Annotated in this window: 51 protein-coding genes and 2 pseudogenes (2 of these 53 running past the window's edge); 35 read left to right on the top strand and 18 right to left on the bottom strand. The window is 55.6% G+C overall.

Annotated elements, in window-relative coordinates:
* Positions 1-819, top strand: partial view of a choline dehydrogenase gene (gene betA / locus ACSQ87_RS19975; protein ID WP_436274192.1) — the 3' end only. 870 nt of this gene lie to the left of the window's left edge; 819 of the gene's 1,689 nt are visible here — the last part of the coding sequence; its start codon lies off the left edge, out of view; it ends in the stop codon at positions 817-819.
* Between the two features lie 92 nt (positions 820-911).
* Here betA and ACSQ87_RS19970 read toward each other — a convergent pair whose 3' ends face one another.
* Together ACSQ87_RS19970 and potE are read right to left on the bottom strand one after the other, a co-directional pair.
* Complete coding sequence (locus ACSQ87_RS19970) at positions 912-3,197, bottom strand: Orn/Lys/Arg decarboxylase N-terminal domain-containing protein (RefSeq protein ID WP_436274191.1); 2,286 nt, start codon at positions 3,195-3,197, stop codon at positions 912-914.
* A 2-nt stretch (positions 3,198-3,199) separates the two neighbouring features.
* Complete coding sequence (potE, locus tag ACSQ87_RS19965) at positions 3,200-4,603, bottom strand: putrescine-ornithine antiporter (protein ID WP_436274190.1); 1,404 nt, start codon at positions 4,601-4,603, stop codon at positions 3,200-3,202.
* A 184-nt stretch (positions 4,604-4,787) separates the two neighbouring features.
* On the opposite strand from potE, the gene ACSQ87_RS19960 reads away from it, so the two are divergent.
* The gene (locus tag ACSQ87_RS19960; protein ID WP_436275108.1) at positions 4,788-5,117 is read left to right on the top strand and encodes a hypothetical protein; all 330 of its coding nucleotides are present in this window, start codon (positions 4,788-4,790) and stop codon (positions 5,115-5,117) included.
* A 97-nt stretch (positions 5,118-5,214) separates the two neighbouring features.
* Here ACSQ87_RS19960 and ACSQ87_RS19955 read toward each other — a convergent pair whose 3' ends face one another.
* Positions 5,215-5,931, bottom strand: a complete 717-nt coding sequence (locus ACSQ87_RS19955; protein WP_223432900.1) for a glycosyltransferase family 25 protein — start codon at positions 5,929-5,931, stop codon at positions 5,215-5,217.
* A gap of 197 nt (positions 5,932-6,128) precedes the next feature.
* Between ACSQ87_RS19955 and ACSQ87_RS19950 the strand changes: the two genes are divergently transcribed.
* The 6 genes from ACSQ87_RS19950 (at position 6,129) to ACSQ87_RS19925 (ending at position 12,211) form a co-directional block, all read left to right on the top strand.
* Positions 6,129-6,782: a peroxiredoxin gene (locus ACSQ87_RS19950; protein WP_150657255.1), complete on the top strand. Its 654-nt coding sequence runs from the start codon at positions 6,129-6,131 to the stop codon at positions 6,780-6,782.
* A 425-nt stretch (positions 6,783-7,207) separates the two neighbouring features.
* Complete coding sequence (locus ACSQ87_RS19945) at positions 7,208-7,705, top strand: hypothetical protein (RefSeq protein ID WP_223432899.1); 498 nt, start codon at positions 7,208-7,210, stop codon at positions 7,703-7,705.
* Positions 7,706-8,131: 426 nt separating this feature from the next.
* Positions 8,132-8,689 carry a polysaccharide biosynthesis/export family protein gene (locus tag ACSQ87_RS19940; protein WP_223432898.1) on the top strand — a complete coding sequence of 186 codons (558 nt, stop codon included), beginning with the start codon at positions 8,132-8,134 and terminating at the stop codon, positions 8,687-8,689.
* A gap of 86 nt (positions 8,690-8,775) precedes the next feature.
* Positions 8,776-9,831, top strand: coding sequence for a hypothetical protein (locus ACSQ87_RS19935; RefSeq protein ID WP_411741509.1), 1,056 nt, complete (start codon positions 8,776-8,778; stop codon positions 9,829-9,831).
* Between the two features lie 20 nt (positions 9,832-9,851).
* On the top strand, positions 9,852-11,411 hold the full coding sequence (locus ACSQ87_RS19930) for a GumC family protein (RefSeq protein WP_436274189.1): 1,560 nt from the start codon (positions 9,852-9,854) through the stop codon (positions 11,409-11,411).
* A gap of 68 nt (positions 11,412-11,479) precedes the next feature.
* Entirely contained in the window at positions 11,480-12,211 is a 732-nt protein-coding gene (locus ACSQ87_RS19925; protein WP_224789240.1) for a CpsD/CapB family tyrosine-protein kinase, read from the top strand.
* A 44-nt stretch (positions 12,212-12,255) separates the two neighbouring features.
* On the opposite strand, the gene galE is transcribed toward ACSQ87_RS19925, so the two are convergent.
* Positions 12,256-13,233 (bottom strand): UDP-glucose 4-epimerase GalE, encoded by a 978-nt coding sequence (galE, locus tag ACSQ87_RS19920; RefSeq protein ID WP_223432895.1) that lies wholly within the window; start codon positions 13,231-13,233, stop codon positions 12,256-12,258.
* 129 nt (positions 13,234-13,362) lie between these two features.
* Between galE and ACSQ87_RS19915 the strand changes: the two genes are divergently transcribed.
* Positions 13,363-15,009 (top strand): phosphoethanolamine transferase, encoded by a 1,647-nt coding sequence (locus ACSQ87_RS19915; protein ID WP_436274188.1) that lies wholly within the window; start codon positions 13,363-13,365, stop codon positions 15,007-15,009.
* A 63-nt stretch (positions 15,010-15,072) separates the two neighbouring features.
* Here ACSQ87_RS19915 and ACSQ87_RS19910 read toward each other — a convergent pair whose 3' ends face one another.
* Positions 15,073-17,694: a glycosyl hydrolase family 5 gene (locus ACSQ87_RS19910; protein ID WP_436274187.1), complete on the bottom strand. Its 2,622-nt coding sequence runs from the start codon at positions 17,692-17,694 to the stop codon at positions 15,073-15,075.
* Between the two features lie 5 nt (positions 17,695-17,699).
* A complete protein-coding gene (locus ACSQ87_RS19905) occupies positions 17,700-19,223 on the bottom strand; it encodes an O-antigen ligase family protein (RefSeq protein WP_223432892.1) in 1,524 nt (507 codons plus the stop codon).
* A 95-nt stretch (positions 19,224-19,318) separates the two neighbouring features.
* Here ACSQ87_RS19905 and ACSQ87_RS19900 point away from each other — a divergent pair, with 95 nt between their 5' ends.
* The 12 genes from ACSQ87_RS19900 to ACSQ87_RS19845 all read left to right on the top strand — a co-directional run bounded on the left by ACSQ87_RS19900 (position 19,319) and on the right by ACSQ87_RS19845 (position 32,505).
* On the top strand, positions 19,319-20,695 hold the full coding sequence (locus ACSQ87_RS19900) for an oligosaccharide flippase family protein (protein ID WP_436274186.1): 1,377 nt from the start codon (positions 19,319-19,321) through the stop codon (positions 20,693-20,695).
* 331 nt (positions 20,696-21,026) lie between these two features.
* Positions 21,027-22,496 carry an FAD-dependent oxidoreductase gene (locus tag ACSQ87_RS19895; protein WP_436274185.1) on the top strand — a complete coding sequence of 490 codons (1,470 nt, stop codon included), beginning with the start codon at positions 21,027-21,029 and terminating at the stop codon, positions 22,494-22,496.
* Positions 22,497-22,629: 133 nt separating this feature from the next.
* Positions 22,630-23,247, top strand: coding sequence for an acyltransferase (locus tag ACSQ87_RS19890; protein WP_223432889.1), 618 nt, complete (start codon positions 22,630-22,632; stop codon positions 23,245-23,247).
* The gene (locus tag ACSQ87_RS19885) at positions 23,240-24,196 is read left to right on the top strand and encodes a glycosyltransferase family 2 protein (protein ID WP_223432888.1); all 957 of its coding nucleotides are present in this window, start codon (positions 23,240-23,242) and stop codon (positions 24,194-24,196) included. Before ACSQ87_RS19890 ends, ACSQ87_RS19885 begins: the two co-directional genes overlap by 8 nt.
* A gap of 8 nt (positions 24,197-24,204) precedes the next feature.
* Positions 24,205-24,729 carry a serine O-acetyltransferase gene (locus tag ACSQ87_RS19880; RefSeq protein WP_095132884.1) on the top strand — a complete coding sequence of 175 codons (525 nt, stop codon included), beginning with the start codon at positions 24,205-24,207 and terminating at the stop codon, positions 24,727-24,729.
* A gap of 43 nt (positions 24,730-24,772) precedes the next feature.
* The gene (locus tag ACSQ87_RS19875; protein WP_223432887.1) at positions 24,773-25,750 is read left to right on the top strand and encodes a glycosyltransferase family 2 protein; all 978 of its coding nucleotides are present in this window, start codon (positions 24,773-24,775) and stop codon (positions 25,748-25,750) included.
* Positions 25,751-25,757: 7 nt separating this feature from the next.
* Positions 25,758-26,693, top strand: coding sequence for a DUF535 family protein (locus ACSQ87_RS19870; RefSeq protein ID WP_223432886.1), 936 nt, complete (start codon positions 25,758-25,760; stop codon positions 26,691-26,693).
* A 75-nt stretch (positions 26,694-26,768) separates the two neighbouring features.
* Positions 26,769-27,971, top strand: coding sequence for a glycosyltransferase (locus ACSQ87_RS19865; protein WP_223432885.1), 1,203 nt, complete (start codon positions 26,769-26,771; stop codon positions 27,969-27,971).
* Positions 27,968-29,155: a glycosyltransferase family 2 protein gene (locus ACSQ87_RS19860; RefSeq protein ID WP_223432884.1), complete on the top strand. Its 1,188-nt coding sequence runs from the start codon at positions 27,968-27,970 to the stop codon at positions 29,153-29,155. Before ACSQ87_RS19865 ends, ACSQ87_RS19860 begins: the two co-directional genes overlap by 4 nt.
* Positions 29,155-29,889, top strand: a complete 735-nt coding sequence (locus ACSQ87_RS19855) for a WecB/TagA/CpsF family glycosyltransferase (RefSeq protein WP_223432883.1) — start codon at positions 29,155-29,157, stop codon at positions 29,887-29,889. The genes ACSQ87_RS19860 and ACSQ87_RS19855 overlap by 1 nt, the downstream gene beginning before the upstream one ends.
* A gap of 273 nt (positions 29,890-30,162) precedes the next feature.
* The gene (locus ACSQ87_RS19850) at positions 30,163-31,305 is read left to right on the top strand and encodes a hypothetical protein (RefSeq protein ID WP_436274184.1); all 1,143 of its coding nucleotides are present in this window, start codon (positions 30,163-30,165) and stop codon (positions 31,303-31,305) included.
* 78 nt (positions 31,306-31,383) lie between these two features.
* Positions 31,384-32,505 (top strand): glycosyltransferase 61 family protein, encoded by a 1,122-nt coding sequence (locus ACSQ87_RS19845; protein ID WP_223432881.1) that lies wholly within the window; start codon positions 31,384-31,386, stop codon positions 32,503-32,505.
* A gap of 74 nt (positions 32,506-32,579) precedes the next feature.
* On the opposite strand, the gene ACSQ87_RS19840 is transcribed toward ACSQ87_RS19845, so the two are convergent.
* From ACSQ87_RS19840 to ACSQ87_RS19820, 5 genes and pseudogenes are all read right to left on the bottom strand, one after another.
* On the bottom strand, positions 32,580-34,004 hold the full coding sequence (locus ACSQ87_RS19840) for an undecaprenyl-phosphate glucose phosphotransferase (RefSeq protein WP_223432880.1): 1,425 nt from the start codon (positions 34,002-34,004) through the stop codon (positions 32,580-32,582).
* 441 nt (positions 34,005-34,445) lie between these two features.
* On the bottom strand, positions 34,446-35,630 hold the full coding sequence (locus ACSQ87_RS19835) for an acetyl-CoA C-acyltransferase family protein (protein WP_223432879.1): 1,185 nt from the start codon (positions 35,628-35,630) through the stop codon (positions 34,446-34,448).
* 216 nt (positions 35,631-35,846) lie between these two features.
* On the bottom strand, positions 35,847-36,287 hold the full coding sequence (locus ACSQ87_RS19830; RefSeq protein ID WP_046049359.1) for a helix-turn-helix domain-containing protein: 441 nt from the start codon (positions 36,285-36,287) through the stop codon (positions 35,847-35,849).
* A gap of 386 nt (positions 36,288-36,673) precedes the next feature.
* Entirely contained in the window at positions 36,674-36,931 is a 258-nt protein-coding gene (locus ACSQ87_RS19825; RefSeq protein ID WP_436274183.1) for a DUF2790 domain-containing protein, read from the bottom strand.
* 64 nt (positions 36,932-36,995) lie between these two features.
* Positions 36,996-37,094 (bottom strand): annotated as a pseudogene (locus ACSQ87_RS19820) (alpha/beta hydrolase); the annotation flags it as partial.
* Between the two features lie 80 nt (positions 37,095-37,174).
* Here ACSQ87_RS19820 and ACSQ87_RS19815 point away from each other — a divergent pair.
* Positions 37,175-37,396 carry a hypothetical protein gene (locus tag ACSQ87_RS19815; RefSeq protein WP_056743460.1) on the top strand — a complete coding sequence of 74 codons (222 nt, stop codon included), beginning with the start codon at positions 37,175-37,177 and terminating at the stop codon, positions 37,394-37,396.
* A gap of 17 nt (positions 37,397-37,413) precedes the next feature.
* Here ACSQ87_RS19815 and ACSQ87_RS19810 read toward each other — a convergent pair whose 3' ends face one another.
* Positions 37,414-38,316: a LysR substrate-binding domain-containing protein gene (locus ACSQ87_RS19810; protein ID WP_436274182.1), complete on the bottom strand. Its 903-nt coding sequence runs from the start codon at positions 38,314-38,316 to the stop codon at positions 37,414-37,416.
* Between the two features lie 149 nt (positions 38,317-38,465).
* Here ACSQ87_RS19810 and ACSQ87_RS19805 point away from each other — a divergent pair, with 149 nt between their 5' ends.
* The 5 genes from ACSQ87_RS19805 (at position 38,466) to ACSQ87_RS19785 (ending at position 44,110) form a co-directional block, all read left to right on the top strand.
* Complete coding sequence (locus ACSQ87_RS19805; RefSeq protein ID WP_436274181.1) at positions 38,466-39,767, top strand: NAD(P)/FAD-dependent oxidoreductase; 1,302 nt, start codon at positions 38,466-38,468, stop codon at positions 39,765-39,767.
* Positions 39,768-39,818: 51 nt separating this feature from the next.
* Positions 39,819-40,907 carry a polyamine ABC transporter substrate-binding protein gene (locus ACSQ87_RS19800; protein ID WP_223432874.1) on the top strand — a complete coding sequence of 363 codons (1,089 nt, stop codon included), beginning with the start codon at positions 39,819-39,821 and terminating at the stop codon, positions 40,905-40,907.
* Between the two features lie 207 nt (positions 40,908-41,114).
* Positions 41,115-42,086: a tripartite tricarboxylate transporter substrate binding protein gene (locus ACSQ87_RS19795; protein WP_223432873.1), complete on the top strand. Its 972-nt coding sequence runs from the start codon at positions 41,115-41,117 to the stop codon at positions 42,084-42,086.
* Positions 42,083-42,577, top strand: coding sequence for a tripartite tricarboxylate transporter TctB family protein (locus ACSQ87_RS19790; protein ID WP_436274180.1), 495 nt, complete (start codon positions 42,083-42,085; stop codon positions 42,575-42,577). The genes ACSQ87_RS19795 and ACSQ87_RS19790 overlap by 4 nt, the downstream gene beginning before the upstream one ends.
* 24 nt (positions 42,578-42,601) lie before the next feature.
* A complete protein-coding gene (locus ACSQ87_RS19785; RefSeq protein WP_150657289.1) occupies positions 42,602-44,110 on the top strand; it encodes a tripartite tricarboxylate transporter permease in 1,509 nt (502 codons plus the stop codon).
* A gap of 716 nt (positions 44,111-44,826) precedes the next feature.
* On the opposite strand, the gene ACSQ87_RS19780 is transcribed toward ACSQ87_RS19785, so the two are convergent.
* Together ACSQ87_RS19780 and ACSQ87_RS19775 are read right to left on the bottom strand one after the other, a co-directional pair.
* Entirely contained in the window at positions 44,827-45,246 is a 420-nt protein-coding gene (locus ACSQ87_RS19780) for an organic hydroperoxide resistance protein (protein WP_436274179.1), read from the bottom strand.
* A gap of 208 nt (positions 45,247-45,454) precedes the next feature.
* Positions 45,455-45,940: a MaoC family dehydratase gene (locus tag ACSQ87_RS19775; RefSeq protein WP_436274178.1), complete on the bottom strand. Its 486-nt coding sequence runs from the start codon at positions 45,938-45,940 to the stop codon at positions 45,455-45,457.
* A 188-nt stretch (positions 45,941-46,128) separates the two neighbouring features.
* Here ACSQ87_RS19775 and ACSQ87_RS19770 point away from each other — a divergent pair, with 188 nt between their 5' ends.
* The 3 genes from ACSQ87_RS19770 to panB all read left to right on the top strand — a co-directional run bounded on the left by ACSQ87_RS19770 (position 46,129) and on the right by panB (position 48,540).
* Positions 46,129-46,746, top strand: coding sequence for a LysE family translocator (locus ACSQ87_RS19770; protein ID WP_436274177.1), 618 nt, complete (start codon positions 46,129-46,131; stop codon positions 46,744-46,746).
* A 77-nt stretch (positions 46,747-46,823) separates the two neighbouring features.
* On the top strand, positions 46,824-47,627 hold the full coding sequence (locus tag ACSQ87_RS19765; protein WP_436274176.1) for an AraC family transcriptional regulator: 804 nt from the start codon (positions 46,824-46,826) through the stop codon (positions 47,625-47,627).
* 112 nt (positions 47,628-47,739) lie between these two features.
* Positions 47,740-48,540, top strand: coding sequence for a 3-methyl-2-oxobutanoate hydroxymethyltransferase (gene panB, locus ACSQ87_RS19760; RefSeq protein WP_223431386.1), 801 nt, complete (start codon positions 47,740-47,742; stop codon positions 48,538-48,540).
* Between the two features lie 47 nt (positions 48,541-48,587).
* Here the strand turns inward: panB and msrA are convergent, their stop codons facing one another.
* The 3 genes from msrA to ACSQ87_RS19745 all read right to left on the bottom strand — a co-directional run bounded on the left by msrA (position 48,588) and on the right by ACSQ87_RS19745 (position 50,152).
* Positions 48,588-49,094, bottom strand: coding sequence for a peptide-methionine (S)-S-oxide reductase MsrA (msrA, locus tag ACSQ87_RS19755; RefSeq protein WP_150657296.1), 507 nt, complete (start codon positions 49,092-49,094; stop codon positions 48,588-48,590).
* A 78-nt stretch (positions 49,095-49,172) separates the two neighbouring features.
* Positions 49,173-49,574 (bottom strand): GFA family protein, encoded by a 402-nt coding sequence (locus ACSQ87_RS19750; RefSeq protein WP_436274175.1) that lies wholly within the window; start codon positions 49,572-49,574, stop codon positions 49,173-49,175.
* 146 nt (positions 49,575-49,720) lie between these two features.
* A complete protein-coding gene (locus ACSQ87_RS19745; protein ID WP_223431387.1) occupies positions 49,721-50,152 on the bottom strand; it encodes a nuclear transport factor 2 family protein in 432 nt (143 codons plus the stop codon).
* Positions 50,153-50,430: 278 nt separating this feature from the next.
* Between ACSQ87_RS19745 and ACSQ87_RS19740 the strand changes: the two genes are divergently transcribed.
* The 4 genes and pseudogenes from ACSQ87_RS19740 to ACSQ87_RS19725 all read left to right on the top strand — a co-directional run.
* A complete protein-coding gene (locus ACSQ87_RS19740; protein WP_436274174.1) occupies positions 50,431-51,063 on the top strand; it encodes a CDP-alcohol phosphatidyltransferase family protein in 633 nt (210 codons plus the stop codon).
* Positions 51,050-51,649: a lysophospholipid acyltransferase family protein gene (locus tag ACSQ87_RS19735; RefSeq protein WP_046049021.1), complete on the top strand. Its 600-nt coding sequence runs from the start codon at positions 51,050-51,052 to the stop codon at positions 51,647-51,649. The genes ACSQ87_RS19740 and ACSQ87_RS19735 overlap by 14 nt, the downstream gene beginning before the upstream one ends.
* Positions 51,646-52,593 carry a phosphatidate cytidylyltransferase gene (locus ACSQ87_RS19730; protein WP_223431389.1) on the top strand — a complete coding sequence of 316 codons (948 nt, stop codon included), beginning with the start codon at positions 51,646-51,648 and terminating at the stop codon, positions 52,591-52,593. The genes ACSQ87_RS19735 and ACSQ87_RS19730 overlap by 4 nt, the downstream gene beginning before the upstream one ends.
* A 107-nt stretch (positions 52,594-52,700) precedes the next feature.
* Positions 52,701-52,904 (top strand): annotated as a pseudogene (locus tag ACSQ87_RS19725) (methyl-accepting chemotaxis protein); the annotation flags it as partial.
* 191 nt (positions 52,905-53,095) lie between these two features.
* Here ACSQ87_RS19725 and ilvD read toward each other — a convergent pair.
* Complete coding sequence (gene ilvD / locus ACSQ87_RS19720; RefSeq protein ID WP_436274173.1) at positions 53,096-54,778, bottom strand: dihydroxy-acid dehydratase; 1,683 nt, start codon at positions 54,776-54,778, stop codon at positions 53,096-53,098.
* Positions 54,779-55,165: 387 nt separating this feature from the next.
* Between ilvD and mqo the strand changes: the two genes are divergently transcribed.
* Positions 55,166-56,765 carry the 5' portion of a malate dehydrogenase (quinone) gene (gene mqo, locus ACSQ87_RS19715; protein ID WP_436274172.1) on the top strand. The gene runs 47 nt beyond the window's last position, so only the first 1,600 of its 1,647 coding nucleotides appear in the window; the start codon lies at positions 55,166-55,168; its stop codon lies off the right edge, out of view.

Genomic DNA, 56,765 nt, shown 5'->3' with positions numbered 1-56,765 from the left:
GAGAACCTGCAGGATCACGCCGAGGTTTACATCCAGTTCGGCTGCAAGGAGCCGGTGACGCTCAATAGCAAAATGGACCCGCTGAGCAAGTTGTTGATTGGCCTGCGCTGGCTGTTGTTCAAGGACGGACTCGGCGCTACCAACCATTTCGAGGCAGGTGGCTTCATCCGCTCAGACAAGGGCCTGCGCTGGCCGGACATTCAGTTCCACTTTCTGCCTGCGGCCATGCGTTATGACGGCAACAAACCGATCAAGGGCCACGGCTTCATGGTGCTCACCGGGCCGAACAAACCGAAAAGTCGCGGTTATGTTCGGGTGCGTTCCGCTGACCCTTACGAGCATCCAGAGATTCAATTCAACTACCTGCAACGCGAAGAGGACCGCGAAGGTTTCCGCCGCTGCATCCGACTGACCCGCGAGATCATCGGCCAACCGGCAATGGACCGCTTCCGCGACGGCGAGATCGCCCCCGGACCACAGGTGAATACCGACGAAGAAATCGACGCCTTCGTGCGTGCAAACCTGGAAAGCACCTACCATCCTTGTGGCTCATGCCGCATGGGCGAGGACGAGATGGCAGTGGTTGACTCCGAGCTGCGTGTGCGGGGCATCGCGGGTTTGCGGGTGATCGACTCGTCGGTGTTCCCGACCGAGCCAAACGGCAACCTCAATGCACCGACCATCATGCTGGCCGAACGGGCCTCCGATCTGGTTCGTGGGCGCACCATGCTGCCAGCGTCCGATGCGCCCGTCGGTCTGGTCCAGGATTGGGAAACCAGCCAGCGATCATCGTTGCCGGGGCGCAGTGTGAGGGTTTAAACCCGAGGGGTTAATCGCTTAGGAGAAGACATATAAAACGGGCGCCTTCAGGGCGCCCGTTTTTTTACTTTGCTGCACGTACAGGCGCTAGCTCATTTCAACACCAGCAGGCGATAAACCCCGCCCTCGCTTTCGATCCCGTGGGTGTCATGGGTGAAACCCGGGAAGGATTTGTCGAAGGCTTCCAGCGCCTTGAGATAGGCCAGCAACGGCCCATCCGCAGCCCCGGCGTTTTCACCCGGCATCAGCAGTGGAATGCCCGGTGGATACGGCACGATCCCGGTGGCGGCGATACGTCCGGCGGCTTCTTCGAGTGTCACCCGTTCGATTTCGTTTCTGACCAGTTTTTCGTAGGCCTCCACCGGGCTGAATTCGGCTTGCGGCAGTGTGCCGAACGCCTGGGCCATGTTGGCGGTGGTTTTGTGTTTCTTCATCGCAGCGAAGATTTCGTCGGCCAGGTCCTTGAGGCCCATGCCGGCGTAACGAGTCTGGTTGGCGGCCAGCAGATCCGGCAGGCACAGTTCCAGTTCGACGTTGTCGTCATAGTCGCGTTTGAAGTCGAGCAGGGCATTGAGCAAGGTGCCCCATTTGCCTTTGGTGATGCCGATGGAGAACAGGAACAGGATGGTGAAGTCGGTGGTTTTCTCGACCACGATGCCCTGACGTCCCAGGTACGCCGTCAGCACACAAGCCGGGATGCCCGAGTCGAGCAGGTTGCCGTCGTCGCCCATGCCGGGGCTGAGCACCGAGACCTTGATCGGGTCGAGCATGCAGTAGCCTTCTTCGATGTCACCGAAGCCGTGCCATACCGCGTTGGGGTGCAGTACCCAGCAGTTCGGCTCGGTTTTCAACAGCACCGGGTCGACTTCATGGAACGGCACGGTGGCCGCGCCAACCTGCACGGTCGGCGGCTGCCAGCAGGTAAAGAACCAGTCATCCTTGCTCAACATCTCGTTGTGCATGCGCGAGACGACCTGGCGGAAACTGATGGCTTCTTCGATCGATTCGGTGGTGAGGATTTGCCCGCTGGGCGCTTCCATCATCGCCGAGCTGACGTCGCACGAAGCCATGATTGCGTAGTTCGGCGAAGTCGAGGCGTGCATCATGTACGACTCGTTGAAGCGCCCGTGTTCGATCGGGTTGCGGCCGTTACGCACGTGAATCATCGAGGCCTGGGACAGGGCGGCCAGCAACTTGTGGGTCGACTGGGTGGCGAACACGGTCGGCTTCGAGTCGTCGTGATCGTCCGGGCTGCCGTGCATGGCGTGGCGCTCGCGGTACAGCGGGTTGAAACGCGCATAACCGTACCAGGCTTCATCGAAATGCAGACGATCGACACTTTGCCCCAGCAACTCTTCGACGCGGGTGACGTTATAGGTCAGGCCGTCGTAAGTGGAGTTGGTGATGATGGCGTGGACGGGTGTCGGATCGATGCCCTGCTTGACCAGCGGGTTGCTGGCGATAGCGGCTTTCACGCCGTCGCTGCTCAGGGTTTGCGGCAGGATCGGGCCGATGATGCCGTAGCGGTTGCGGGTCGGCACCAGATAGGTCGGAATCGCCCCGGACAGGGTCATCGCGTGCTCGGCGGACTTGTGGCAGTTGCGGTCACACAGGGCGATCTGATTGCGCGTGACGCTGGCCATGAGGATGACGCGGTTGGACATCGACGAGCCGTTGGTGACGTAGTAGGTGCGGTGGGCGCCGAACACCTTGGCGGCGTAGCGCTCGCCCTGGCCGATGGGGCCGCTGTGATCGAGCAGCGAACCGAGTTCGCCGACCGAAATCGACAGGTCCGAACGCAGCAGGTTCTCGCCAAAAAACTCGTAGAAGGCGCGCCCCGCGGTGCTCTTCAAAAACGCTGTGCCGCCGGCATGTCCAGGGGTGTGCCACGAGTATTCATAGGTTCGGGAAAACTTCACCAGCGCCCCGAACATGGGAGGCAATGCGGCTTGGCGATAACGCTCGATGGCCGCCAGGATGCGCCCGCTGAGGAAACGGCTGGTGTCCTCGGGCAACCAGATGAAGTCATCGGCGTGTTGCATGACCACCAGCGGAATGTTCGACGCGGTACTGCGGTCGCTAATCAGGAAAACCGGCACCCGGGTGTTGCGCTCACGCAGGCTGACCAGCAGCTGGATGCATTCCTCGTGGTCTTCGCTTTTGTCCATTTCCCAGCTGAGCAGCACGCATTGAATGGCCGGGTCCGAGCGCAGGATCGATGTGGCGTCGCTCAGGGTTTCCGACGCCAGCACCCGGACGGCGCGTTCCTCCACATCGTTGATCAACTGATGCAGGGCGCGACCAAAGACGGTGCGTTTGTCCGGCGGGCTGCTGACCAACAGCGTGAGCATTCCGAGCGAATTTTTATATTCCGTCATGATCAAGCCTCCACTTTTACTGCTTGCAAGTTATTGACCGGTACCGGCTCGCCCGTGATGTGCTGAGCGCTGACGGTCTGTGTCGGTACGCTGTTGTTGAGCGCTTCGAGGCGGATCAGGCGGTTGTTGACGAAGCCAAACAGCGTGTAACCAAAGATCGTTGCCACGCCGCCGAGCATCAGTGCCTGCGCGCCCGAACTGTACAGCGCCAGGTAGCTGTAAGCCGCTGCGACCCACGCAATGATGTTGGTTATCAGCGCCGCACCCGCCGGAACGTTGGATACCTTTTGAATGGTCATCAACGCGGCCATGGAGAGGATGTAGGGCACCAGGTTGGTGACCACCGCGAGGTTGACGAGGGTGTCGAACTGTTTGCTCAGGTCAGGGCTGATGGTGAGAAAAGCCAGTGCCGTCTGCACTGCCAGCAGCACCAGCATGCCGACAATCGGGGTGCCGGCCTTGTTGGACTTGGCGAAGATCGACAGGAAGTAACCGGTGTCTGCCGAGCTTTTGTAGACCTGAGCGATGGTGAATTGCCAACCCAGCAGCGAACCGATGCACGCCATTACCATCGCGGCCATCACAATGTCGCCGACCAGAGGGGTGAACATCTTGGCAAAGACCAGCCCGAACGGTGCGGTGGAGGAGGCCAGTTCAGGGTTATCGACGATACCGGCGATGACGTTGGTGGAGACGATGTAGATCACCGCCGCGCCGAGGGTGCCGCCGAGCACCGCAATCGGTACGTTCCTCTCCGGATTTTCCACGGCATCGGTGTTGGCGCACGCCGACTCCAGGCCGAGGAACGCCCACAAGGTGATCGCCACCGATGCACCTGCAGCTTCGAACGCGCCCATGTTGTGGGGGTTCCAGCCGGCGGCGTAGACACTGCTGTCGAACCAGAACCAGCCAATGGTGGACACCAGCACCACCGGCGCAATGACACCCCAAACCGTGATCGAACCGATCCGGCCGGTAATCCGCGCGCCGCCGAAGTTGGCGAAGGTGGTGATCCATAACAAAGCGATGGTCGCCAGACCCACTTGCAGTGAGCCCAGTTCAACATGGAACAGCTCCTGGATATAGCCGACCGCCGTAATACTGATCGCCACGTTGGCAATCAACAGCGAGAGGCCATAGGTGTAGTTCGTGATGTAGTTACCCGCCTTGCCGAAGGTGTATTCGGCATAGCCGCCCATACCCCCGGTCTTTCGGCTGAGCATCCCGCAGCGCGCAAAGGCATAGGCCAGCGCCAGGGAGCCAGTGGCCGTGATCAGCCAGGAAAGGATGGAAATACCGCCAACTTCGGCAAGTTTTGTGGGGAGCAGCACAATGCCGGAGCCCAACATGTTGACGGCTGTCAACATCGTCAGTTGCCCCACTGTCATTTTCTTTGCGACTGACATTCCGTTGCCTCATTCATTGGCGGGATAGAGTGTTAGCTATAGCTAAGGATTGGAATCTCGCAAGAAACGTCCGTAAGACGTGGAGAAAACAGGCGATAGCGCACTTAAGGCATTTTGCTGGCCCCGAAGACTGAAACTTTTGACCAGAATCAATTAATTTTCAGTTAGTTGGGATCGAATGCAAATGCGGAATGTGATGGTTGCGCTGATTTCGTTAGGCCTGGCGAGCGTTGCCGCCACTGTCCAGGCCAAAGAGCTGGCATCGAATGATCGTTACATTTGCAGCTGGGGCGCAGGTACTGCGGCGAGAGCCCAGGAGCTCAAGCTGTCCGGGGTTTCACTGTATGCAGCGCGGCAGAAGTTACATACCTACAAGTTCAGCAAGCCGTGGATGCACATGATGGCGATGGGCATTACCGAGCAGACCTATGACAGTAATTCGCGGATGAAGCCCGCAGCCCTGCGCGAGAGCTTTTACGAGGAGTGCGTCCGGTACAAGTTGGCGCGTAAATGAGGAGGGGGCGCCACAATCACCCGGACACGGCTCCTGCGCCGTGCCGGTTGGTTACGTCAGGCATTGGGTACTTCAGACCTTCTTTAAAGAGAGAAAACTATCGAGTTCTTCTCAGATTTTTTGCCTTTAACCTCCTGAGCATACCCATTACCGGCCGCAGGAGAGGCACCCTGTCAAAGATGGAAAGCTCATGCAGGTCCGTCCGCGAGGGCCTTTGATAGCCACAATTCCAGGTGAAATAGTAAGCCAGGATTTCTTTATTCTTATGAATAAGCGTATTGAGAGCAGCGTCATAATGCATCGGACCTCCGTCAGGATGTCCCGGTGGCCGCTCCAGAATCTGGAATAAAAAATCCCTCAATTTCCCAAAGCATTTCCCGTTAACTGCATAGAAATGGGCCAAATGTATTGGCCGGTCAACTGCTTTCCAAGCGGGCAAGTTTGAATTTTCTTCAAACGGATGCCCAAAATAGACGATGTCCCACTCCATACCTTCCAGAGACTCGATGGCCTCTCTTCCATATTGAGAAATATGTCTGGAAAACTGTATGTCGTCCTCCAGGATCAAGATGTTTTTCAAATTCAGGCGCATCGCCTCTTCCAGCACCCCCAGATGACTCAAAAAGCAGCCTCTGACCCCGACGCTCGGGAAGCCATTTCCCTCACTGGGCGTAACAGCCTCAAAAAAGCCTATTTTTTCATCATCAATGTGAAAGCCGTTGCGAGCGAATTCTTCTACTGTTTCTAAACGGCGATCCTTTCTTGACGAGATATTGATGATTCTTACTCGATCAAAATAATCGATCACATTCATCTGTCAGGTCCTTAGCGCAGACAATCAGGGCACTTGGATTGGCCGGATTGCAGTATAGGCAGCATTTGCGGATGAAGTTTTAGTCTCGTAAATCGGTGTGCAGCAGCCCTTCGACGGGTGCAGAGCGAAGTCTTCAAGGTCTCCTATACTGGATCGTTCCGAGAGTTTCCCTACCCTTCACAGCGAGGAGAACGCACATGACCATTCGTATTGGCGACGAAGCACCGGATTTCACCGCCGAAACCACCGAAGGCACGCTCCATTTCCACGAATGGATTGGCGACAAGTGGGCCATCCTGTTCTCACATCCTAAGGACTTCACCCCGGTCTGCACCACTGAACTCGGTTATATGGCCGGGCTCAAGCCGGAGTTCGACAAACGCAACACCAAGATTGTCGGCCTCAGCGTCGACCCGGTCGGTAACCATCAGACCTGGGCCAAAGACATCGAAGAAACCCAGGGCCATGCGGTCAACTACCCCATGATCGGCGACGAGAATCTGGTGGTGGCCAAGCTCTACGACATGATCCACCCGAACGCCAGTGGCGGCGCTCGTACTGCCGTGGACAACGCCACGGTGCGCTCAGTATTCATTGTCGGCCCGGATAAAAAGATCAAGGCGATGCTGATCTACCCGATGAGTGCCGGGCGCAATTTCGATGAAGTGTTACGGCTGCTCGATGCTATCCAGTTAAACGCCAAGCACACGGTTGCCACGCCGGTGAACTGGCGTCCGGGTGAGGATGTGATCATTCCTACGTCGGTATCCGACGACGACGCAAGGAAGAAGTACCCGGATGGCTTCAAGACGGTGAAACCTTATTTGCGTACGGTGGCGCAACCGAAGTAATGGTCAGTCATTCATCCTGTCTTCAATCGCGATGCCTTTTACGCGCATTGAATTGATCTGCTCGGCGCGGGTGCCAGGGAGGTTGAGCATGGTTCCCTGGTGCAGCGCCGAGACTTCTACAGTGTTCCAGGGCTGGGCCTGTCATGCCGTCTTCATGCGTCAAAAACTCTCCGCCGCCGGGTACTTTGGCCGGCTCCTGATGCGACCGATGCCCATGCGTGAAGCTATTTCACATGGATAGAATTCAGTGGACTGGCGTGCTTGTTGTGGCGTTATTTTGACGCCATCCTCCGTAAAATGAAATTTCGATTTATTATTGTGACGGACCATTGACGTAATAGCGATGTGCTTATAGGCTCAATTTAGCCGATAAAGATTCCTTCAACCGACAAAAGAATAACCCCCCTGCGCAAGGAGGCGGTGTTATGCGCTCAACACTTGTCATTAAATTTGTGTTGTTGTCTGTGATCCTGAATGGTGCAGCCGTTGCTAGTGCTCAGGCGACCAGTTTGGCCTATGAAATTAGTCGCATAAGCAGCGCTTGCGAGGAGTTAGGGCCTCAACTTTGTACGGCTCTCAAAGATAACGCGGGTGGCGCACTACTTACTTTTGGAAAGGGCCTTGGCTTGCCTTCATTGATCACTGATATTTACGTCGATGATGTCCATTCTGCGAAAGTTAACAGTGTCAATCATCACGCTGACTCAGGCGTGGATGTATCCGTCAATTCTTCTTCCCGTGACGGATTAATGGCGGCGGTTGACAATAAGAAATTCAAGATTGATTCATCTCTCCAGGATAAAAGTCTGGTGGGGGTATCTGATATCAACCAACCCAATGCAGTACCGCTTTCTGCGGCAGCATGGTTATTTTCTTCCGCGTTGTTTGGTTTTATTGTGGTCGCCAACCGACGGAAGATATAAGTGTTGTTAACGTTTTTGGCAATAAGGGTTATTTAGACGGTCACTCTGGTGGCTGGCTGGACACACGGCTTTATGTGATGCTTTTGTTGTGATTGTGGATATCAGTTAGTTGCGCTGGCAAACGTAGTCATCGTCAGGTTGACAGTGTCGCAGTTGAGCCAGCTCAAGCGGGTATGGTGTAGTTAATATTGGCGCGAAATACATCGGAGGTGGTTTGCCTGTTCCAACCTATTGTTAAATAACACTATTGTTCTGTTTTGCACTAACGTTCCGGTTTCGGGTGTGTTGCATTGGTAGAATTGACCACCCAGAAGCTCAAGGTGATTGCTGTTTAGTAGTTTCTTTGGCGTGAAATAGGCTAGAGTGATTTGACTAGGTTTTTTTGTTCTAGACTCCTTGCATGGCCACTTAGACGGAGGGATCCCGATGTTCCGTTCATTGATACCTGTGCTCTGCGCGCTGGTCGTTTGGCCCAGCCTTTCCAATGCCGTCGAAAACGACCCGACTTACCGGCTGAGTCCGGGAGATAACCTTTCTATTTCCGTTTGGGGCGAAGACAAGCTCAAACAGGATGTACGCGTACTCCCCAATGGCAGCATTACCTTCCCGCTGGTAGGGCGAGTCGATGTTGAGGGGCTTGATACCACCGCTGTCGAGCAGCAAATCGCTGCCAAACTTGAGAAATTCATACCTGATCCGCAGGTGAGCGTTGTCGTCACCGGCACCGAAGGTAATCTCGTCTACGTCCAGGGCAAAGTGCTGAAACCCGGCCCCGTGCATATGGCAGGTCGAACGTCAGTGCTGCAGGTAATAAGCATGGCGGGCGGGCTCGACAAATTCGCCGATAAAGACGACATTAAGGTCGTGCGGTCCAATGGGGCTAAACAAGAGATCCTGCGCGTCGACTATAGCGAGTTGATGTCAGGGAAAGACATGACCACCAATTTTCTACTTAAAGCCGGCGATACGCTGGTCGTGCCTTAGCCTTGCGCGAGGCACTAAGGATTATCTTGCTTGAATTTCGAACGACCGGGATTGCGACGGCAATCCTGGCTTTGTCGTGTTCGGACATGGCCTATGCTGCTACTTGGCAATCAGCTATAGCAGTGCCTTCGACGGTCGAGTACGACAGCAACCCACTGTTGCTCACGAGTGATGAGAAGGGGGTGACCCGTACCATCATCGCCCCCGATTACAGCCTCGTGGGTACTTCCGGACGGGATGAGTTCCAGTTCGGTCTCGGGGTAAATATCGTGCGCTCGTCGGATACGTCGATCGTTTCGGACCGTGAAGATCCCAGATTAAGGTTAGGGTGGCAGCGCGAGACCGAAACGGGGGCTTTTGGACTCACGGCGAGGTATGAAGAAAACTCTACGCTTTCCACGGTAGTTCAGGAAACCGGCGTAGTTGCCTCTGATGGCACGCAAAAGATGTATTTGCTGGGCGGCAACTGGAGCACTGCTCTCAGCGAGCGAAGTACCCTGGTTAACGAGACTGACTACACTCATGTCACTTACGATATTAATTCACTGACCAACTATGACGAGCTGGCGACCCGCTTCAGCTGGAACTATGCATGGAGTGAGCAGGTCGAGCTGTTCACCCGTTTGGGCGTGAGGCGCTATGAGCCGGACAAGGGGTCTGCGGTGGCTTCCTCGAACAGCTACACCCCTGCGATCGGCTTGAATGTCGAATTCTCCGAGCGGTTTAAGGGGACGGCCTACGTGGGTCTCAACCAAGTCTCCGGCACCGGTAGCGGCCCCAAAGGCCAGGGCGGTTTAATGTTGCAATATGCCGGTGAGCGTATTGATACCAGCATCGACGCCAGTCGTAGCACTCTCGCCAGCGGGGACGGTGGTTTCGTCGAGGTTGATGCCCTGAGGGGGACATGGAGCTATGCCGTCGACGAGACCCGACGCACCGGTTTCGATGCCTCCTGGCAAGACGCCAAAGGCCGGACGCCGAATACCCTGAAAAATTACAGTGCCTGGTTTAGCCAAGAACTCTCGCCTTTTTGGATTGCACGCCTATCCTACACATACAAACAACGCCAGCAAGATGGCTTGCCGGATGCCACTGCAAACGTCGTCGGGCTGACGTTGACCTATAGTTATCCCGGTCTCTGACATTCAGCTGTGTGAGAAATATGGCCTCTGAATACGAAATGTCGTTCAACGACTACCTAGCTATCATCAAGCACCACGCCCTGCTGTTGATCGTGAGTTTCGTGGTCATACTCGGCGTGTGCATAGCGGTAGCGATCTCTCTCCCGCCGACCTATGAGTCATCCGGCACGATTCTGGTGGAGTCTCAACAGATTTCGCCAGACCTGGTGGCGGCCAACAACAATACCTTTGCCGATGAGCGCATCGAAGTCATTCGCCAGCGCGTGATGACCCGTGAGCATCTGGAAGGGATCATCGACAAATACAATCTTTTTGCTTCGCAAAGTCGGCAACTGAGCGTTAGCGAGAAGATCGAAGAAATGCGCAATGCGATTGTGGTCTCCCTGGTCAGTGCTGCCGTCAAGGGGCGCGGAGAGGTGACGATTGCTTTCCGTCTTTCCTTTGAGCACCGGCAGCCAGAGATTGCGAACAAAGTTGCCAAGGAGCTGGTGACGCTGTTTCTGGATGAAAACATCAAGCAGCGCACCGAACGCGCCAGTGAAACGACAGAGTTCCTGACGCAGGAGGCGGACAAACTCAGGGTGGAACTGGAAGCCCTCGAGAACCGGTTGGCGGACTTCAAGCAGGCACACAGCAACGCGCTGCCCGAGCATCAGGAGCTGCGCATGAATATGTTGACGCGCGCCGAAACCGAGCTTAAAGAGGTTGACCGTGACTACAAAACTGCCCGTGAGGAGTTGCGCTTCAATGAGCTGGAGCTTTCCGCCGCGAATGCCGGGCTAGCGACCAAGCCTGGAACATCCGGTGCGGCAGTAGATAAACCACAGGATCTGGCTAGCCTCAAAGCGGAGTACACCCGGTTGCAGGCGCTGTATACGCAAGCCCACCCCGACGTGCGTGCCGTCAAACGCAAAATTGCTGCACTTGAGGCTGGCAAAGGTGCTGGTGCAGGGGCTTCGGTCAATCTGGACGTTGCCAAGGCCCAGGCGCGGATCTCCGCAGCAGAAGCACGTATCAAGTCACTGGCCGATCAAAAGCAGCAAATACTCGGAAAAATAGCCGAATACGAGGCACAAATTATTGAGACGCCGCAAATCGAGCGCGGCTTGGTTACGGTGATGCGTGACCACGATAATGCTCGTAAAAAATATGAAGAGATTCGCACGAAGGAAATGAGTGCGAAAATTTCCGAAAGCCTGGAGCAGGAAAACAAAGCCGAGCGTTTTGTTCTTCTGGAGTCGCCGCTGATGCCCGAGAAGCCGGTACGGCCGAACCGTAAAAAAGTGGTTGCCATGGGTTTCTTGCTTGCCCCGGTGGGTGCCGGCGCGCTGGTGATGCTCCTCGAGATGATGAGTCAGCGTGTGCGCGGTGCCCAGGTCTTGGCCAGCGTGCTGGGTAGACGCGTATTGGTTTCCATTCCCTACATTCACACCAAGGCTGAACTGGCACGCCGCAGGAAGTGGCGAATGCTATTGATCGTCTGTGGAGTCGTGACAATCGCGATCTTTCTGGTGCTCCTGCACTTCCTCTACATGCCTCTGGATCTTCTGATGTTTAAAGCTCTGGGCCGGTTTGCATAAGGAATATAGCCATGGAAATGTTCAATCCCGATACCGAAAAAGCCGAGCAACAGACCTCGTCAAAAGCCATGACACCGACCGCGCAGTCCACAGGTCTGAATGCACTCAGTTATGTGCAAACCAAGGTTGTACCTTTGCGACCAGATCACCTTGAGCGCAACCGCATTGTGGCTTACAACAAAAATTCGAATATGAGCGGGGCATTCGATCTACTGCGTACACAAGTTCTAAAAATCATGGAAGAAAATGGCTGGCGCACGCTCGCCATCACCTCGCCGACTCCGGAGGCAGGCAAGACGGTGTTGGCTATAAACCTGGCAATGAGTATCGCGCATCACACGACCAAGACGGCGTTACTGGTGGACTTCGACTTGCGTCGTCCGAAGGTGGGTGAGTATCTGGGTCTGCCGATGGATAAATCGCTTAATGAATTGTTGGCGGATGAAGCTGAACTGCAAGAAGTACTGGTCAATCCGACCTTGCCGCGCTTTGTGGTCCTGCCGACGCGTGAGCCGATTCCTCTTTCCACCGAAGTGCTGTCATCACCTGCAGTGAGCCATTTGATTGTTGATCTGCGCGAGCGCTACAACTCACGTGTCGTGATTTTCGACTTGCCGCCGTTGTTGAGTTCGGATGATGTGATTAACGTCCTGCCCAGGTTCGACTGTGTCCTGCTCGTTGTCGCTAATGGATTGAACAGCAAGAAAGAGATCGAGGAAAGCCTGCATCATCTTGGGACAGCCAATCTGATTGGCACGGTGTTGAACAAAGCCGAGCCCGAAAACCACTCTTACTACTAGAGCATCACCCGCAGGAGATCGGCGCTATTGGCTAGCGCCGACGGTCAGTGCCAAGGGTACTTCTGCTCCCAGTTCCAGGCGTGCGCCACTATCTGTTCAAGTGAGCCAAATTGCGCTTGCCAGCCAAGTAATGTGTTGGCCCTGCGGGGATCGGCCACAAGGCGTGGTGGATCGCCCGCGCGACGTGGCGCTTCGCTGACAGAGATATCCTGGCCGGTCACGTAGCGCGCGGTATCTATCACTTGCTGTACCGAGAAACCTTGACCGTTACCGAGATTGAACGCCGTGCTTGCACCCCCTGCCAGCAGATAATCCACTGCAAGTGCGTGAGCTGCAACGAGGTCGACAACGTGGACGTAGTCGCGAATGCAAGTGCCGTCAGGCGTGTCGTAATCACGGCCATAGACGGTGATGGTTGCGCGCCGTCCGGAGGCTGCTTGCAGGATCAGTGGCAGCAGATGGGTTTCCGGTTCATGGCGTTCACCTAACTGTCCTTCAGGGTCTGCTCCGGCGGCGTTGAAGTAGCGCAGGCAGACCGATTTCAGCCCGTAGGCGCGGTCGAAATCTTCAAGCATCTGCTCCACCATCCACTTGCTGCGACCATAAGGGTTGATCGCGACCTTGGGATGCTCCTCGTCGATGGGTACATACACCGGATCACCGTAGACGGCGGCGCTCGAGGAAAAAATGAAGTTTTTAACCCCGGCGCGAACCATCGCCTGGAGCAGCGTCAGGGTGGCGGCGAAATTGTTTTGATAGTACTTGGCAGGTTCAGCGACGGATTCGCCCACCTGTATAAAGGACGCGAAGTGGAACACGGCATCAAAGTGGTGTCCCGCAAACAGGGCGTCCAGCGCCTGTTCGTCGGCTATGTCCAGTTCGACCAATGTCCCGCCCCTCAACGCGCTGCGATAACCCGTTGAGAAATTGTCTGCCACCACAAGATCGTGACCTGCACTCAGTAGCTGCTTCACCATGTGCGAGCCGATATAACCCGCGCCACCCACCACCAAAAATTTCATCCTGATCTCCGATTTCCTGGGCACTATTGCTGTGCAGGCACAGATTATTTTGAACAAGATACAGCGAGCGCGCCAATTGAAGCTACCCTCTGAGGAGGCATAAGGGCATCCTGCGAGAATTATTATCAAATGAAAAATTCTGCCAAAATTATCGATTACTCATTAAAAATATTTAAAGCAGAATGGCCGAATTTAGTATTGTGGTTATTTCTGCTATCACCGTTGATTGTTAGAACGCTTGCAAACTATCAATACTCTAAAATTGATTTATTGGTCGTATACACCCTGGGCATGTCGGTGTTGTGGCTTTTGGCAATTAGATTTATTTCATCCAGTCAATTCAAGGTTCACATTCTTCTGCTGCCGTTCTATTTGATAGCAGCTATTGATCTGTTTTTGGTTTTGAATTTCAACTCGAGATTAACCGCTGCCTATATATTTATTGGCTTGACAAACTATCAGGAGGCGAGCGAATTTCTGCCGACCTATTGGCAGCCGATCAGTATCGTTTTGGTGATTTTCATATTTTGCTATGGGGCTGGATTAATAGGCCTGCATAAGCGCGAATTATATAAAAACAAAGGTATTTTTGTTTTGGTTGTTAGCGCCTTGCTAGTGGGGTATGGGGCGTATTTTTATAAAACTGTCAAACTTAATTCTTTCGGGAAATCTGCAGTCATGGATCTCCTTGCAAAAGATCAAAGCACGCCAGTAGGTTATTTGTCGCAAATTGCCCTGACTGCAAACTTGTATTTGGGGACGGAGAACCTTATCAAGCGCCGTCGGGAATCCGATGTAAAAATAACCAGTATGTCGGATCAATCCAATATAGAAACCATTGTTTTTGTGATCGGTGAGTCATCACGGCCGCAGAACTGGTCCCTCTACGGTTATAACAAGGAAACAACCCCGAATCTCGGTAAGCAGGCGGGGATTTTCAAGTTTAATAAGATCTGCACGACAGCCCCGTATACCTCGTACGCGGTTCCTTCAATGCTGAGCCTTGAGCCTATATCGGATTGGGACTCCATTGCGTCAACCAAATCATTGGTGAGTATATATCGCGCAGCCGGGTACATGACCTATTGGTTGTCTGTGCAGGAAGTTGATAGTTTTGGCGGGATAATTCCACAAATAGCCGCAGAGGCACAATATCGTCAATATTTCGAGAGAAGCTATGATGGAGCATTGATTTCAGAATATGAAAAAATATTAAATAAAGGCGATACACAAAAGAAAGCCATATTCATTCATGTCAAGGGTAGTCATTTCGAGTATTCACGCCGATACCCAGAACAATTCGATAAGTTCAAGCCGTCAACAGACAGCTTCAAAGACAAAATTACCGCAGAGTATGACAATAGTATTTTGTATACCGACTGGCTATTGAGCGCAATTATTGATCAGCTGAAGTCAAGCAAAAAACCATCTGTCTTGTTTTATTCATCGGATCATGGTGAAAACATGATGGATGACAGTCGAGGGCTACTGGGTCATGGGATTGGCAATAAATACGATCTCCCGGTTTCGGCATTTATCTGGGCATCCGATAATATTTCAAGCCAGCAATCGCTCAAGCTTCTAAAGTTGAAGGAAAGAGAAAGTCAGAAAATCAGCATATCCTCCTTGCCACATACTCTTTTAAATATCACAGGGGTTTTTACGAACAAGTATAAAAGTGCGGATGATTTATTAAGTGATGATTTTGTATCGTCGAAATGTCCACATCTGCTCGGCGCAGGCTATGTTCCATCGTTTGATTTTGACGCCCTTTAAATAGCCCTCGAGGAACAACACCGCAAGGTGTTGTTCCATAGGTTGAGGTTGGCTGCGCATCGCCTAAGGTTGTGCTGGCGTGACGTCTTTTTTCAAGAACAACCAGTTCGACGCCTGCAAGCCGTCGAACTTGATTGTATAGCGGCCATCAAGGTAGGTCGCGGGCAGCTTCTTCATTTGCCTCAGAATGCCGTGGGTGAACAGTGTCAAGCCTTGCGGCGCCTGGATGGTTAGCGTGCCCTCGAGGGGCTCAACGTAAAAAGGTACTTTGTCGACGTCTTGGGGGATGGCACGGGTGCCTAACGAAATCAGTAAATCCTGTGATCGTCCCAAAGGCGCGTCGTCCAGACTTTGCACCACCACACTGGCGTTGGCGGTCTTCACTTGAACCTTAATGTTGCCAAGGCTGATCGACTCGCCGCCAATCCAGCCGGTAGCGGCTTGGGTACGCGGTGTATTGATGGTGTAGATGCCTCGTTTCCAGTTGCGCTTTAGCTCTCCCGTGTCGGTCGTGGACTCGCTGGCATTGGCGTCCAGCAGCGACTGGTCAGGGTCATGAAATTCCTGTGCCTTGCTTGGGATAGCGCTCTGTTGCAACCAAGGCAATTCCGGCGTCTGTGGCATCGCGATTTCCAGCTTGCCTTTCTCCATGGCTGTGCGCAGGAGAGCAGAGCTGGCCGGTGTGATCATTTGGTTGAACAGGGTGCCTGGCGTCGGCGCGAAGACGTAGGTCGTTGTTGCTTCGTGAACGTCTGCACGGCGATAAAGCAAGGCGGCGGCGGGCAGGGTGGCCAGCATTGCAGGGTCGTTATAGGCGTGCCAGTTGTTGGCACTCATCCCTCCTTCGCCCCCCAGTGGCTCCTGGCTGTAGGCATATTGCATCAGTGCGTCCCAGCCTTGGTGGCTGGCGGTGCCGGCGATATAGAGCGGCAGCGAGTGACGGTCTGGTGTCGGGAAGGGCTCATTGTTCCACTCGGTGACGGTCAAGGGTTTGCCGATGACCTGGCCGGCGGCAATCCAATTCACTATGCCGTCGCTGTAGAGCGGGTTTTTCTCTATCTGTCCCGAGCCCCCGTAACTATGGACATCGATTACGTCGCCGGCAGTAAGGGCCGGCAGGGAGTTCAGACCATTGCGGCCCCAGCTACTGGTCGTGGCGATGGGGACCTTCACGCCTATTCCACGCAGGTGTTGAATCATGTCGACGTTGAAACGTCGCTCCAGATCGTTAAGGAACAGCTTGGAGGGACCTGGCTCCCAGGAGCGCCAGGTCTGGTTTGCAGACAGATTGTGTTGTTTGGCAAAGGCTTCGGCCTCCGCCATGTAGATGCGGTTGTGCTTCGGCACATTCTTGTCTGGCAACAGGGCGTTGCCAAAGTGGTTGGTGACGTCGTTTTCGTTGGTAATCAGTACGGCGGCGATCGCCGGGTCGTCTTTGTAGGCAAGACCGGTATAGCTGTTTACATGGGTCAGGTAGGCTTCGGTAAAGCGCTTCATGGCTTTCTGAATGGTGAGATTCACATAGGAATAGCCCTTGAGATAGGTAAAATTCTGCTCTTCTTTTGGCAACTCATCGAAGCCATAGATGTTGTCGTTTTCAGTAAAGACTCGCTGGACGTGCAGATCGAGCCACACATAAATGCCTTCGTCTTTCAGGCACTTGATCCACCAGTCGATTTTTTTCTGCGATTCCGGGCTCAGTTGCTGAGTGCTGCGCGTGACCCTGCCGTCACCAAAGATGTTCGGCAAGACCCATGGCGAGTCATGGTGGTGCAGTCGTACAAGATTGAAGCCCAGTGCCGACAGGCGTTTGGCCTGCTGCTTGATTGCATCGTCTGGCGTGAGGAACAGCGTGTAGGCCGAAAGGTTGGTGCCCCAGAAACGCGCCGTAGTGTTGTCGGCAAATAGCAATTGCTCGCCGGAGGCTTTGATGAAGCCGCGCTTGCCTGCAGGTTTTTCCTGAGCGTTGAGAAAGGACAGGTCGACCGGCGAGGTTTTCCTGTCGAGCTTGTCAGTCGGCCAGTTCTTTGGGTCCGACAGCCCGAAGCGCTCGGTAGTGGTCGGGCCGACCGCCACATCGCCAGAAACGCTCAAGGTGGCTGTGAAATCCTGGCGGCCAGGTTTGATCGTGTTCTTGTAGAAAAAAGCGCGCACCTCGGATTTACTGCCCGGTTCAAAGTACACACCCGCCAGTGCGGGCTCGAAGCGCATTTCGATGCGTCGACCTTGTGCATTGCCCCAGGTCCAGCCGCGGTTGTCGGGTAGCAAAGTGGGCTCGCCCATTTCTCCAGCGAAAAGAGCGGGGTCGAATTCGAAGACGATGCCACCCCCTGAAACGCCAGACTTCCCGCTGTGTGCATCCAGGGCAAAGTTCCAGGTCAGTTTTTGCTCGTTTTGCTTCTGAATCTGCGCAGTCAAGTCGAAATCCAGCGCTTGGTTTTTACCTGCAAGGGAGTATCGATAAGGGGTGATTACCTTGAATTCGGTCTGCAAATACGTCCAGTCCCAGTTGCGCCCAAAGAACGAGAATGTCGTAGCAACTACCGGGCTGCCGCCACGCATCAGCGTTGGCAGGCCGTTGCGCTCATCCACACTGACGACCCAGTCCGACGCCCAGGTACGAAACGGCCAAATGACAAAAAACAGCAGGAGCAGAATCTGGGGGCGGCGAAACAACTGGATCATGGGTTCTACCTGAGTTGGAGATGGGTACTCGCCGTGACGGCCGTCGAGGTCTGCTTGAACCTGCGTGCCATCTGAGCGTAGGCCACGCACAGTCCAGCCACCGACCAATACACCACGGGGATGACCGTGATACTGCTAACGGTAACGATGGTGATCAGGATCCCGGCCAGTGTCGCCAGAAGTGCACGTCCGAGTCGGCGTGCCTCATCGTCTTTGTTGGGGAACGAACGCATCCCCTTGCGGATGCCCAGCAGGACACTGGCGAAAAAAACCACGAAAAGCGTCAAGCCAATCAAACCGAACGACAGCGCTATGCCGATATAGGTGTTCACGATATCGATGATCCCCTGGCCCTGAATCATGGACTGCATTTCCGGTGTGCTGCGGAAGTCGAAAGAACCCAGCCAAGGGTTGCGCTGGATAACGATCATGGCGTTATCAATCAAGCGCTGCCGGTAGGTGATATTTTCGACCTCCACCGTGCCGATAAACGGTAGCAGATCAAGCACTTTTTGCCCGCCCGGCACGATGGCCAGCAAGGGCAGGGCGATCGCCCCGGCGGCCGCCAGCAGCATCAGGCGTTTGATCGCTTTACGGCCGGTGCCGATGAACACGACGATCATGACGGCTGCACCGATCCAGGGGCCACGCGACAGCGGTGCGAACAGACCACCGGCGAGCAACAGTGCGCCGAGGCTGCGCTGCATTTTGCTACGTACCTCCTCCTGCAAGTACAGGTAAAAGCCGATGGCCACGCTGATGACTAAGCCCAGCGCAATGGCCTGGCCGGTAGTGACGCTGGCGCGTAATGAGCCACCACGGCTCAAGTAGCCGGGATCCCATTGCAGGCCCATGGCGTAGACAACCGCGCTGTACAGCTGCCAGTGCTTGGCATATTCGAAGAGACCTATAAGCGATAGCACCATGGCGGCGAGTACAAAACCGAACAGAGCGTCCTTGAAGTCGCTGAGGTTCTTCAGCGCCCGGCTGGCAACGTAGTAAGGCAAAAAAACTTCGAGGAACAGGTAGAGCATTTGGCGCAAGGTGTCGGTGACGGTGGTTTCGCGCAGGAAAAGCAGACTCGTCAGCAGGAGGTAGGCGGCTAACAGTTTGTCAGGCCCGGTGCGCCCGAAAGGGACCGTGTCGGCGCGTTTGCGCAGAGCCAAAAAAGCCGGCAGCAACACACACAGTGCCAGCAGACGAATATGGTTAAGGGCAAAAAAATAGTTGACCAGGCCGAAGCCCGGAATCTCCGCCGTGGCTGGCGGGATGAGAAACAGCAGAAGGAAAAATAGCGCCACGGGATTGCGTTCGCGATTTCGTGCGAAGGTCAAAACGATCGCGGCAATGCCCGCGTACACCCAGAAGCTGTACGACACAAACGCCAGAAGCGTCAATACGAACCACAGATTGCGCCGACGAGTGAAATTACGGTCGGGAATCAGGTCTGCTGCTGGTCGACGTGCCATGGCAAATACGATGCCAGTAAGGACCAGAATGACGATTAACGCTCGGAAGTGTTCAGGCATGGATGATTGGACTTATTGATTGATGAGCGACGGCTAGTGGAATGGCCAAACGCGACTATAGTTCCTTTTGAGCCATTGAGTCCGGGGATGATGCTATGTCGTTAGTTGATTTGTCGCCAACGTTGGGTCTTCGTAAGCGCGCGATCTCTGCCGGGGCATGGAATCTCGGGGCGCTGGTTACGTCTCAAGCCTTTCGCTTGGGCGGCAACCTGATAATGGCCCGTCTGCTGATGCCGGAGATGTTCGGCATCATGATGATCGCCATCACCGTTTCTCTGGTTCTGCACATGCTTTCCGATGTCGGCTTGCGCCAGAACATCATCCAGAGCCCGCGTGGCGACGATCCGGTGTTTCTCAATACCATCTGGACCGTGCAGATCGTGCGCGGCTTTATCCTCTTTGCTTCGACACTTCTCCTCGCGGCCCTCGCTTGGTATGCACAGACCCTCAATCTGTGGTCGACCAATTCCACCTACGCCGCACCCGAGTTGCCGCTGGTGTTGGCCGTGACCGGTTTCTCGGCAATCATCGTTGGTTTTCAGTCGACCAAAATCGACCTGGCAGTGCGCACTTTCCAGCAAAAGAAAGTGGTACTCACCGAGTTTGCGTCTCAGGTCGTCGGGCTGTTGGTCATGCTGGGCATCGGTTACTTCACCAGGTCCATCTGGTCGCTGGTGATTGCAGGTCTGGTCCAATCGATGGTCAACACGCTGCTGGGGCATTTCTGGTTTGAAGGCCCTTCTAACCGTCTACAGTGGGAGCGTACTGCGCTCGATGAATTAGTCGGCTTCGGCCGTTGGATACTGTTGTCGTCGGCAGTGGGCGTATTGGCCATTTACGGTGATCGTGTCTGGTTCGGCGGCAGCATGACGGCCAGCGAACTGGGTGTTTACTCTATTGCCGTGCTGATTTTGGGAGCTGTTCAGCTTGCGTTGCAAAAGGTAGTCGGGGCCGTGGCCTTGCCGGCCTTCAGTGAGGCCTCAAGAACGAATGACACCGTACGGCTCCACGCTTTGTACTACCGCTTGAAATTGATGCTCGATCTTGCCTGTCTGTTTTTATGTGGACTGTTTTGGACTGGCAGTCCACTGCTCATCAGCATCTTGTACGATGAGCGTTACGCTCAGGCCGGCAACATGATGGCCATTCTTTCACTCTCTTTTTTCACAATGCGCTACATGCTGGCGAATCAGGTCTGGATAGCCTTGGGACTCACCAAGTACCAAGCCATGGATAACATTATTCGCGTGGTCTCGTTGTGGGTGCTGCTGCCTCTGCTGTTGGCGATTGGCGGGGTCAAATATGCGATTTGGGGCGCTGCCCTGTACACGTTCCCTACGCTTATCCTGGTTTTTTATGTCAATTGTCGTCTGGGGATGTTCAGTCTCAAGCGTGAACTGGTGGTGCTGCCAATGCTGGCGGTGGGGGCATTGTGTGGGGAGTTATTGACGGATTTTGTTAAATGGCTTTGATCTGATCTATTTCTCTTGATGTTTCCAAAGCTGTGGCACCGCGTCGCCATTGAGGTATTGATGGCTGTCGCCAAAAAAATGTGGCCTTGATCTGTAGTTGAAATCTCCAACGTATTCTCGGTGTCGTGGAGCTTTGAATCATGAGAGAAACTGATTTGAATACCTCTGTGATGGGGCGCAGAGGCTTCCTCCACGCTTCTGCTCTGTTGAGTATTGGAGGGCTCATGTTCGGATTTTCCAAAGCCGTTTCCCGGCCTTCTGCTGCTAAATCCGAGTTTGTTGTCATCAACGGATGGGTACTGCCTGCCCAGCATTTTCGGCAAGCACACGCATGATCAAAGACTACCAATCGCAGAAAGAGCTCCGCGATCGCTATGACGTCTGCATCATAGGTGGGGGGCCGGCCGGCATTACGCTGGCCTTGCGTTTAGCCGGTAATGGTCGGCGTGTGGTGCTTGTCGAGGGCGGCGGGCACGAGTATTCGCCGGCCTCGCAGAACCTCTACAAGGTCTCATCATCAGGCCTCGAGGTCTACGCTCATGAAACACGCCTGCGTTATCTTGGCGGGACCTCCAATCACTGGGCCGGGCGATGCCGTCCATTCGAAAAGTCGGACTTTACCGTAGGCCCTCCGGTGCCCGTGCCCGGTTGGCCCATCGCGTTTTCCGAGATCGAGCGCAATCTGTCGGCGGCCATGGATATTGTCGATCTTCCGCCGCACTCCGGATTCAAGGCTATCAATGCGACTTTGGACGGCACCGACTTTGACGCTGATCGTTTCCTGTTAAGCCCACCGACGCGATTTGCACGAAAATATGCCAGGGAACTGAATGAAACCGAGGGGCTGGATGTCTTCATCCATTGCAATTGCGTCGATCTTGAGTTCGACAACAAGACCGGCCGCATAGCAACGATAGTCGTCTCCGACTACGAGTTGCATCGCGAGCGAATCACGGCAAAACAATTCATTCTGGCGACAGGCGCAATCGAGAATGCCAGGCACCTGCTCAACAGCGAGTCGCTGGCAGCTGGCGGTATCGTAAGCAAGGATGGTTTCGTCGGTAGATGCTTCATGGAGCACCTGAACGTCGAAATGGGAACCTTTATCCTGAGCGACGGGCAGGATACAGATGCTCGGAAGGAGTACTTCACGACCGATGCATTCGTGATGGAGCACAAGTCAGGTAAAGGGAATGTGACGGCCACGCTTGTCGCTGAAGTGAAATCCTATGGGCGAATGTCTGCCATCAAGAGCTTTTTCGAGAACCTCGTTTGTGAAGTGGGTGCAGAGCGCAAGATTGAATTTATTGCCAAGTTCGATTGCCCTGGAGATGGGGTGCTCGGCACGCTGATCGAGCAGTTTCCCAACCCCAATAGCCGCATCTCATTGCTCGACGAGCGAGATGCGTTAGGGATGAGGAAGGTCAAGATTCATTGGGAGCTAACTCCTGCAGACAGGGAAACCGTCAAGTCCATAGGGCTCGAAGTGGCAAAGTGTTTTGCCGACACAGGGCTGGGCTTCGTCAAGTTGGAAGAATATGTGTATGACGTCGATTTGCCACTGAAGCTCAATCCCCATGCTCATCATATGGGGACCACGCGGATGGCGACGTCGCCTGAGTTTGGTGTGGTCGACGAGAACTGCAAAGTGTTTGGTGTTGAGAATCTTTACGTTGCGGGTAGCAGTGTTTTCGCTACAGGCGGTGCCTGTAACCCCACGATGCCTCTTTTGCAAATTGCTCTAAGGCTCGCAGATTATCTCAACCATCAGATGGGGCCCGCGGTGGGCAGGTATTCCTGAGTGGGAGCATGTGGGGATTATTTGAATGTTGGATTTTAGGGAAGCGTCTACTCTTAGAGTAGTGGTAATGAAGAATCAGGGTGTATCTAACCTTGGCACAGATGTCTATCGCTGAATTAATGAGGCTGACAGGATGATTGGTCTACTGAAACGTATTGTTGCTTATATTGCAAAAACAACGGGGCATGGGACCCCGCTCTATAAAAAATTCTGTAAACCGGACGGGTATGAATGGGCTAAGCATATGGTTCGGTGGGGAGGGCTGCACTCCATCGGTAAAGGCGTATGGATCAATCCTGCTGCCAACATAACTGACCCTTCGCTAGTACGACTCGGAAATAATGTAGGTTTATCTTGTTGCACGCTATTCGGCCACGATGGAATAGTCGGCATGCTCGAGGTGCGCTTTAATACAAAACTTGACTCTGTCGGCCCTATCGATATTCTTGATAATTGTTTTATCGGCTATGGCTCTATCATCATGCCGCGTGTGACTATTGGCCCTAATTCGATTGTCGCAGCCGGTGCTGTAGTCATAAAAGATGTTCCGCCTGGGGTAGTGGTTGGGGGTAATCCAGCCAAGGTAATCTGTACCTTGGAAGATGTATTGGCGAAAGTCGAAGAGCGTAGCGCCACTTATCCGTGGATTGACCTTATCAGGCAGCGCAATGGTGTATACGACCCGGCATTTGAACCGAAGCTCATAGCAATGAGAGCACAACACTTTTTTGGCGAGCAACCCAATGGTTAGTGCTCCCCTTGATGTGTTGGTGGTTAATTACAATACAGCGGAGTTGTTGCAACCGATGTTTAATGCGTTACGCCAGTCAACTAGTGTGGATCGCACGCGCTATTTGGTGGTGGATAATGCCTCTGTCGATAATTCGCTGGAATGTCTGGCAACTATTTGTCCAGAGGCATTGCAACTGGCCAATGAAAATAACGTGGGATTTGGGCGTGCCAATAATCAATTGGTTGAACACCTGCAGGGCAAGTATGCATTGCTCCTCAATACCGATGCCTTTGTTGCTGCGGATACGCTGAGCAAGACGCTCGACTACATGGAGACTCATCCTGATTGCGGTGTCCTCGGCGTTCGATTGGTTGGACGAGAGGGTGATTTACAGCCCTCCTGTCGCTATTTTCCAACGCCGTTAAATGTCTTCCTTTCGCATACAGGGCTTGAACGCTTTTTCCCTGTGGTGAAAAGAGTCGACGACATGGCCTGGGATCATGCTTCGGTGCGTGAGTGCGACTGGGTGCCCGGGTGCTATTACCTGATCCGCCGTGAAGTCATCGACCAGGTTGGCTTGTTCGATCCGCGCTACTTCCTTTATTTCGAGGAGATAGATCACTGCAAACGCGTTAAACAGGCAGGCTGGAAGGTCGTTTACTACCCGCATACCACGGTGGTGCATATCGGCGGTGAAAGTGCCAAGTCTGTTGATAAACTCAATGCGGTTAGTCGCCAGCTACCCACGATACAAATCGAAAGTGAGCTTTTGTACTTCCGCAAGCACCACGGTCTGCCTGGTTTGGCCTCACATATGCTATTGGTGAGTCTGGGTGATCTGATTGTGGCGCTCAAGGCGCTATTGAAAGGCCGTGGTCGGGCCGCTTTAGGGGCGTGTTGGCAGCATACTCGTGTGACTTGGGCGTTGCTGCGTGATACCAAATTCGCTAGCCAACCAACACGGTAGAGCCAGTTATGTTCGAAAACATACGTGCGGACTTGCGTGCATACGCCGGAGATTGGGGGGCTCAGGGGTTTTGGGTGATGGTGGTTTATCGCTTTGGGCGCTGGCGTTACGGTGTGCGACCGGCACTGTTACGTAAGTTGTTCTCCTTTATATACAAAGTTCTCTTCAAACTGGTGCAGATCGTCACGGGTATCGAGTTGCCGTGTGAGGTTGTGGTCGGGCGCAACTTCGTCATCGATCATTTCGGCGGAATCGTGATCAGTGGCTATGCGCAGTTCGGCGATGATTGCCGTATTCGCAATGGCGTTGTCGTGGGCCTCAAGAATGTGAGTGAGCCGATTGCTCCGGTGATGGGTAACAATGTTGATATCGGAGCAGGGGCCAAGGTGCTGGGCAATATCCGCATTGGCAATAATGTCGTGATTGGTGCCAATGCCGTGGTGCTGACCGATGTACCGGACGACTCGGTGGCAGTGGGCGTGCCTGCGACTATCAAGAAAAGGAAGTACGCAGAATCGAGGGAATTCTCATGAACCACCTGATGGATTACTTCAATTGCGTCGCTGAGTGAACGCCATGGCTATGGGTATGGGTGTCGTTGTTATCGGTCGCAACGAAGGCCTACGGCTTGAGCGTTGTCTGATTTCTCTCGTCGGTTCGGCGCAGAAGGTTGTTTATGTCGACTCTGGGTCAACGGACGGGTCAGTGCAGATGGCACTGAGGCTTGGGGTTGAGGTGGTCGAGTTGGACATGACGATTCCCTTTACGGCTGCGCGTGCGCGCAACGAAGGATTTGCCTGCATACAACGCTCATTGCCGGCGATGCGTTATGTGCAGTTCGTCGACGGTGATTGTGAGGTTGTCGGCGGTTGGTTGTTCCGGGCGCAGGCCTTTCTTGATACACATCCTGACGTCGCGGTGGTCTGTGGACGACGCCGTGAACGTTTTCCGCAGCACTCTGTTTACAACTTACTGTGTGATTTCGAATGGGATACGCCGGTAGGTGAGGCCAAGGCATGTGGTGGTGATGCGCTGATGCGGGCTGACGCCTTCGCCGAAGTGTCCGGGTTTCGACCGGGCCTTATTGCCGGGGAAGAGCCTGAATTGTGCGTACGTCTGCGTGGGAATGGTTGGAAGGTCTGGCGTCTGGGCGAGGAAATGACCTTGCACGATGCAACCATGACCCGGTTCGGCCAATGGTGGCAGCGTACCCTGCGCGGTGGTTATGCCTTTGCCGAGGGCGCATTTTTGCATGGTGCCGCACCGGAGCAACATTGGTTGCGTGAGTCGCGCCGTGCCTGGTTCTGGGGATTGGGTGTCCCGCTGGCGACTGTTATCGCGAGTTTGGTGTTTGGATGGTTTGGGCTACTTCTGCTGCTGGTCTATCCATTGCAGGTTGTGCGCCTCGCCCGCGGGGGCGACAGGTCCACGCGCGAAAACTGGCTGCGGGCTTTCTTTCTCGTGCTGGGGAAATTTCCCGAGATGCTCGGGCAAGTCAAGTTTCTACTGAACAGATTCGGCGCCGGCAAGACGGCGTTGATCGAATACAAGTGAGACTTATATGAATAATTGGGTGATAGTAAAGAGCGTGTTTTTTTTACATGCCGGGTATTCTTTAAGGGCATTGAATAATAAGTTTAAAATGTTGGTGCTGGTTGCAAAGAACTGGTCCGAGCTAAAGTTGTTTTGCGGGCGTATGTCGAACGCCTTGGGTAAGTCCGGTGTTGAGAAATTAGGCGGGGATTGTGTAGGCGTTGTTCATTGGCCATACATCAGCAAGAGCTGGAGCCCCAAGAATAAACTTAGTGTGTTGGCCTCGCATTACGAAGTGGTTGCCAAAAGCTGTCCGCAGCTATTGCTGTGGGGGCGAAGTGACAGTTTGATGCTGAGTGATTTGTCGGAGTTTGCTGCTGGTTGTTCCCTGGTGCTGGATCGTCCCTTCTGGTTTATGCGTGAAGGGGAGTTGGTGCTGAACTTGTTTCAGGGGGATCTGCGCATTGCATCAATAGCCTTCACTTTGTGTCGCACGGACACTGAGTTATGTATTTTTATCGGTGCCGTTCAAGGGATACATAAAGGCATCGAGAGTGAACGGTCGTTGAGTATCTACAGGGACCTGACAAAAGACTTTGAAGGCCTTCGGCCAAGAAGCTTTCTGATCGAAGTTATTAAATACATTGCCATCAATATCGGTGTTGAAAAAATTTATGCGGTAGGGGATGGGTATCGCCACCATCGTCATCCGTATTTTGGCGCTCACAAAGCTCTGGAACTGGCGGCAAATTATGATGTGATCTGGTTAGAGCATGGAGCGACTCCATCAGAGCGCGAAGATTTTTTTGAGATTCCCATGATGCTGTCCAGAAAACCGCTCGACAGTATTGCTTCAAAAAAACGTGCCATGTACCGCAGGCGTTATGAGCTGCTGGATGACACCTTTAAAAAGATAGACAGCGTATTGATAGGTAGTTATGGCAGCAGTCGTGTGGCTAGTTGACGTTCCTGATACCTGTACTACTGTGGGATTACTTGCAGTAATAATCCACCGCAACGACAACTAAGTCTGGTTCCTATGCGTATCGCTTATTTCATCAATCAATACCCCAAAGTCAGCCATAGCTTCATTCGTCGCGAGATTTTGGCGTTGGAACGTCAGGGGTTTGTGGTGCAGCGCATTGCCCTGCGTGGCTGGGATGCCGAATTGGTGGATGCCGAGGACGTGTCCGAACGCGATAAAACCCAGTATGTGCTGCAGGGCGGAGTCAAAGAGCTGTTGGTGCCTGTGCTGCAGGTGCTGCGCGCCCAGCCGCGACGCTTTTTTTCGGCGTTGTGGCTGGCGCTACGCATGGGCCAGCGTGCAGATCGTCCCTGGCCATACCATTTGGTTTATTTGTCCGAGGCGTGTCGCGTGCTGATGTGGTTGCAGGCGTTCGGTGCCGAGCATGTGCATGCGCATTTCGGCACCAACTCAACCGAGGTGGTGATGCTGGCCAATGTACTTGGTGGGCCGGCGTACAGTTTTACCGTGCACGGCCCGGAAGAGTTCGACAAACCGGAGTTTATTCATTTGGGTGAGAAAGTCCGGCGCGCAGCTTTTGTCGCTGCTATCAGTTCTTATGGGCGCAGCCAGCTGTTTCGCTGGGTGGCTCATGCGCACTGGCCAAGGGTAAAGGTGGTGCACTGTGGGCTGGAGCGGGCGTTTCACGATGTGCCGGCCGTTGCCGTGCCATCCGCGCCGCGGTTGGTTTGTGTCGGTCGTTTGTGTGAGCAGAAGGGTCAGCTTTTGCTGCTTGAGGCCGCCCGCATCCTGGCAGCGCAAAACGTGGAGTTCGAAATAGTACTGGCCGGCGATGGAGAAATGCGCGCGGAAATCGAAACCCTGATTGCACGGCATGGCTTGCAGGCGCGGGTGCGAATTACCGGCTGGATCAGCAGCGATCAGGTGCGGGCGGAGATTCTTGCGGCGCGGGCCTTGGTGTTGCCGAGCTTCGCCGAGGGATTGCCGGTGGTCATCATGGAAGCCATGGCCTTGCGCCGACCCGTATTGACGAGCTATGTGGCGGGCATTCCCGAGTTAGTGCGACAGGGTGAGAACGGTTGGTTGTTTCCCGCTGGAGCGGTGGATGAGTTGGCGGCGGCACTGGCGGACTGCCTCGCGCAACCTGTCGAGGTGTTGCAGCGGATGGGCGAGGCGGCTTATCAGCGAGTGCTGGAGCGACACGACATCGATACCGAAGCGGCCAAGTTGGCTAATTTGTTTAGGGCGCAAGCATGATCACATTACTTGGTTGGCTGTTCAGCTCCCTGCTGATACTCATCCTCCTGCCGGTGTTGGTGCTGTTTGTGCAGGTGCTGATGGCCTGCCTGCCTGCACGGTCGCGCTCGTCGGCGCAAGGATCTCGACCGCGGGTGGCGGTGTTGATACCGGCACACAATGAATCCTCGATCATCGTCGCGACGTTAAATAGCATTCGGCCGCAGTTGCTTTTGGGTGATCGCCTATTGGTGGTGGCGGATAACTGTTCTGACGACACAGCCGCGCAGGCCCGCACGGCGGGCGCCGAGGTGGTGGAGCGCAGAAATGATCAGCAGCGTGGCAAGGGTTATGCGCTGGACTGTGGGGTGCGTCATTTGGCGAGCGATGCACCGGACGTCATGATTGTTATCGATGCGGATTGCCAGGTGGCCGAGGGTTCTATTGAACGTTTGGCAATCTGTTGCATCGACTCAGGGCGGCCAGCGCAAGCCCTTAATTTAATGCTTGCTCCAGCAGGTTCCGGGCTAAAAGTGCGGCTTGCAGAGTTTGCCTGGTGTGTGAAAAATCGGGTACGGCCGCAGGGTTGGACCCGACTTGGTTTGCCTTGTCAGCTAATGGGCACGGGAATGGCTTTCGTCTGGCGGGATCTGACGTTGATCAATTTGGCCAGTGGCCACATCGTTGAAGATTTGAAGATGGGCCTGGATTTATGCCGAAGCGGCAAACCGCCTGTGTTCTGCCCCGATGCTCTGGTAACCAGTTACTTTCCGCGCAGCGATGAAGGCTTAACTACCCAGCGTACGCGCTGGGAACATGGTCACTTAGGGGTAATTCTCGGGGATACGCCAAAGTTGCTGGTGGAGTCGATTGGCCAGCGTAACGGGAGTCTGCTGGCGATGACGCTGGATTTGCTGGTCCCGCCGTTGGCCTTGTTGACGTTGGCCTTGGGGGCGGTATTTGGTCTGGCATGGTTGGTATTTATGCTGTCCGGAGCTTTGGCGCCAGCATTGATAGCTTCTTCCGGGGTGGCAATATTGGGGGGGGCTATCTTGCTGGCATGGAGCCAATTTGGTCGCGGGATTATTTCTTTTTCAGCCTTGTTGTATGCGCCGTTCTACGCCGTGAAGAAAATTCCTCTGTATCTCAAATTTTTGCTTAAGCGCCAGGTTGAATGGGTGCGTTCGAAACGAGATGACAACTAATGCGTGCTTTATCCTGGCAGCACAGCTGGCAAACGATTACCCGGAAACTCAGGGTGGTCAGCGATGCTGATGACGAGCAAGCATTGATTGATGCGTTATCCAGACCTGACGTGACGACAGTGCTCGGGTTCGCCAATGCCCATGCCATGAATCTGGTGGCGGCCAATACCGACTACTTTAACGCGCTGCTGGCTGCGGACGTGTTATTACGGGATGGCTCCGGCATGGCCATCCTGTTTCGTCGCCTCGGCCTGGAGCCGGGGCTGAATATGAATGGCACCGATTTCATTCCCAGGTTGCTGGCCGCGTTCAAGGGCCGGCGTGTGGCTTTCTGGGGTACTGAAGAGCCCTTTCTAGCCAACGCGGTGCAGCGTAGCGAAGCGATATTTGCGGTCAACATCGTCTCTGCTCACCATGGTTTCGCGCCGGTGGATACCTATATAAACCTTGCCCGGCAGTTTCAGCCGGAACTGGTTGTGCTGGGTATGGGCATGCCCAAGCAAGAAGCCGTTGCTGCCAGGTTAGCCGTCAGCGGCGTGCCCTGCCTGGTCGTATGCGGAGGGGCGATTCTGGATTTTCTTGGCGGCAAGGTCACTCGTGCTCCGCAATGGGTGCGTCGTCTCGGTTGTGAGTGGCTGTTCAGGCTAATAGGTGAGCCAAAGCGATTATTCAGTCGCTATGTGGTGGGTAATCCGATGTTCTTGTTACGCACGTTAATCTACAGGGATTCCTGACGTTACAAGAATTTGACGCTTGGCTGGCGCCATAAAAAACACGCCTGAAATATCTTGCAAAACCCCGACGTAGCACCTTTACTCAAGTTGGAATTATCGACTTGACGGGTATATTCGGGGTCGTTTTCATCATTAAGATTGGCGTCAATAAAATGTTGTCAGACACCGCATATTTTGAAAAAAAGTGCTCGGCTGTCGAGCGCTCATTTCGAGTAGTTCGGTTATTGATTTGTAAACTCAAATGGCCATTTCTTGAAGTGTGCTAATAACCAAATGAAAAAATACATAGCCGAATTAATACGTCAGTTAATCTCTCCTTCAATGCGATTTGAGCTAAGGAAAGCGCTCGCCTGGCTGCAGGATATAGGGGGGAGGGCATGTTTTTGGCGCTGGGAAATTGGCAGATTCAAACTGCGCGAAGACAGCACCTATGACATTCTCTATGTGGGCAGGAAAACACAGCGGGAATTTGTAAAGGTTCTACTGGGCGCTGAATCTCAAATGGTTAATAGCCAATTGAAGTTGGATAATTCAGAGCGGACAGTGTGGGTCAGTGAAATGCCGACCTTGGGTGCATTATATGTGCCTCAATATTTAAGTGCTGTCGTTCCGCTGAGCCGGTCAATTGAGGATATTACGGCCAGGTACAATACCGAGTTGCGTCGAAATCTGCGCAAGAACCGGTTGCGCTATCGTATGAAACAGGCCTTGAACGATGACGAAATTGAAATCGCAGATCGGGAAATGCTGAAGCCCTATGCCAGCGCAAGGCATGGAGCAGCGGCCTCTCAAATTGAATCCCGTGAAGTTCAACGGGTGGCAAAAAGCGCCGGGCGGCTCGATCTAGTACTGCTGGAGGATGAAATTGTTGCATGCCATCTTGGGTGCGTGATTACCCGGGCAGGAAAACGCTACTGGAGCACCGTCCGTTTCGGCTACCCCGATATTGTATTTTCAGATGCTAAGAAATTACGTGAAATTAACTCGATTACCACGTTCATGGCACTGGAGTGGGCGATAGAAAATGGTTTTGACTATTATGATATCGGAACGTGCCTGGCTCGCCCGGACGATGGACTTCTTGAGTGGAAAAGAAGGCGAGGCGGTGATGTTGATACGCTGGGCAATTACGGCTATTTGTTTGTTCGACTGCCCAAGGTGGGCGCAGCGCAATTTCTTTGGGAGACACCTCTATTTGCTGTCGAAGGCAAGCAGTTGACACTTCATCTTGGGTTGCCGGACGGTCCGAGTGACGGGGAAGTTGCTAATCGATACCGCGAAATGGGTTTTGGTGGCCTTTTCAAAATATACCTTCATTGTTCCAGGGCGCCGGGAGAAACGCTTCTCGACACCTTGCGCAGTCGCTACGCTCATCTGAAGTCACCCCCTGTCCTGGAAAGTATCGTATCCACCTGAACAGGTTGCTGATTTTAAAGAAGTGCAGTTTTGGCCATGCACGCTGTTTCTGTGTAACTAAATTTGGATGGGGTGCATATGTCGGAATTCAATGCATTGACGAGTGACAGCCAATCAAAGTGGAGCCTTGCTGCGTATAAACACATGTTTAACACACGGCTCACCCGCAAATCGTCCTTAACCCTGCAAAGCCAAGCCGTGAAAGCGTGGGAAATTTCTCCAGGCGACACCACGATTGCTCCGCCCGCTTTTTTCTTGCCAAATCAGCTCGAGCGTATTACGGGATGGGAAGAGAAGCTTTTTTATCCTCACGAGCATCCCCGCCGCACAATGGAAGGCGTCGGTCGTGTTGAACATGGTCCGACTAGAGGTTACCTGCTTAAAGATGTCTGGTTAATCGATGGCACGCTCTACAAAGGCAATGCCAAATCCTGGTTGTCACCGGGTTCCGGTTGGTTACCAAATATTCGAGTAGAAAACGAGATCAATCGCGGGGCGGTGTATTGCACCGCGGGGGGAATCAAGTGGTTTGGAACGTGGTTGATGGATGATTGTTTAACCTATCGATTGGCATGTGAAGAAGGCGTTCCGGTGACCGCGCTACCCTCGGCCGATAGTGTTTCTACAGCAAGGCACGGCATACTCCACACTCCCGGTTATGAGAACTGGCTTGATATGAGGCCCGTTTATTTACGTAACGCATTTTTTCGTGAGCTCGTGATCTTTGACGATCTATGCCAAAACAGACATAAGCACCGGCGTTTCCGTGAGATGGGGGAAAAGCTGTTATCACACGTAACAGTTTGCTCCCACCCCGGCGTGTTCATTCTGCGAGGTGGCAGGGGTGAACTGCGATTGTTACGCAATGAGATGGAGCTGGCTGAACGGCTACGTGACCGCAGAGGTTTTCGCATTCTCGACCCTGCGACGTCCGATGTTTCGACCATCGTGGCGACCTGCGCCGGGGCCAGAACCGTGATAGGGGTCGAGGGGAGTCACCTTGTCCATGGGGTTAATGTTCTCCCGCCAGGTGGTTCGCTGCTGGTATTGCAGCCGCCTAATCGCTTTCTCTGTTTCTTTAAATATCTAACGGATCGTGATCAGCAGAACTTTGGTTTTGTGGTCGGTACACCAGAGGAAAATGGTTTTAGAATCGACCCCGATGAAGTTGAGCGCACGCTGGATCTCTTTCCGTCCTGATACGTCGAGGCCGTATCCCTCGCTTTTATTGCGCATCAAATGGGCCTTGAGATTGCCCAGGTACTCAAGACTGGCTAGTAGGCATGCTTGCCGGAGAAGGCAAACACGGTTCGTACAAGAATGACGAAATCGAGCCATAGCGACCAGTTGTTGATGTACTCGATGTCCGAGTCAACACGCCGAATCATCTGATCTATATCCCTCGTTTCACCACGATAACCACGTACTTGAGCCAGGCCTGTGATGCCCGGTTTAATGTTGTGACGCGCAAAGTAGCCAGAGACGTCGGGCGAGTACTGCACATCGTGTTGAATAGCGTGCGGGCGAGGTCCCACCAGAGACATTTCTCCCATCAAAACGTTGAACAACTGCGGTAGTTCATCGAGGCTGGTTCGCCGAATAAAGGCTCCCACCCTGGTCATGCGCGGGTCATTCTTTTGCGCCTGTTTGACGATGCCGTCTTCCGACTGATGGACGACCATGCTTCTGAACTTCCAGATCCGAAAAGCTTCTCCACTCCACCCCATGCGCTGCTGACGAAAGAATATGGGGCCGGGGCTATCGAGCTTGATGGCAATGGCGACGGCTACCAGGAGTGGCGTTGCAAGAACCAAAATGAGAAAGGCCAGGACTTTGTCCTCAAGGTTCTTCAGAAACAGACGCATCCCCATCAGCGGAGTTTCAGACAAGGTCAGCACGGGAATGCCGGCAATTTCGCGAACACTGTGGTTGATCAGGCGCAACGAGAAAATGTCAGGCACCCAGTTAACAGAGATGTGTTTATCGAACAGCCTTAAATAAACATCCTGGATGACCTCTGAGCCACCCAGAGGGGTCACGAAATAGACGGTACGAATGGCATGTTTAACAACTAACTCATCAAGGTCGGAGATATCGCCCAGTATCGACAGACGTTGCGCGCCTTCCAGACTTTCCTTTCCCCGATCATCGTCCGCGCCAATCAACACACAGCCGACTATGCGCTCACCGAGCCAGGGATTATTGCTGATTTTCTTGTGAAGATAGCTGGCCAGTTCGCCCGAGCCAATGATGAGCGAGTTTTCCAATTGAGTCGAGTGGGCCAAAAACTTCTTCTGCATCTCGCGTGTCGCGAGGTGCAAAAGTAACTGAGCAAAATACCCAACAACAAATAACTGCCCAACCAATAAACGCGAGTACTGTTCGCTTTGCTTGGTCAGAAAGGCCATGGCAACGAGAAAGCCAAACGTGGCAGTCCACGCTTTCAAAAGCTTGAAGGCTTTGACGGTAAAGCCAACATTGCTGCGGTAAATAGCATAGTGGTCGTACACGACGGCCAACGCCCCCAGCAGCAGCAGGAGCAGGATGACATAGGACTGCGTTAAGAAGCCGATATGATAATTGATCAAAAACCACGCAACGCCGGTCACCGCAACACAATCGAGACCAGCCTGAATAACGATACTGGTGCTGCTTCTTCGCTGGAGAACAGAACGGGTACTGTTGGGCTCAAATATCATATTTAGACCTCATGTCTGCTGCCCCTCGCTCGATGATGACGGGATTCAGTTCATGCTGCCCTCGCTTGAGAGCGTTGTCGTCACCGTGATTAGCCACCCACCTTCGAAAATTACTGGCTTTGGGAGGATGTGGCGACGCGTGCTATCACTTTAGCAGTACTGTGAAATCATTCACTGACTCTGCGTAGTTCTGAGTAGTTTAGTAGAACCTCCGGGCCTGAAAAAATGAAGTCCGTCGAGATACCGACCGGCCTGCTGCGGGGCCGTTCGCGGTGTCTGCAGCAAGGTCGTGCCTGGTCAGCAATCGGGTAGGGGGCGCGAGTTCGGTCGCGCAGTGATCGAGGCTTACACCGAGCTGAAATCGATGTGCATTGCGCACTGATTCCATCGCGGTAAAACGAGACGGCGCCCACATTGGGGCGCCGTCTTCGTTTGGGCCGATCAGACGCGTTCGAACAACACGGCGATGCCTTGGCCGCCGCCGATGCACATGGTTGCCAGGGCATAGCGGCCCTGAACACGGTGCAGTTCGTGAATCGCCTTGGTGGCGATAATCGCACCGGTCGCGCCCACCGGGTGGCCCAGAGAAATCCCCGAACCGTTAGGGTTGACCTTCTCCGGGTCGAAGCCCAGTTCCTGCGCCACGGCACACGCTTGGGCCGCGAATGCTTCGTTGGACTCGATGACATCCAGGTCGGCAACGGTCAGACCGGCGCGTTTGAGGACCAGGCGGGTGGCGGGAATCGGTCCCAACCCCATCAGCTCTGGCTCCACTCCGGCATGGGCATAACCGACCAGTCGGGCCATCGGTTTGAGACCTTGATCGAGAACCATCTGACCTGTGGCCATGATCAGAGCTCCGGCACCATCATTGAGGCCCGACGCGTTGCCGGCGGTGACGCTGCCGTCTTTTTTGAAGGCCGGTTTCATTTTGCCCAATTGCTCGGCATTGACCTCGGCGCGGACATGCTCGTCCGTGGCAAACGTCACGGTACCTTTGCGGGACGCCACTTCGATCGGCACGATCTGGTCGGTAAACCGCCCTTCAGCAATCGCCCGGGCCGCCCGTTGCTGGCTGAGCAGCGCCAACTCATCCTGAGCCTGACGAGTGATGCCATAGCGCTCGGCGATGTTTTCCGCAGTAATGCCCATGTGGTAACCGCCAAACGGGTCTTGCAGAGCGCCGAGCACGTAGTCGATGGCTTGCATATCACCCATGCGTGCGCCCCAGCGCGCCTGCGGCAATATATAGGCCCCGCGGCTCATGGATTCGACGCCACCTGCCAGCGCAGCGCCTGCGTCTCCCAACATCAAACTTTGTGCTGCGCTGACAATGGCCTGCAAACCAGAACCGCAGAGGCGGTTGACGTTGAAGGCGGGCGTCTCTTTCGGCAGGCCGGCATTCATCGCCACGGCACGAGAGATGTAGGCGTCACGTGCTTCCGTCGGGATCACATGCCCCATCACCACGTGACCAATGTGTTCAGGTGCCAGCCCCGAACGTTCAATGGCGGCACGGCAAACGTCAGTGGCCAGTTGGATAGGTGGCACATCTTTGAGCGAACCGCCAAAGCTGCCGATGGCCGAGCGGACGGCGCTGATAACAAAAATGTCGGATGGGTTCATGCGGGTTCCCCTGGATTCGATTGCGTTTCAGTATTTTTATGGGGGCGAGTCTAGAGTCGGCAGCGTTATTGGCCTATGCCGAAACTGCTCAAGGGCGCTGGTGTTTTTTGCCATTTCAATTGAAGTAGATATTAGATCCACTTGAGCAGATCGAAAGCGCAGAAAAGAAAAGAAAAAAGCCCGGTACACGTCCGGGCTTTGTAATTCAGGTCTTTGTCAGGCGCACGTTTGGTCTTGCTTGTGCCATCCATCTTCAAACTGAAGATTGAGCTTATGAAGCTCATGATCCAGTTCGTTGATCGAGTTAATGGCGGCCATCAGATCCGCCTCGCCAGTCTTGGCTTCCAGGTAAAGCCCGCGCAGGTAGCGATCATTTACAGTTGGAATCTTGTCAGTCTTTTCCCAGATCGCCACCGCTTGGGAGGTCAGCCCGACAATGCTGGCCAGCCTTTCTTGAGACAAACCCAGTTCTTTACGCAGGAACCGAAACTCTGCACCGGTCAGAGCTGCCGGTTTTTGCGCAATCGTCTTGCCGATAAAGTCGTGAAGGCCCTCGACATCCGTGATAGCAACCGACTCGCCATAGGCCGTCTCTTTCACCCTGTAGCCGTTGCTAAGCCAGACGTTCGGTAGCCCGCTCTCAACGTAGTGGTACATCAAATTATCTCTCCCTTTGCATCGTGGTCACTATGACGAGATATCTCCCGTCTTCGTCGACATCGAGATCGAGATCGCACGATTCCTGTAGGAGCTGCCGAAGGCTGCGATCTTTTGATCTTGACCTGCTGCGGTCTGGAAAAGATCAAAAGATCGCAGCCTGCGGCAGCTCCTACGCCGATCGAGCCTTAGCCGTTGACTGTCCCACCCTTCGCTTCACTCATTGCGCCCAGTTACCTATAATTTTTATAGGTTGCGACAGGCTAAAGCTCAAGCGCCGATTGTCAAAGCAGGGAAATAAAATGAGACATGTAGCGAGCGGCGGGCTACAGAGGTCAGCCAGTGGCGCCAATGTAGCCCGATCCTCTATGAGTGCAGGCGTCTGATCAATTATCACCAATGCAACCCATGCCCTGGACCTGGTAATCCAGCACGTGCTTGCGACCCTGATGGTCGAGGTAAATCAGCTGCGCGGGGACGATGCCGCAATCTTGCGTGATGATATTGCTGGACAGGTCGTTGGCGATATCCACGTGGACGAAGAAACCGGTCTTGTCGTGGATGACAGGTTCGGTGGTCTGGGTGTCGGCAAACGCAAAACCCGTGGCAAGGAGAGCAGCAAAACCGAGGATTAACATTTTCATGATGATTCCCTCTATTCAGAGGCGGATTGAATGACAATTTTGAAACGAAACGGCGCCGAAGTGACGGTGGGTGACCGGCGGCTTGGAGGATCAGGTCAGCGATTTCTTTGGCGTGGGAGACCAAAGACAGGTGGCTCGACTGCAGCTCGATGGTGGCCGCGTTCCTGCCTGCCGTATGTCGGGAGCGAGGAACGCCACCCATGAAAAAACTTCAAAACGAAGACTGTCTTTGGGAGTTTGAGCATGAGTGATGATCAAAAGAGCGAAGCCCTGGCGGCCTGGTATCAGCTCCTGAAAGTGCCCGAAATCCGGATGGATGCCGAAGAGCAATATGACGCGTTGCTCAAGGCTGCCGATGAGATGGAGCGCACCGGACTCATCAACAGCGCTGAATGGCGCAGGCTGGTTCAAGAGGCGAGCGCTGCGTTTGCCAATGCCACAGAAGGGTTGGGGCGCGGAACGTAGTGGTCAATCCCAGGTGGTCAAACTTCGCCTGCTGGCTGTTCGGCCTGTTGGGTGAACCACTGCATGATCAGCGAACAGGCTGGATGAGCAGCGGCGGAAGGTTGCAGGTTCAAGGCGTAAATGCCGCGGGTCTTCAAGGGATGGCCGAACGGAACGACGAGTACGCCGCGTTCGAGTGATTCGCCTGCCAGGGTCAGGTCAGTCATGGCGACCCCCAGCCCTCGCGCCGCCGCATCGAGCGCCAACTCGTCGAGGTTGAAGGGGATGTGGCGGTAGTCCTCGAGTGACTGGCCGCCATTGGCGTGCAGCCACCGGAACCAGTCATGTTTGTCCGCCGAGCGATGCAACAGCGGGAAACGCACGAGATCGGCCACCGACTCCAACGGCTGGGAGGTGCTGCCCAGACCCGGGGCGCACACCGGCACCAGCGCCTCCTCGAACAACGTCAGGCAGTCAGGATCGCGGGACGGCTCTGGCAGATAGAGGATGTAGGCGTCGCTGTCGATGGCCGGTTCCACCACTTCCGTGGCCACGGTTTCGATCGACAGCGAAACCTGCGGATGACTTCGATAGAACTCGCTCAACTTTGGCAGCAACCATCGAACCGCCAGCGACACATGCATGCGTATGCGGAAGGGTCGTTTCTGCGGTGTCAGCCGATCTTCAAGGGTTTTCAGCTGCGCCAGGATACTTCGGGCGGTCGCAAGTACCTGTTCGCCTTCCGGTGTCAGTCGAACACTGCGGCTATTCCTTACGAACATCGGCAAGTCGAAATGGCTCTCCAACTGCTGGATTTTTCGGCTCACTGCGCTTTGGGTCAGGCACAGCTTTTGCGCCGCGTGCGTGAAGCTGCCCGAGCCTGCGACCTCGACCAGTGCCTGCAAAGCCTGGAGAGAAGGAACGTGGTGAATTTTATCCATGCGTTTTTTGAATGGCTCGATGATTTTATAACGTTGGTTGTATCACTACAGGCCTTATAGATTCTAGCTCTAGCCAGCGCCGGCCGGAAATACTCATGCGATGACGTCATGTGCGGTGCTTGCAGAACGACAGGCAGATGAGGTGATGCATGACCAATGTATGTGGCTGGATTGCGCAGGCGGGGAGTTCACCCGTTCGCGATGCTCTCAAAGGCACACAAAAAGCCGATTGGCTGATTGTCGGTGCCGGTATCACCGGGCTGTGCGCCGCTCACACCCTCGCTGAAATGCACCCTCAGGCGCGGATCGTGATTGTCGACAGACAGCGGGCAGCGCAGGGCGCGTCGGCGCGCAATTCGGGCTTCGTGGTAGGGCACGAGCATCCGGCCAAGGATGAGCTGATCGGTAACCCGGGGTTCGCGGGTTTTGAAGTCGATACCTCGATTTCCCGTGTCGCCAGTGACGAAGTGCGCCAGCGCATCGCTCGTCTGGGCATCGAATGTGAATTCAGGGACTCGGGCTACTTCTTCGCCGTCAACGATCCCGGCAAGTTGACCGATGTCGCCGCCAAACTGGCAACGCTACGCGCTGTTGGTGCCTCTGCGCATTTTCTGGAAGGTGAACCGCTGAGCAAAAAACTGGGCACCGCGCATTACCAGGCCGCGATCTGGTGCGGCAATGGCAACGCACTGCTGCAACCCGCGAAATACGTGAAGGGCCTGCTGGATACGCTGCCGGCCAACGTGACCCTGTTTGAGAACACCGATATCACCGGCCTGGAGCGTTTAGGCAAAGGGCGTATTCGCGCCAATGGCACCGATGGAAGCATCGAGGCCACGCAAGTCCTGGTGTGTCTGAACGCGTTCATTCCACGTTCAGGGATAGAGGACAGCGGGACGTTCCCGATGGAACTCAGCGCCAGCCTGACACGACCGCTCAGCGACGCCGAGTTCAAGTCCATCGGCGCGGTTGAGCCTTGGGGCGTGCTGTCCACCCGGCCCTTGGGCGCCACGGTGCGACTGACCCCGGACCGTCGCGTGATGATCCGCAACACGGCGGAATACCGTTCTCGGGATTTATCCGACAGTGAGCTGCTGCACCGTCGCAAACACCATGTGCTCGGCTTGCAACGACGCTTCCCGTTCTTGAACGAGCAGGACATTCAATACACCTGGACCGGACACTTGAGCGCTTCGCGCACCGGGCAACCGTATTTCGCCAAGGTCGACGAAGGTGTGTTTGCGGTGGCCGGCTGCAATGGTTCGGGCGTTGCACGCGGCACCCTTTGGGGGCGCTTGCTCGCCGAACTGGCATCGGGTGACAGCTCGCCCATCCTCGAATCGATGATGCGCAGGGCCCAACCGGGCTGGCTGCCGCCGCGCCCCTTGCTCGATATCGGTGCCATGCTTCGAATGCGCGTGGAGGCGGTCAGGGCCAAAACAGAAATCTAGAACACCCGGCGATCAAAAAATAAAAACTCATCAAACACTCGGTGATTGAACATGCGCGTCAATAACATTTCCCTGATGGTCGTGCTGGCGACGTTGTCGGCAGCCACTTACGCCGACGAAGTCGTCAATATTTCAAACTGGAACGGCTACATCGCCGACGACACCTTGACCACGTTCACCAAGGAAACGGGAATCAAGGCCACGTACGACATTCACGACAGCAACGAAGTGCTGGAATCCAAGCTGATGACCGGCAACACCGGCTATGACGTGGTGAGCCCTTCGAACCATTTTCTGTCCCGATTGATCAAAGCCGGGGCGGTTCAAAAGCTCGACAAAAGCCAGTTGCCCAACTGGAAAAACCTGGATCCGGCGTTGATGAAAAAACTCGAGGTCAATGATCCGGGCAACCAGTACGGCTATCCGTACATGTGGGGCACGGCGGGTATTGGCTACAACGTCGAGAAGATCAAGGCGATCTTCGGCAACACCGATGTCACCCATTCCTGGAATCTGTTTTTTGATGAAAACAACATCAAGAAGCTGAGCCAGTGCGGCGTGGCGATTATCGATAACCCTACGCAGATCCTGCCGATAACCCTCAATTACCTGGGGCTGCCGCCCCATAGTCACGAGCCGGCGGATTACAAGAAAGCCGAGCAGGCGCTGCTCAAAATCAGACCTTACGTCCAGTATTTCCACGCCTCCAAGTACATCAGCGACCTGGCGAACGGCAATGTCTGCGCGGTGATCGGTTTCAATGGCGACATCGTGCAGGCGGCCGCCAGCGCCAAGGAAGCCAACAACGGCATCGACATCGCTTATTCGATCCCTGACGAAGGTTCCACGCTGTGGTTCGACATGGTGGTCATGCCCAAGAGCGCGCCGCACGAGAAGAATGGCTACGCCTACATGAACTACCTGCTGACGCCTCAGGTCATTGCCAACATCAGTAACAGCATCCATTACGCCAACCCCAACCTTGCGGCGGATCAGTATGTTGTTCCGGCGGTGAAGCAGGATCTGGCGATTTACCCGCCGACACGTGTGTTGGACAAGTTGTTTACCGTAGAGGAGTTGCCTGCGGCCATCGCACGGTTGAGCACTCGTCTGTGGACCAAGCTAAAAACCAACACATAACAACATCGACACAATCCTTTGGGTGCGTCGCATCAGACACGCCCTCAGGAGTACAGGCCGGTCTTATTCCAAGAGATTCTTTGTTGTATGTCATGGCCCTAACCATGGCCTACGCTTATCCCGAGATGGATATTCATTGATCAGGGTTTGCTCCCTGATCGACGTTCAACGGGTGCCCATAAAAACAAAAGTCTCGGGAGACAACTTATGTCCGCTTTGTTCCGTCGATTCAGCCGCTGCGTCGCAACGGCCGTTACCGCTGCTGCACTCGCGACACCGGCCTTTGCGCTGGACACCGTCAAGTTCATGGCCCCGGGTTCTGTGGGTGGCGGTTATGACCAGACCGCCAGGGTCCTGGGCAAAGCCTTGATCGAGGCCAACACGGCCAAATCCACCACCTTCGAGAACAAGGGCGGAGCAGGGGGGACGTTGGGGCTGGCGCAGTTCGCCAACAGCACCAAGGGCGATCCGAATGCGTTGCTGGTTGTCGGTGCGATCATGGTCACTGCCATTGAACAGAACAAACCGCAAATCACCTTGAAGGACGTAACGCCGATTGCTCGGCTGTTTACCGAATACAACGTGATTGCCGTCCGCAAGGAGTCCGAGTTCAAAACCCTGGAGGACTTGCTGAAAGTCTTCAAAGACAAGCCGACCAGTATCTCCTGGGGCGGTGGCTCCAAGGGGTCGATCGATCACATCGGCATTGCCGAGTTAGCTGCAAAAATGGGTGTCCCGGTCAACAAGGTGAATTACGTCGCCTTCGCGGGCGGGGGTGAAGTCGTTGCTCAGGCATTGGGCGGGCAGATCAAGGTGATCACCGGTGGTTATGCCGAGCTTGGCCAATACATCAGAAACGGCCAGTTCCGTGTACTCGCCATCGGCGCACCAGAGCGCATTGAAGGCATCGATGCACCGACCCTCAAGGAGAAAGGCTACGACGTGACCATCGGCAATTGGCGGGGTGTCTACGGTGCCGCGAACCTAACGCCCGAGCAGCGCAAAGAAGTGATCGACGCTGTCGTGGCCGCCACCAACAGCAAAGTCTGGAAAGAAAATATCGACACCAACAAATGGTCACCCAACGTCCTGACCGGCGATGAGTTCGGCAAATTCGTCGACGAAGAGCATGTGCGTCTGCGTGCAATGCTGGTCGAGGTGGGGCTGGTTTCGAAATGACTCAGCCTCGCGCAATAGTGCCGGTGCAACTGGCGATTGGCGTCGGAGTGATTGCCATCAGCGCCGTGTTGGCGGTGGGCGCATTCCGGTTTCCTCCCGAGATGGGCTTCGTCATCCTGGGAGCCCACGTCTATCCGTACGCCGTTGCAGTGTTCCTGGGCGTCGTCGGTCTGTTGCTGTGTTATCAGGCCGTCACCGGTGGTTTTCGCGAGCTGGCAGACCACGATGACGAAGCCGCCCAAGCGCTGCCCGGCGGCAAATCCGGCGCAGCCTGGGTGACGGCGGGGCTTGTGGGGGTGGCCGTGCTGATTAACCTCATCGGCTTCGTATTGGCCGCCGGGCTGCTGTTCGCCTGTTCGGCAAGGGGTTTTGGCAGTCGTCGTCCGGTGAAAGACCTCGCCATCGGCATTGCCTTGACCCTGCCGATTTACTGGCTGTTCAACGCCGGGCTAGGGGTTTCCCTGCCGCCCCTCGTCAATGCCTGGATCTGACCCGGGCCGAAGGAGGTAAACAAGGTGGAAATTCTCGCGAACCTGGCCATTGGTTTTTCCGCTGCGCTGACACCGATCAATTTGATGTGGGGCTTTATCGGCTGTTTGCTCGGCACCGCCATTGGGGTCTTGCCGGGTATAGGGCCGGCGCTGACGGTGGCGCTGTTGCTGCCAATTACCGCCAAGGTCGATCCTACGGGCGCCTTGATCATGTTCGCCGGTATCTATTACGGCGCGCAGTTCGGCGGCTCGACCACTTCCATCCTGCTCAATACGCCCGGCGAATCGTCCTCCATGGTCACGGCCCTGGAAGGCAATCTCATGGCGCGCAACGGCCGCGCAGGACCGGCCCTGGCAACGGCCGCGATAGGCTCATTTGTTGCCGGCACCATCGCGACGGTGTTGCTGACGTTGTTTGCCCCGATTGTTGCCACGCTGGCGCTCAAGTTTGGTCCTGCCGAGTATTTCGCGATTCTGGTGTTGTCCTTCACGACGGTGTCTGCGGTACTCGGCGCTTCGATGCTGCGCGGTTTTGTCTCGCTCGGGATTGGACTGACCATCGGCTTGATTGGTCTGGACTCGACCTCGGGCATTGCCCGCTACACCTTGGCGGTGCCGGAGTTGGTGGATGGCATCGAAGTCGTGCTCGTCGCGGTCGGTTTGTTTGCCGTGGGTGAAGCCTTGTACAGCCTGCTGTATCAAAAAGAAGAAGCGTCCGGCCGGCACCGCTTGACCTCGTTGTGGATGACGCGCTCTGACTGGAAACGCTCGGTCCCCGCCTGGCTACGGGGCACGTTGATCGGCTTTCCATTCGGGTCGATTCCGGCCGGTGGCGCTGAAATTCCGACGTTCCTGTCCTATTCGGCGGAACGCAAACTGAGCAAGTACCCGAAAGAGTTTGCAGGCAGCAAGGGCGAGGGGGCGATCGAGGGGGTTGCCGGTCCCGAGGCGGCCAACAACGCGAGCGCGACGGGTTCTTTGGTGCCACTGCTGACGCTCGGCATACCGACGTCCGCCACTGCGGCGATTCTGTTGGCCGCGTTCCAGAACTACAACCTGCAACCGGGGCCGATGCTCTTTCAGACGTCGGGGGAATTGGTCTGGACCCTGGTGGCCTCGCTGTATGTCGGCAATGTGATTCTGCTGGTGTTGAATCTTCCGTTGGTGGGGCTGTGGGTCAAGCTTTTGCAGATTCCCCGGCCGTACCTGAACGCCGGCATTCTGGTGTTTGCCACCATCGGCGTGTACGGCATGCGTCACTCTTCCTTCGACCTGTTGCTGATGTTGGCGATCGGTTGGGGCGGGGTCTTGATGCGTCGTTTCGATTTCCCCGTCGCCCCCGTGATCGTCGGCATGCTGCTGGGGCCTATGGCTGAAAAGCAGCTGCGCAATGCCTTGTCCATCAGCGAGGGAGACTGGCTGGTGTTTGTGACGCAACCGATATCGGCCGCGTTCCTCGCGCTGACGCTGCTGGTCCTGGTGGTTCCGCACCTGCTTCACGCTCGCGGTATCAAGTTGCATGAGGACGATTGAGCGGTATGCATATCCGTTTCTGCGGTCATGGCGGCTATTGGTTTCGCTTTTACAGCGAGTCACTTTGGAAAAGAACCCCAAAGTAACCAAAGGGTTCTTGCCCCTTTCGTTCGGTGCCTCGCCCAGGCTCGGCATGCCCTCGCTCCGGTCCTGCTCCGTGGGCCCGCCGCCATCGGCCATCCATGGCCGGGGGCGGCTAACCCGGCATCCATGCCGGGTTGCCCACTGCGCAGAACCTCCACTCGGCCTCTCGATGGGGCGGTGCATCAAGATCAAAAGCTGCAGGCGAGCTAACGCTCGGCCTGTTGAGTGGTGAGGAGCGTGCGTGCACCCCCTCTCCCCGGTAGGAGCTGTCGAGTGAAACGAGGCTGCGATCTTTTGATCTTGCCGTTGCTTGATCTTGATCTGCTTGCCCCTTTCCCAGAGGCCGAACGCAGGCGTTGCGCAGGGGGCACCGCGGCAAGGATGCCGCGGTAGCCGCCCCCGGCCATGGATGGCCGATGGCGGCGGGCCCCCGGAGCAATGCCGGAGTGAGGGCATGCCGAGCCTAGGCGAGGCACCGAATGGCGGGGCAAGAGCCCTTGGTTACTTGGGGTTGGGCGGCATTCCGTATTTCCAAGTGACTCGCTGTAAAAGCGAAACCGTAATCAGCCATCACCACAGAAACGGATATGTACCCCGATCTTAAGTGAACAGCGCCGCACGGGGTGCTTTGATTAAACCAGATTGATCGTGACGTCGATGTTGCCACGGGTCGCCTTGGAGTACGGGCACCGCTGGTGGGCGCCATCCACCACCGCCCGTGCAACAGCAGGGTCCAGACCCGGAAGGCTGACATTAAGGCGCGCCTGGAGGAAAAAAGCATCCTCGGTCTTGCCCAGGTCCACTTCGGCATCGACAGCGACGTCGCTCGGCAGGGTCACCTTCAATGCGACAGCCGCCTTATCCATTGCACCGATGAAACAGGCCGACCAACCTGCAGCCAGCAACTGTTCGGGATTGGTGCCGCTCCCTGACGAGCCAGGCGCGGAAAGCTTGACGTCCAAACGTCCATCGTTGCTTCGCGACTCGCCGTTACGGCCTCCGGTCGTGTGGGTCTTGCCGGTATAAAGTACGGTATCGATTTCATTGATCATGAGGTGGCTCCTGGTGGGGTGTTGGGCTCTTTAGCCTGGGTTCATCGGAGAACGCCAGGTGTTCGACGCCGCCCACTTTTTCACCTTCATGTACTGCGTATGTGTCCTGATTCAGTGGTTGTGTAACGCTGTGTAAGATCGCCCGCGAAAATACACAGCGATACAAATCATCTTGTCTCCTGACTCTTCGCAGATGCGCGGGAAGCCGTCACTCGCCAAGGGCCGTTACACCGTTTGTGGGATCACCTTCGCACAGCATCTGCGTCAGGATTTCTCGCTCCTTCACGCCCGGCACGACGCCGCTGGTTTGTGCTTCCAGCACGACGATGTCGTCCTCGTTGGTCATCGTGATGGCCGCCGTGGCACGGTCCTTTTCGTCGATGCCCGTGATCACCCAATGGCAGGTGATGGTGTCGCCGGCATACACCGGCTTCTTGAACTGGAACATCATGCCTGACGCCAACCAGCCGATCTGCCCACCGATTTCGGTGACCAGGCTGGCCGTCAGAAGGCCATGGGAAACCGGTGCCCTGAAGCCGCGGGCCTCGGCGAAACGCGCATCGAAATGCACCGGGTTGTAGTCGCGGGAAATGGTGGCGAAGCGCTGAATGTCTTGCTCACTGAAGCGGCGGGATACCGTGAAACTGTCGCCCACTTGCAGTCCTTTGGCGGCGCGCTGTCTGAAGCTGATCACTGAATAATCCTTTTATTGATGAGGCGTTCTCAACCGGAAAAACCGATGAGCGTGTTCAATCAATAAGTGGGTTGTTGCCAGGCGTCAACCCGCTAATTCGCGACCCACAAACGTACAAGCCAAGCACCAGATTGCCTGCGTAGACTCCACGATTCGTACCGCGTTTCTGGGTTAATTACAGGCAAGTCATGGACATTTTTCTCTACGCCTTCAGCGTGATGTACAGCCCCGGCCCGGTCAATTTCATGGCGCTGAATGCCGGGCTGACAGGTAGATTTCGGCGTTCCCTGGGCTTCTTCGTCGGCGTGGGCTGCGCGTTGTTGGTGCTGTTCATCCTCTTCGGCTACACCGGTGAAGCGATTATTTCCCAAGGGGCGCTGCCTTACATTTCCCTGGTGGGCGGTCTCTATACGCTCTATCTCGCCTATCAGGTTTACACCGCAACGACGGTGGTGCCGGGGGAGGCCAGCGAGGCCCCGGTAGCGGCGCAAAAGACCCTGACGTTCTGGAACGGATTTTTGATTCAGGTGCTGAATCCCAAAGGCATCATGGTGGTATTGCCGATCACCAGCGTCATGTTGCCGGCGGCGCACATCACCGGTGCCTCCATCGCGATCGTCTCTGCGCTGCTGGCGATCGCCGGTGGCGGGGCGCCCGGTGTCTATTCGCTGCTGGGCGCCATCCTCGGTCGGCGAATTACCCGTGAGTCTTACTTCACGGTGTTCAATCGTCTGATGGGCCTGGCGCTGGTGGTCTGTGCTTTCTTCATGTTCCACGCGTTCTACCTGCACGTTCAGGCGACATGAACCGGGTTGAGCTACGTGTCGATCCGTCGTGTTATGGTTTCGAAGGTACATATCTGCAATCGCACCGGTGCGCCACCATGCAAGATCACCCTTCGCAAAGAGACTGGGTCAGACATGCTCCCCAGACTTCGAAGCTTGAGCGGTTCGAAGCGTTCTTCTGCGCGCACGCCTTCGACCCTCATCGGCACGACACGTACGCCATTGGCCGAACCGTCGCCGGCGTGCACCGTTTCAATTACCGGGGCGAGTCGAAACTGTGCCTGCCCGGTGAAACCATGATTGTGCATCCGGACGAATCACATGATGGGTGCGCAGGCTCCGAGGCAGGTTTCCGTTATCGCGGCGTGTACGTACCGCCATCCCTGGTTCAGCAGATTGTGAAGGGCAAGCCGCTGCCGTTTTTCAAGGCAGGCGTCACCCGGGATCCGCGTCTGGCCGCTGCGGCCGATGCGTTGCTCGATACGCTGGGTGACGATCTGGATTCGTTGGCGGAAGACGACGCCCTCTACACCTTCGTGATAACCCTGGCAGAACTCGCGGGCCAGTCTCCCGGCCGGACAGCCCACCACTTCGCCGCTGCGGCGCGAGCCCGCGAGTACATTGACGACAACCTTGATCGGCCGATCACCCTCGACGACCTGGCCGATTGCGCCGGGCGCGATCGCTGGAGCCTGTCGAATGACTTTCGTGTGTTCTTCGGCACCAGTCCGCACCGCTATCTCACCCTGCGGCGTCTGGACCGGGTGAAAGCGCTCACCCAAGCGGGGCTGGCGCTGTCGGATGCGGCGATTGATGCGGGTTTTTTCGATCAAAGCCACATGACGAGGCACTTCAAGAAGGCCTTCGGTATTTCGCCTTCGCGCTGGTGTAACCCCGCGTAAACGCTCGACCACTGACTCAATGCGTTGCACCGCCGAGATTCGTGCTCACCCGGATTTCGCAGCAGCGCCGTGTCCGATTGATCCTTCCAGCCACAGCACGAGAACATTAGTCATGCCCGATATCACCTTGACCACTCTGCAAGGACTCAAACAGCGCGGCGAGAAAATCGTCATGCTGACCTGCTATGACGCCACGTTCGCCCAAGCCGCCAGTAGTGCCGGCGTGGAGATGTTGCTGGTCGGCGATACCCTCGGAATGGTATTGCACGGTCACGACAGCACCTTGCCGGTGGAGGTCGAAGACGTGGCCTACCACACCGTCTGCGTCAAACGCGGTAATGCCGGTGCCTTCATCGTCGGCGACATGCCGTTCATGAGTTACGCCACCCTTGAGCAGGCATTGCAGAGTGCCGGCTGCCTGATGAAGGCGGGCGCGCACATGGTCAAGCTTGAAGGGGATATCTGGCTGGCTGACACCGTCCGCCGACTGACCGAGAACGGTGTTCCAGTGTGCGTACACCTGGGTTTGACCCCGCAATCCGTCAACGTTCTGGGCGGGTTCAAGGTTCAGGGACGCGATCCGGTTCGGGCCCGTCAGTTGGTCGAGGCCGCCCTGCGCCTGGAAGAGGCCGGTGCTGCGATGTTGCTGGTGGAATGCCTGCCCAGTCCGTTGGCCGAGCAGATCAGCCAGGCCGTGCGCATCCCGGTGATCGGCATTGGCGCCGGGGCGGGAACCGACGGCCAGGTGTTGGTCCTTCACGACATGCTCGGTCTGTCCCTGACCGGTCGCACGCCGAAATTCGTGCGCAATTTCATGGCCGGGCAAGACAGCATTCAGTCTGCGCTGGAGGCGTATGTGGCGGCGGTGAAGGGGGGCGCTTTTCCGGCGGGGGAGCATGGGTATTCGGCGTGAAGCGGTCTCGCCAATAGCTGCAGGCGGGACCGCTTCTGGCCGTACCATCACGCTCGTTTAGGCAGTTTCCAGTTTGGCCGAATGAAATGGCACGTGTAGCCGTTGGGATAGTGTTCGAGGTAGTCCTGATGTTCCGGCTCTGCCTCCCAGAACGGGCCAGCGGGCACGATTTCAGTGACGACCTTGTCGGGCCACAAGCCAGATGCATCAGCGTCGGCTACCGTGTCCTCGGCCACTTGCTTCTGTTCATCGTTGAGATAGAAGAGAGCCGAGCGGTAGCTCACACCCACATCGTTGCCCTGACGATTTGTCGTCGTCGGATCGTGGATCTGAAAGAAAAACTCGAGGATCTGGCGATAGCTGATTTGGTCCGGATCGAACACGATCTCGATCGCTTCCGCGTGCGTGCCATGGTTGCGGTAAGTGGCATTGGGCACATCGCCGCCCGAGTAGCCTACCCGCGTGGACAGCACGCCGGGGTAACGTCTCAGCAGATCCTGCATGCCCCAGAAGCAGCCACCGGCCAGGATGGCAGTTTCAGTTCGCGTCGTCATATACGGTCCCTCCCATCTGTGAATTTGGGATCAGGTCTCAATGTACCTCATGTGCTTTCGCTTTTTGGCCGAAAGCGCTCACTCAGTCCGCGGCCACCGATCCTCGATTGTGTACCACGGCGCTTTCGATGCAACACACAGGTGTTTCTGTTTTTCACTCAGAAACGGCGTATCCAGCGTGCCTATCGCCACTGACAGCCAATCCGAATACTCGCCTTTGGAATCAGACCAGAATAGCGAAGAGCCGCACTCGCCACAGAACTGTCGGGCGACGCCTTCAGACGAGTGAAAGGTTTTGAGCGTCTCGACTCCCGCAACGATCGTAATCGCCGACCTGGGCGCGCTTGCATACGTCGCGAACGCTGCCCCGTGGCTCTTGCGGCATTGGCTGCAATGGCAATGGGTAACCGCTTTCAGCTCGGCGGCTACTCGATATTTCACTGCGCCGCACAGGCAACTTCCTTGGTGAAGTGCATCCATGTTCATCGTTTCTCAGGTGTCGGTCGCGCCACTCTAGCGGTCTGCCGGGTTGAGTAAAACCCAAGTGTCCGGTCAACCGTCATCGTCTTGCAGTAAAAGGGGACACCGTAGCCTGGCTGACCGATGTCCCCTTCGTTACACAAAAATCAGAACTTGAACGCTTGTCGACCTACCAGCAACCAATGGCCTTTCTGTTTTTGCCAAATCTGGAAGTTCTCGATTTCGGTTGGCACCACTTCGGTGCCTTTAAGCGCTTGTGCCGAGAAGTGATGGCGGACCAACGCCACGTCACCGGATACGGTGATGGTCTGGTTCTGCATTTCCAGGGTTTTGAACGCGCTTTTGCCGGTTTCGATATCGTCGATGAATGCTTTCTTGTCCTGGATCTTCCCGCTGGAGTGCCCGTAGGTCAGGTTCTCGGCGGTCAGCGCTTTCAGTTCGGCAATGTTCTTGTGCAACATGGCCTGCGTCAGATGATCGACGGCTTGCGCAACATCCTTGTCCACGGAAGCAGGGGCGGCGGCTACGTAGCCACTGAAGAGGCACAAGAATCCAATCAGCACTTTCACTTTTTTCATGGGTGTTTCCTTGTTGTTGTGGGTCGTCAGAGCGAGAGTGAAATATCACTTATCGGTCATCGTACAACCTAGCATGCGGCCGAGAAAAAAACGAACGTGCGTTGAGGGTTTGTCTCGAGGTTTAAGGTCGGAACGACGTCCCGAAAAATGAAGGTGAAAACTTTTGTCTGGGAAGAGCAGGGTTCGTTAGCAAAGACTGCAATTGCTGGGTGTAGTCGGCGCAACTCGCCATTACAATGCAACACGTAGTAACTCATCATTTATAGGGATATTGGCTAGTGGATGACAACAGAAGGCCCATCAAGACGCGCTCTGCGGGCTGGGCAAGACGCATCACCGACATTCTGGTGAAAAGAGACATTTCCCCCAATCAGATTTCCGTTGCCAGTATCGCCTTCGCGTTTGCCGGCGCCGTGGCGCTCAATATTGATAGCGGTGTCATTGGATCGATCTGCTGCGCGATCGGCATTCAGTTGCGCCTGCTGTGCAACCTCTTCGATGGGATGGTGGCGATAGAGGGCGGCAAGAAGTCCGATATCGGCAGTCTCTACAACGAATTCCCGGACCGGATTGCCGACAGCCTGCTGATCGTCGGGTTGGGGTATGCCATTGGGCAATCCGACCTCGGATGGTTCGCTGCCCTGGCGGCGGCACTGACGGCTTATGTGAGGGTGTTCGGCGGCTCGATTGGCCTCAAGCAGACCTTCATCGGCCCTATGGCCAAGCAGCATCGAATGGCCGTAATGACCGCAGGACTGCTGCTGAATGCCATCGAAGCAAACGTTTATGGCACTCACTACGTACTGTTGATCGCGCTGGCTGTCATCGCCATTGGCTCAGTCGCAACCTGCGTCACACGAACGCTGGCGATCGCCAGGCAGCTGAAAGGGGCCGACCATGTGGATCAGTAATGCGCTGATTTCTGTTCTTCGATTGCTGATTGGCGTCACGGCCAGATGGGAGAGCCCACCGGATCTCACGCGTCAGCGAATCTATTTCGCCAATCACACCAGCCATATGGACACCTTGGCCATCATTGCGGCCCTGCCGCCCGAGGCGAGGTTGAATGTGAAGCCGATCGCCGCTGCCGATTACTGGGGAAAGAACCGGTTTCTGTCGTACATCTCCCAGAAAGGCCTGAATGCCGTGCTGATTGACCGTAAACCGGCGCCCGGTAAAAACGCGCTGGAGCCCATTTTCGATGTGGTGCAGGCGGGTCATTCGATCATCTTCTTTCCGGAAGGCACTCGGTCATCCGAGGCACTGCCCGGGGAATTCAAATCAGGTCTTTTCCGGCTGGCCGAGACCTTTCCCGATGTCGACCTGGTGCCTATCTACCTGGAAAACCTTCATCGCTCCATGCCCAAAGGCAAACACGTTCCTCTGCCGATCATCTGCACGATCCGTATCGGCAATCCGATGGAAAGGATTGCTGGCGAGGATAAACAGGTGTTTCTGGAACGCGCGCGTAACGCCATTGTGGGGCTGTCGAAATGAGTCTTGAAGCAAAGTTTTTGTGGTTCTTTTTTGGATTGGCATGCTTGCTGGCGATAGCTTCGCTGGCCGGTCGACTGCTGGCCCGGCGGGCCAACACAGAAGGCGCTGTCTCGACCATCGAAAACCTCAATCAGCGCGTGAATGCCTGGTGGGGGATGGTCATCATCTTCTTCGTTTCCTACCTGCTGGGCGGCAATGCAACGGTCGTCCTGTTCGGATTCATCTCACTGTTCGCGCTCAGAGAGTTCATCACCCTGACTCCGACCCGACGGGGTGACCATAACGCCTTGTTTTCGGCGTTTTTCATCCTGATCCCGCTGCAATACATTCTGATCGGTACGCACTGGTATTCGATGTTCACGCTGCTGATTCCGGTGTATTCATTCCTGCTGCTACCGGCGATTGCGGTGCTGAGTCAGGACACTGACGGCTTCCTGGAAAGGACGGCGAAGATCCAGTGGGGCGTGATGATCTGCATTTATTGCATCAGCCATGCGCCCGCGCTTTTGCTCCTGGATCTGCAAGGATTCACCGGCCAAAACGCGCTGCTGCTGTTCTATCTGGTGTTCGTCGTTCAGTTGAGTGACGTGTTGCAGTACGTGTTCGGCAAGCTCTTCGGCAAGCACAAGGTTGCGCCGCTGGTGAGTCCGTCAAAAACCGTCGAAGGACTGGTCGGTGGCGGCCTGTCTGCAACGCTGATTGGCGGCTGCATGTTCTGGATGACCCCTTTCAGCTTCTGGCAGTCACTGATGATGTCGTTCGTCATCGTGGTGATGGGCTTCCTCGGTGGTCTGGTCATGTCGGCGATCAAACGCAGTTTGAGCGCCAAGGACTGGGGAACCATGATCAAAGGTCACGGCGGCATGCTCGACCGGATGGACTCGATTTGCTTCGCCGCGCCGATCTTCTTTCACCTGACGCGATACTTCTTCTCTGCTGCCTGATTCGGGCGCCATCAAAACCGAAAAAACATACCGCATGTCGTAAAGACATGCGCGTATGGATATTCGCTTAATTAACCGCTCGTGCCAGTCGATAACCTTTTCAGCAAACCACCACGCAACTGGTCAATGACATCACCCGCACCATCGGCGAGCAGAGCCTGGCCAACAACGAAATCGCCCATCAGGTCGAAATGATTGCCGGCATGTCCGAAGGCAACAGCAAGATCATCGGCCGGACGGCCTCGACCACCGATGAGTTGTCTACCCTGGCGGGCAAGCTGTCGCAGTCAGTGGATCGGTTCAGACTTTAAGCCATAACGCGCCCCGTAGCAGCTGTCGAGCTCGCGAGGCTGCGTTCGGCTGCGCATCAGTCGTAAACCCTGAGTGCGCGGTGAATCTGACACACCGCATTGTCTGACCTTACGACTGCTTCGCAGCCGAACGCAGCCTCGCGAGCTCGACAGCTGCTACAGAGCCGGACGCAAGCTCGCGTATGAAACGCCTAGAGGTACTTATCCGTCACGGCGCCTTCCGAGGCGCTGGACACGGTCTTCGCGTACTTGGCCAACACCCCGCGTTTATACTTGGATTCCGGGCGCACCCAACGTGTCTTGCGCTCTGCCAGTTCGGCGTCGGAGACATCGACCGTAATCTGCCGAGTTTCGGCGTCGATGGTGATCTTGTCGCCGTCTTCAATCAGCGCGATCGGCCCGCCATCAAAGGCTTCGGGCGTGATATGACCCACCACAAACCCGTGCGAACCGCCGGAGAAGCGGCCATCGGTGATCAGCGCAACGTCCTTGCCCAGCCCCTTGCCCATGACCGCCGACGTGGGCGAGAGCATTTCGCGCATTCCCGGGCCACCTTTTGGGCCTTCGTAGCGAATCACGATCACATCGCCGGCTTTGACTTCGCCGTTGAGGATACCGGCCAGAGCTCCTTCCTCGCCGTGATACACACGCGCTGTGCCTTCAAAGCGCAAACCTTCCTTGCCGGTGATCTTGGCCACGGCACCGGTGGGTGAAAGGTTGCCGCGCAGCACCACCAGGTGCGAGTCCTTTTTGATCGGTTGGTCGAAGGGCAGGATCACGTCTTGACCTTCGGGGTAGTCGGGCACGTTTTCCAGGTTTTCGGCCAGGGTTTTGCCGGTGACCGTCAGCGCATCGCCATGCAACATGCCGGCGGCGAGCATGCGCTTCATCAGCGGCTGAATGCCGCCGATGGCCACCAGTTCACTCATCATGTATTGACCGCTGGGACGCAGGTCGGCCACTACCGGGGACACCTTGCCCAGCTCGACGAAATCATCCAGCGTCAGCTCGACATCCACGGCATGCGCCATGGCCAGAAGGTGCAGCACGGCATTGGTTGAGCCGGCGAGGGCGATCACCACCCGAATCGCATTTTCAAAGGCTTTGCGGGTCATGATGTCGCGCGGTTTGATGTCTTGCTTGAGCAGCTCCATGACCTGCTGACCGGCGCGGAAACTGTCCGACGCCTTGTCGCTGCCGACGGCCTCCTGAGAGCTGGAACCGGGCAGGCTCATGCCCAACGCCTCAATCGCGGAAGCCATGGTGTTGGCGGTGTACATGCCGCCGCAGGAACCAGGGCCTGGAATCGCCACTTCCTCGATTTGCTTGACCTGAATCTCGCTGATGTCGCCCCGTGCGTGCTGACCCACGGCCTCGAACACGGAGATGATATCGGTGTGGCCGGCACCCGGCCGGATGGTGCCGCCATAGACGAAAATGGACGGGCGGTTCAGCCGTGCCATGCCGATCAGGCAGCCCGGCATGTTCTTGTCACAACCGCCCACGGTCACCAGACCGTCAAAGCCTTCGCAACCGGCTACGACTTCAATGGAGTCGGCAATCACTTCCCGCGACACCAGCGAATACTTCATGCCTTCGGTGCCGTTGGCGATGCCGTCGGAAATGGTGATCGTGTTGAAAATGACGCCCTTGGCACCGGCGGCATTCGCGCCTTTTTCGGCTTCAATCGCCAGTTTGTCGATGTGCATGTTGCAGGGCGTGACCATCGCCCACGTGGAGGCGATGCCGATCTGCGGTTTCTTGAAATCCTCGTCCGTGAAACCCACGGCACGCAACATGGCGCGGCCGGGCGTGCGTTCCACGCCGTCGACCACTTGGGAGGAATATTTGCGCAAATCGTCTTTGTCGCTCATGACTGCTCCTCACAGGCTCGTCGAGAAAATCACGATGAGTATAGTGGGCTCAGCGCCCGTGCCCGGACTATCAAGTCGGGAACAGACGCGCGGGTTTGCCGTGTCGTGATATTCTTCGCCCTAACTTGCTTTGACCTATTCAGTTTGCGCGTCCTTGAGACGCGCCAACAGAATCACTGTCGCTCAAGTAGCTGAAGCCAATAACGATAAAAAGTCAGTTCAGTAGGGACATATAAACTGAGGTCGATGGAGACACGTCGGCCTTGTGTGCCCACCCTCCAATCCCTATGAGTGCGGAACCCACAGCCTGCTGCCTGCATGCCGTGAACCAGGGGCCTCAAGCGTGGGGATGGAAGGGCGGATGGCGTTTTATCATAGGTGCTACACATGTTTAAAAAAATGAACACGGCCCTGCTGGGGCTGGCTTTGTCGATGGGGATCGCGTCCGCGCAAGCGGAAGAGGCAAAGAAAGTCGATGTGCTGCTCATCGGCGGCGGCATCATGAGCGCGACCCTCGGTGTTTGGCTCAATGAGCTGGAACCGGGTATGTCGATGGAAATGGTCGAGCGCCTCGACGGCGTCGCCCTGGAAAGCTCCAACGGCTGGAACAACGCCGGTACCGGTCACTCCGCCCTGGCCGAGTTGAACTACACCCCGGAAGACGATAAAGGCAACGTTCAGATCCCGAAAGCCGTTGAAATCAACGAAGCCTTCCAGATCTCCCGTCAATTCTGGGCCTGGCAGGTTCAGCAAGGCGTGCTGAAGAACCCGCGTTCGTTCATCAACTCCACGCCACACATGAGCTTTGTGTGGGGCGATGACAACATCAAGTTCCTGAAAAAGCGCTACGAAGCCCTGCAAGCGAGCCCGCTGTTCGCCGGCATGCAGTACTCCGAAGACCCGGCTGTGATCAAGAAGTGGGTTCCGCTGATGATGGAAGGGCGTGACCCGAACCAGAAAGTCGCGGCCACCTGGTCTCCGATCGGTACCGACGTGAACTTCGGCGAGATCACCCGCCAGTTCGTTGCGCACCTGCAAACCACGCCAAAGTTCGACTTGAAACTGTCTAGCGAAGTGCAAGACATCACCAAGAACGAAGACGGCAGCTGGCGCGTCAGCTACAAAAACCTGAAAGACGGCACCAAAACCGAAACCGACGCCAAGTTCGTCTTCATCGGCGCGGGCGGCGGTGCACTGCACCTGCTGCAGAAGTCCGGCATTCCTGAAGCCAAGGAATACGCAGGCTTCCCGGTAGGCGGCTCGTTCCTCGTGACCGAAAACCCGACCATCGCCGAGCAACACCTGGCCAAGGCCTACGGCAAAGCCTCCGTTGGCGCACCGCCGATGTCGGTTCCGCACCTGGACACCCGTGTCCTGGACGGCAAGCGCGTCATCCTGTTTGGCCCATTCGCGACCTTCAGCACCAAGTTCCTGAAAGAAGGCTCATACCTGGACCTGCTGACCACCACCACCACGCACAACGTGTGGCCAATGACCAAAGTCGGCATCAAGGAATACCCGCTGGTCGAGTACCTTGCTGGCCAACTGATGCTGTCTGACGAAGACCGCCTCAACGCCCTGAAAGAATACTTCCCGAACGCCAAAGCCGAAGACTGGCGCCTGTGGCAAGCCGGCCAACGCGTGCAGATCATCAAGCGTGATGAAGCTGCCGGTGGCGTGCTGAAGTTGGGTACCGAGATTGTTGCTTCGCAAGACGGCAGCATTGCTGGTCTGCTGGGCGCATCGCCGGGCGCTTCGACTGCTGCACCGATCATGCTGACCGTGCTGCAGAAAGTGTTCAAGGACAAGGTTGCTTCGCCAGCCTGGCAGGAAAAGCTGCACCAGATCGTGCCGAGCTATGGCACTCAGTTGAATGGCAGTCCTGAGAAGGTTGCTGAAGAGTGGGCTTACACCGCCAAGGTGTTGCAGCTGACTCCGCCGCCGGCGATTGGTCAGGTAGCGGCTCCGGCTGCTGCTCCGGCTGCTC

It is taken from the genome of Pseudomonas sp. LjRoot277 (genome assembly GCF_964253845.1).
Taxonomy (GTDB): domain Bacteria; phylum Pseudomonadota; class Gammaproteobacteria; order Pseudomonadales; family Pseudomonadaceae; genus Aquipseudomonas.
This window is presented reverse-complemented; position numbering and strand designations above follow the sequence as displayed.

What these genes read in the sequence shown, in the direction of transcription:
- ACSQ87_RS19970 (WP_436274191.1), bottom strand. Translation starts at nt 3,197, where the DNA reads ATGACGGAATATAAAAATTCGCTCGGAATGCTCACGCTGTTGGTCAGC.
- potE (WP_436274190.1), bottom strand. Translation starts at nt 4,603, where the DNA reads ATGTCAGTCGCAAAGAAAATGACAGTGGGGCAACTGACGATGTTGACA.
- ACSQ87_RS19960 (WP_436275108.1), top strand. Translation starts at nt 4,788, where the DNA reads ATGCGGAATGTGATGGTTGCGCTGATTTCGTTAGGCCTGGCGAGCGTT.
- ACSQ87_RS19955 (WP_223432900.1), bottom strand. Translation starts at nt 5,931, where the DNA reads ATGAATGTGATCGATTATTTTGATCGAGTAAGAATCATCAATATCTCG.
- ACSQ87_RS19950 (WP_150657255.1), top strand. Translation starts at nt 6,129, where the DNA reads ATGACCATTCGTATTGGCGACGAAGCACCGGATTTCACCGCCGAAACC.
- ACSQ87_RS19945 (WP_223432899.1), top strand. Translation starts at nt 7,208, where the DNA reads ATGCGCTCAACACTTGTCATTAAATTTGTGTTGTTGTCTGTGATCCTG.
- ACSQ87_RS19940 (WP_223432898.1), top strand. Translation starts at nt 8,132, where the DNA reads ATGTTCCGTTCATTGATACCTGTGCTCTGCGCGCTGGTCGTTTGGCCC.
- ACSQ87_RS19935 (WP_411741509.1), top strand. Translation starts at nt 8,776, where the DNA reads ATGGCCTATGCTGCTACTTGGCAATCAGCTATAGCAGTGCCTTCGACG.
- ACSQ87_RS19930 (WP_436274189.1), top strand. Translation starts at nt 9,852, where the DNA reads ATGGCCTCTGAATACGAAATGTCGTTCAACGACTACCTAGCTATCATC.
- ACSQ87_RS19925 (WP_224789240.1), top strand. Translation starts at nt 11,480, where the DNA reads ATGACACCGACCGCGCAGTCCACAGGTCTGAATGCACTCAGTTATGTG.
- galE (WP_223432895.1), bottom strand. Translation starts at nt 13,233, where the DNA reads ATGAAATTTTTGGTGGTGGGTGGCGCGGGTTATATCGGCTCGCACATG.
- ACSQ87_RS19915 (WP_436274188.1), top strand. Translation starts at nt 13,363, where the DNA reads ATGAAAAATTCTGCCAAAATTATCGATTACTCATTAAAAATATTTAAA.
- ACSQ87_RS19910 (WP_436274187.1), bottom strand. Translation starts at nt 17,694, where the DNA reads ATGATCCAGTTGTTTCGCCGCCCCCAGATTCTGCTCCTGCTGTTTTTT.
- ACSQ87_RS19905 (WP_223432892.1), bottom strand. Translation starts at nt 19,223, where the DNA reads ATGCCTGAACACTTCCGAGCGTTAATCGTCATTCTGGTCCTTACTGGC.
- ACSQ87_RS19900 (WP_436274186.1), top strand. Translation starts at nt 19,319, where the DNA reads ATGTCGTTAGTTGATTTGTCGCCAACGTTGGGTCTTCGTAAGCGCGCG.
- ACSQ87_RS19895 (WP_436274185.1), top strand. Translation starts at nt 21,027, where the DNA reads ATGATCAAAGACTACCAATCGCAGAAAGAGCTCCGCGATCGCTATGAC.
- ACSQ87_RS19890 (WP_223432889.1), top strand. Translation starts at nt 22,630, where the DNA reads ATGATTGGTCTACTGAAACGTATTGTTGCTTATATTGCAAAAACAACG.
- ACSQ87_RS19885 (WP_223432888.1), top strand. Translation starts at nt 23,240, where the DNA reads ATGGTTAGTGCTCCCCTTGATGTGTTGGTGGTTAATTACAATACAGCG.
- ACSQ87_RS19880 (WP_095132884.1), top strand. Translation starts at nt 24,205, where the DNA reads ATGTTCGAAAACATACGTGCGGACTTGCGTGCATACGCCGGAGATTGG.
- ACSQ87_RS19875 (WP_223432887.1), top strand. Translation starts at nt 24,773, where the DNA reads ATGGCTATGGGTATGGGTGTCGTTGTTATCGGTCGCAACGAAGGCCTA.
- ACSQ87_RS19870 (WP_223432886.1), top strand. Translation starts at nt 25,758, where the DNA reads ATGAATAATTGGGTGATAGTAAAGAGCGTGTTTTTTTTACATGCCGGG.
- ACSQ87_RS19865 (WP_223432885.1), top strand. Translation starts at nt 26,769, where the DNA reads ATGCGTATCGCTTATTTCATCAATCAATACCCCAAAGTCAGCCATAGC.
- ACSQ87_RS19860 (WP_223432884.1), top strand. Translation starts at nt 27,968, where the DNA reads ATGATCACATTACTTGGTTGGCTGTTCAGCTCCCTGCTGATACTCATC.
- ACSQ87_RS19855 (WP_223432883.1), top strand. Translation starts at nt 29,155, where the DNA reads ATGCGTGCTTTATCCTGGCAGCACAGCTGGCAAACGATTACCCGGAAA.
- ACSQ87_RS19850 (WP_436274184.1), top strand. Translation starts at nt 30,163, where the DNA reads ATGAAAAAATACATAGCCGAATTAATACGTCAGTTAATCTCTCCTTCA.
- ACSQ87_RS19845 (WP_223432881.1), top strand. Translation starts at nt 31,384, where the DNA reads ATGTCGGAATTCAATGCATTGACGAGTGACAGCCAATCAAAGTGGAGC.
- ACSQ87_RS19840 (WP_223432880.1), bottom strand. Translation starts at nt 34,004, where the DNA reads ATGATATTTGAGCCCAACAGTACCCGTTCTGTTCTCCAGCGAAGAAGC.
- ACSQ87_RS19835 (WP_223432879.1), bottom strand. Translation starts at nt 35,630, where the DNA reads ATGAACCCATCCGACATTTTTGTTATCAGCGCCGTCCGCTCGGCCATC.
- ACSQ87_RS19830 (WP_046049359.1), bottom strand. Translation starts at nt 36,287, where the DNA reads ATGTACCACTACGTTGAGAGCGGGCTACCGAACGTCTGGCTTAGCAAC.
- ACSQ87_RS19825 (WP_436274183.1), bottom strand. Translation starts at nt 36,931, where the DNA reads ATGAAAATGTTAATCCTCGGTTTTGCTGCTCTCCTTGCCACGGGTTTT.
- ACSQ87_RS19815 (WP_056743460.1), top strand. Translation starts at nt 37,175, where the DNA reads ATGAGTGATGATCAAAAGAGCGAAGCCCTGGCGGCCTGGTATCAGCTC.
- ACSQ87_RS19810 (WP_436274182.1), bottom strand. Translation starts at nt 38,316, where the DNA reads ATGGATAAAATTCACCACGTTCCTTCTCTCCAGGCTTTGCAGGCACTG.
- ACSQ87_RS19805 (WP_436274181.1), top strand. Translation starts at nt 38,466, where the DNA reads ATGACCAATGTATGTGGCTGGATTGCGCAGGCGGGGAGTTCACCCGTT.
- ACSQ87_RS19800 (WP_223432874.1), top strand. Translation starts at nt 39,819, where the DNA reads ATGCGCGTCAATAACATTTCCCTGATGGTCGTGCTGGCGACGTTGTCG.
- ACSQ87_RS19795 (WP_223432873.1), top strand. Translation starts at nt 41,115, where the DNA reads ATGTCCGCTTTGTTCCGTCGATTCAGCCGCTGCGTCGCAACGGCCGTT.
- ACSQ87_RS19790 (WP_436274180.1), top strand. Translation starts at nt 42,083, where the DNA reads ATGACTCAGCCTCGCGCAATAGTGCCGGTGCAACTGGCGATTGGCGTC.
- ACSQ87_RS19780 (WP_436274179.1), bottom strand. Translation starts at nt 45,246, where the DNA reads ATGATCAATGAAATCGATACCGTACTTTATACCGGCAAGACCCACACG.
- ACSQ87_RS19770 (WP_436274177.1), top strand. Translation starts at nt 46,129, where the DNA reads ATGGACATTTTTCTCTACGCCTTCAGCGTGATGTACAGCCCCGGCCCG.
- ACSQ87_RS19765 (WP_436274176.1), top strand. Translation starts at nt 46,824, where the DNA reads ATGCAAGATCACCCTTCGCAAAGAGACTGGGTCAGACATGCTCCCCAG.
- panB (WP_223431386.1), top strand. Translation starts at nt 47,740, where the DNA reads ATGCCCGATATCACCTTGACCACTCTGCAAGGACTCAAACAGCGCGGC.
- msrA (WP_150657296.1), bottom strand. Translation starts at nt 49,094, where the DNA reads ATGACGACGCGAACTGAAACTGCCATCCTGGCCGGTGGCTGCTTCTGG.
- ACSQ87_RS19750 (WP_436274175.1), bottom strand. Translation starts at nt 49,574, where the DNA reads ATGGATGCACTTCACCAAGGAAGTTGCCTGTGCGGCGCAGTGAAATAT.
- ACSQ87_RS19745 (WP_223431387.1), bottom strand. Translation starts at nt 50,152, where the DNA reads ATGAAAAAAGTGAAAGTGCTGATTGGATTCTTGTGCCTCTTCAGTGGC.
- ACSQ87_RS19735 (WP_046049021.1), top strand. Translation starts at nt 51,050, where the DNA reads ATGTGGATCAGTAATGCGCTGATTTCTGTTCTTCGATTGCTGATTGGC.
- ACSQ87_RS19730 (WP_223431389.1), top strand. Translation starts at nt 51,646, where the DNA reads ATGAGTCTTGAAGCAAAGTTTTTGTGGTTCTTTTTTGGATTGGCATGC.
- ilvD (WP_436274173.1), bottom strand. Translation starts at nt 54,778, where the DNA reads ATGAGCGACAAAGACGATTTGCGCAAATATTCCTCCCAAGTGGTCGAC.